Origin of the sequence: Cryobacterium sp. TMT2-42-4 (assembly GCF_004402645.1) — a bacterium.
GTDB lineage: Bacteria > Actinomycetota > Actinomycetes > Actinomycetales > Microbacteriaceae > Cryobacterium > Cryobacterium sandaracinum.
In genome coordinates, this window is the sequence record NZ_SOFT01000037.1 from 57,672 (window position 1) to 115,342 (window position 57,671).

The following is a 57,671-nucleotide window of genomic DNA, read 5'->3' on the forward strand; positions in this document are numbered from 1 at the left end:
CCGCTCACCATCAGCACGCCGGCAACCAGGGCGGCTCCAGTGAGTGCTCTACCCCTGTGAGGATTCAATCTGCGCAGCATGCTGGCCCCCAAATCTTGCGGGCGTTGCCTCTTGGCGGCTCGCCTTGTCCCTGCGCAGAACACCGCGCGCTGCAAGCCTAGAGGCCGACAAGGGAACGCCCTCACTGTCGCGGTGTTCTTTTCGTTCAGGACTGTTCCAGCAGGGCCGGAGCACTTTGCGCGGGCGTCGAACGCGGAGCGTCGAGCCTCGCCTTCCAGGCGAGGGCTGGGCGCTCCACCAGCCACCAGCTGAGCGTTGCCGCCAACAGAGTGATCGGCAGGGAGAGCAGGGGGCCGTGAGGGATCGCCGGCGTGGCATTGAGCCACAGCACCACCGGGTAATTCCACAGGTACGCCGCATACGAGATGGTGCCGAGAGCCAGTGCGGGCTTCAGCCAGCGTTTCGGGACGGTCTTCCACTCACGCAGGTGCAAGATGATCACCACCGTCAAGAGAGCCACCAGCGGGCCGATCGCCACGTACGTGAGGTGCCAGCTCTTGGCGATCGGGGAAAACGTGATCATCATCAGAATGCCCAGGCTGAGGAGTGAGAGCGCAGCCCGCGGAATGCCGGATTTGGGGAGGATCCGGCCCAGAGCATCCTGACCCACGTAGGCGGCGGTGCCGATCACCATCGCGATCGCCCAGGAGCTGGGCAGCGTGTAGATGCGCGTAATGTCCGGGGCTGTCATCAGCATCGACGCGATCATGACGGTGGCGATGGCGAGCACCGATCCCACCAGCACCCAGCGCATGCGACGGAACCGCACCCCGATGGCCAGCAGGATCGGCCAGACGAGGTAGAACTGTTCCTCGGTGGCCAGCGTCCACAGGTGGCTGATGCCCGAACTGCCCAGCGGGATCGGCAGGTTGCCGGTGTAGGTGATGCCGATGAGCAGGGCACGGCCAAGGCCTGCCTTATCGCCCCAGGGGTCAAGAATCAGCGTGACCACGGCCAGAACACCCAACATGAGCACCAGCGCGGGAACCAGTCGTAGTGCGCGATTGCGGTAGAAGCGGCCGTACCGCACCCGACCGAAGCGACGGATATCGGAGAGGAGCAGCCCGGTGATCAGGTAGCCGCTGAGGGCGAAGAACATGACGACACCCACGATGCCGCCGCCGCCGAACGTGGACGGCCACGCGTGGCGCAGCAGAACCAGCCCGATGGCGAGGCCGCGAATGAGGTCGAGGCCTTCGATGCGCCCGTGTCTACGTGTTTCGGGCACCAGTGGTCCTTCGGTTAAACGGCAGTGTGACCAGACTACCGAGCCGACCGAGGGTCAGAGCGGGTCTGACCGCGCTGGCCGAGGCGCGTCACTGTTTTTTTCTCGGTCAGGTGAGTGATTCGACCCGAGTAAACTTGAGGCTCGGATTTCAAGGGGTGTGCGAGTGGTCGACCAGGAGCTTCAGCGGGAACAGCAATATGTCGCGAACCTGTATGCGCGTCTCGACGCGTTGCAGCGGGAGGCCGAGCAGCAACTCGTGGCCGTGCGGCGGCTCGACGTGGGCGGCAACCACCAGTCGCGCTCCGAGCGTGACACGTTTGCGCGCCTCTACGAGGACCGCATAGTGCAGCTGCGCGAGGTCGACGACCGGCTGGCGTTCGGCCGGCTCGAAGTGGCCGCCGACACCTCTGACGCTGACTCCGGCTCTTGCTCTTCCTCTTCTTCCAACTCGACGGATGCCTCCGTCTACCGCTACATCGGCCGGCTGGGGCTGCGGGACGAAGACCTGCAGCCCATCCTGCTCGACTGGCGGGTGCCGCAGGCCAGCGCGTTCTACCAGGCCACCGCGGCGACGCCGCTCGGGGCCCGCGCCCGCCGGCACCTGCTCTCGAAGGGGCGGGACATCGTGCGCATCGAGGACGAGATCCTCGACGCCACACTGCTCGAGGGCGATTCGGCAACCCAGCACCAGGGGGAGGGAGCACTGCTCGCCGCGCTGACCGCCCAGCGCACCGGGCACATGAGCGATATCGTGTCGACGATCCAGGCGGAGCAGGACCGCATCATCCGTTCAGACCTGAAGGGCGTGCTCGTCGTGCAGGGCGGCCCGGGCACCGGCAAGACGGCGGTGGCCCTGCATCGCGCGGCATACCTCTTATATACGCATCGGGATCGGCTGAAGAACTCGGGTGTGCTCATCGTGGGGCCGTCGGAGTCTTTCCTGCACTACATCGAGGCGGTGCTGCCGTCGCTGGGGGAGACCGGGGTGGTGCTCGCATCCGTGGGCCAGCTCTACCCGGGCATCGAGGCCACCCGAGAGGATGCCCCGGCCGTCGCCGCGATCAAGGGCCAGACCTCGATGGCCCGGCTCGTTCAGCGTGCCGTGCGTTCGCGGCAGCGGGTGCCGGCGTCGGCGCAGGTGCTGATCGTGAACGGCGACCGGCTCACGCTCAAGCCGCAACTGATCGAGACCGCGATTCACCGGGCCCGGGCCGGCGGCAAGCCGCACAACGAGGCCCGGGTGACGTTCGTGAAGAACGCGCTCGCCGCGCTGTCCCGGGAGTGGCTCGCGCAGCTGAAGGCGCAGGGCCGGTCGATGGACGACACCGATCTGCCCATGCTGCGCGAAGACCTGCGCCTGGCCGACGACGTGCGGGTGGCGCTGAACACGGCCTGGCTACCGCTCACCCCCGAGAAGCTCGTGCAAGACCTCTACGCCCGCCCGCAATGGCTGGCGCAGCTCACCCCCACCTGGACGCCCGCGCAGCGCGCGCTGCTGCACCGGCCGCGCGATGCCGAGTTCACCATCTCGGACGTGCCGCTGCTCGACGAGGCGGCCGAGCACCTGGGCGAGTACAACGTGGTCGACGCGGCCCAGAAGCGCGAGCAGAAGGAGCAGCGCAAGCGCGACGTGGAGAACGCCGAGTTGGCCATCTCGAACATGGAGGTAAAGGGGCTGGTGAACGCCAAGGCGCTCGCCGACAACTTCGCCGAGCTGGGCGACCGGGCCACCACGGCCGAGCGTGCCGCGCTCGACCGCACTTGGACCTACGGTCACGTGGTCGTCGACGAAGCACAGGAGCTTTCGCCGATGCAGTGGCGGCTGGTGCTGCGGCGCGGCCCGCTGCGGTCGTTCACGATCGTGGGCGACATCGCCCAGGCGGCGTCGGCCGCGGCCGCGTCGAACTGGCGCGACGCCCTCGAGCCCCTGCTCGGCTCCTCGCTCGAGGCCTCGCGGTGGCGGCTCGAGGAGCTCACCGTGAACTACCGCACGCCGAGCCAGATCGCTTCGGCTGCCGAGTCGATGGCTCTCGCGCACGATCTGCCGATCACGCCGGCGCGGTCGGTGCGGGCGAGCGAGTGGCCGATTGAGACGGTTCCGGATGTTGTTTCGGCCGTGAGGCGGGAACGGTCGCTTGGTCTCGGGGGAACCGTTGCAGTGATCGTGCTGGAGCCTGCGTTGGCCGGTGTTGTTGCTTCGCTGGCTGCTGCGTTCGGTTCCCTGGTTGTCGGCGTCGGGGCTGCGGGGCTGCTCAAGGAGGTGGCGGTGCTCACCCCGCAGGATTCGAAGGGGCTGGAGTTCGACGCCGTGATCGTGGTGGACCCGGCGGGGATCGTGGCGGCGTCCTCGCGTGGGGCCGGGGCGCTGTACGTGGCCATGACGCGGCCCACGCAACGGCTGTACCTCGTGGCGACGGGGGAGTTGCCCGCGGGGCTGTAACCACCGGTGGTTGAGCCTGTCGAAACCCGGCGAGCCACTCTACCGAACCCAGCCACCAGCATCCGTGCCCTCACGCTAACTGCGGACTTTTTCGCGACACTCCGTTTGTGCGGCCTGGAGAAGCGGCGCGTCTCGAAAATCTCCGCGATAACGTCACGACGACATCTCCCACCGTGATAATTAGTTTCGAAAGTTGAGCAAAATTCTTGACTTGACATTCGTAGTCATTTACAATTGAGGCATGGCTGGAGCCCCCACTCCGCACCACCGAACCGCCTCACCGCAGGCGGTTCTTTCCCCCGCGCAGTCGCCCCTGGTGCAGCAGCTGCAGCAGGTGCGTGACCTGGCGGCGGCCGTGCTGGACTCGGTCGCCTTCTCCCTCCTGGGCGAGGCCGATGCGATGGCGGTGCTCGGCACCGTTGAAGACCTCGGCCGCCGAGTCGATGCCGCCAGGGTGGCAGCCGCGGCCGACATGTCGGTGCGGTCCCGGCGCATCCTGGGCCACGAGTCCCTCGCGTATAAGAACGGGGCCACCAACGGCATCGATCTGATCACCCGCCTGACCCGCGTCTCCTCCCGGGAGGCGAACCGGCGGGTGCGCCTCGGCGAGAACGTGACCGCCCGCCTGGCCGGCACGAGCATGCTGCCGCCGTATTACCCGGCCGTGGCGGTGGCCCTCACCGCCGGTGACCTCGGCGTGGACGCGGCGGAGAACATCGTCACGGCCCTCGACAGAGTTGCGGCCCGGGTCGCGCCCGACGACCTCGGCACCGCCGAGCGTGCCCTGGTGGCCGGTGCGACCGGGGCGATCACGGATGAAACCCGTGGGCTCCCCGGTGAGGGGTTCGCGTTTCCTGCTGACCTGGTGCGTGGCATGGCCGGGCAGTGGCAGGCCCGCCTTGACCCTGACGGGACCGCCCCGACCGAGCCTGTCGCCGAGGCGCGCAGCACTGTCGGGTTCGGGCTTTTCCGTGACGGACTCTACCCTTTGCGCGGCGGCGTCACGCCTGAGCTCCGCGGCATCATGAACGCGATCTTCGACACCTACCTCTCCGCCCACGCCGCCCCCGCGTTCCCCACCGCGGAGGAGCAGGCCCTGATGGATTCGGGCCAGCTGATCCCGGGAGCCGAGGCCGCGGCCCTCGGCGATGACCGCACCAGCGGCGAGAAGCGCGCCGACATCCTCCGCGGCGTGTTCGAAGCCGCCACCCGCGACACGGGAACCCCGAGCATGGGCGGCGCCGCCCCCACCGTCATGATCCACGTCAACCAGGCCGACCTCACCGCCGGCCGTGGGGTGGGCTGGATCGACGGCGTCGAAGCCCCAGTCTCGCTGACCACCGTGAAGCAGGCCCTCTGCACCGGCGGCTTCCAAGAGATCCGATTCGGGCAGAACAACAAAGTCCTCAGCCTCAGCACCGAGAACCGTTTCTTCAACCGGGCCCAACGCCGTGCCATCGCCGCCCGCGACGGCGGCTGCACCATCCCCGGGTGCACCGTGCCACCAGCCTGGTGCGAAGTGCACCACGTGACACCCTGGCACCGCGGCGGCAAGACCGACATCGACAACGGGGTGCTGCTCTGCTGGTACCACCACCACAGCATCGACACCTCCGGCTGGGAAATCCGCATGATCCGCGGCAAACCCCAAGTCAGGGCACCATACTGCTACGACCCCACCCGCACCTGGCGGGCAGCAGGCGAAAACCGGGCCGGGGGGCGGGCCCTGCACGGGGTTGCTCGGTCCGGGTCTCGACAGGCTCGACCGACGTCGACGTGAGTTCTGGGCATCGGGGCGCCACGGGTCTGCGGGCGCCGTCGCACTGGGGTCTGGGCAGGCACGACGGCGGGGACCCAACCGGCCCGTGGGCATCCGATACCCCGCTGTACACTTTTCAGGACGTCGCGCATGGGTGACGTCAAGCTCTGGGCCACGACTACGGCCTCGAGTAACTGAAAAGGATCCACACTTCACATGACGACACTTCCCCGCCTGGTTGCCTTCGATCTCGATGACACGCTCGCCGCTTCCAAGTCGCCGCTCGACCCACGCATGGCGGAACTCATGGTGAACCTGCTCGGGGTCGTCGACGTATGCGTCATCTCCGGCGGGCAGATCGCCCAGTTCCACATGCAGTTGATCGACAACCTCGACACCGTGAATGAAGACATCCTCTCGCGCCTGCACCTGATGCCCACCTGCGGCACGCAGTACTACCGGCACGCCGACGGCGCCTGGAACCAGATCTACGCCGAATACCTGACCGACGCCGAGAAGACGGATGCCCTCCGCGCCGTCGAGATCTCCGCGCGTTCGCTGGGCTACTGGGAGAGCGACACCTGGGGCCCGATCCTCGAGGACCGCGGCTCGCAGATCACCTTCTCCGCTCTCGGCCAGGCCGCCCCGGTCGCCGCGAAAGCCGCGTGGGACCCCACCGGCGAGAAGAAAAACACCCTGCGCGAAGCCGTGCAGGTGCTGCTCCCCGGCCTCGAAGTGCGCTCCGGCGGTTCCACCTCGGTGGACATCACACGTCGCGGCATCGACAAGGCCTACGGCATGAACAAGCTGGCCGCCCTCACCGGCGTGCCCCTCGACGACATGCTGTTCGTCGGCGACCGCCTCGACGAAAACGGCAACGACTACCCGGTCAAGGTTCTCGGCGTGGAATGCGTCGCCGTGGAGGGTTGGGAAGACACGGCCGCGTTCCTTGAGACGCTGATTCCTCAGCTCGAGGCCGCCGCCGCCGCCTCCTCGGCCGCCGAAGCTTCCGCCTGACGGATGCTGCTCACCGGACCCCGCGATGAACTCCCATATCCGGTGAGGATAGGCCGGGCTATGCTGTCGACACCGTTCTCCCGAGCGGCCACAGGAGGCAACCCGAATGCCAAGCGGAGCCAGCGAACTGCGCCACAAAACCCCCGATCCGGTGCTCGAAGCGCTGCGGAAACGTCACCCTTGGCGCATCGCCATGGGTGTGGTCGCCACGGTTGTGCTGGTCACGATTGCCGCGGGAGGCATTTACGCATATACCCTCACCCGGGCCTTCGATAGCGGCACCGAGAAGATCTCGAACGCTTTTCCCTCCGAGGCCGTCCGCCCGGCGGCCGGGCAGTCCGCGACGACGGAACCGGGCGCCGCGGCAACGGATGCCCCCGCCCCCGTCGACCCGTCTGCGGCCCTGGACGCGGTTCCCGCCGGGCAGGCGCAGAACATCCTCCTATTGGGATCGGACACCCGCGGCGCCACCGGGAAGGACCTCGCCGACATCCGTGGCGAGCGTTCGGACACCATGATGGTGGTGCAAGTGCCGGCCGATCGCAAGAACCTCTTCGTCATGTCGATCCTGCGCGACAGCTGGGTCGAGGTGCCTGGGCACGGGCCGGCGAAGATCAATGCCGCGCTCTCCTGGGGAGGGGTGCCGCTGGCCGTGCAAACCGTGGAAAACCTGCTCGGCACCCGCATCGATCACGTGGCCGTGGTCGACTTCTCCGGGTTCGAACAGGTGACGGATGCCCTCGGCGGCGTCAACGTCGACAACCCGATCGGTTTCGACTCGAACCACCTCAAGGGCCACCGCTTCGAGCAGGGGAGCCAGCATCTGACCGGCACCGAGGCTATCGCCTTCGCGCGGGAGCGGTATGCGTTCCAGGACGGCGACTTTCAGCGGGTGCGCAATCAACAGATCATCATCAGCGGCCTGCTGACGGCGGCGATGCACAGGTCCGTGCTCGCCGATCCGGTAAAGACGTCGGGTTTGTTGGAGACGGTCACGCCCTATCTCGCCGTGGACGACGGCTTCAACTCCGCCTACCTGACGTCGCTGGCCTGGGAACTGCGCGAACTGCGGCAGCCGCAGATCACGTTCTTCACGATGCCGACCGACGGAACGGGAACATCAAACGACGGCCAGTCGATCGTGAACGTGGACTGGGAGGGTCTCGATGCCGTGCGCGAGGGCTTCCAGACCGACACCTTGAGCGCCTACCGGCCGGAGCTGCAGACGATCGGGTAGCGGTGCGGCCGGCTCCGGCCAGCCTCCGGCGGCCTGCGGGCCTGGCGACAGGTGGCTTGCAGGGAGACGGATGCCGCGCGCGGCTGTGCGGCCCACGCCGCCGCCGCCGTCCTCGCCCGAGCGGATGCCGCGCGTGGCGACCCGCTTGCCGCCGCACTGGCGGGCCTGTCCGGCATCGAGGTTGCGCCCCAGGGCGTCGCGGTCGCGGTGCAGCATGCGGTTGCGCTGTACGTGTCCGGCGACATTTCCGGTTACGACGTCGCGGTGCGGCGCGCACTCGCGCAGGACCCTTCCGAGCCGACCGCCCTGCGTCTGCGCGACATCCTCTTCTCCCAGTAGGCCCACCCCTGCTCGTCCCGACCCCACTCGGGTCGGGCTGGCAGCTGCGGCTAACTCAGGAGAAACCCGGCCGAGATCATCCGTCGCCGCGGGTTTCCGGGGGCTGTGCCGGGCATCCAGCCCAGGTCTCCTGAGTTAGCCACCGGTGAGGCCGGTGGCCGGTGCCTCCGCTGGTATAACTCCTGCAATTCGCGGCCGAGGGGTCACGCCTGGCCGGGCCGGGCACATCCGTCAGAATCTGCGGGTGTTATGCACGCCGGCGGGGGCTAACTCAGGAAAACCGGGCCGGCTGCGGCTTGCGCCCCCGGAATTACGCAACGGATACCCAGGCCCATCCCGGATCTCCTGAGTTAGCCACAGAAAGAGCCAGTGCGAGTGCCGATGGGCACCCCGGCGCACACCCGCACCAGCACTGCAGTCCCCGTCAGCGCCCGCGGCCGCCGCGCAACAGAACCAGCCCGAGCACCGTGCCGACCGTGGCCCCGATCGTGTTCGCGACCACATCGGCGAGGGTGGCGAAGCGGTCCGGCAGGAAGATCAGCTGCCCGAGTTCGATGGCGCAGCTCGCCGCGAATCCGACCAGCACGGCCAGCCCCCACCGTCGTGCGCCGGCCACGAGCACGACGAACAGGCCGACCGGCACGAACAGGGCGATGTTGGCGATGAACTCCACCAGGCCGTAGCGCACCCAGTCGGGCGCGCCGTGTTCCTGCAGCCAATCGATAAGGGCCAGCAGTGAGTCGTACGCCGCCCGGTCGACCGGCACCGGCCAGAACGCGATGAAGGCCAGCGCGACCAGATAGGTGAGCATGAGCCAGGGCGCCCACCGGCGCAGCCGGGTGTGCGCGGCTCCGCCCGCCGCGGCGGGGCCCGGCGGTGTCGGCGGGGGAGTGCGACTCGCGTCGGTCATGTCTCGCCTCCCGGTACGTCACGGTCGGCAAACCGACGGCGCCGGGACCTGACCGCAACACTGTCGATCTATCTACCGTAGACGCGTCCGCGCACGGTGGCTCACAAATACGCTCTGAGCCGAAGGATGCCCACCGCCGACCGTTTCCATTCCGGTCGAGAGTGACCGGTAATGCGGGCGCTCTCGACCGGAACGGGCACCCTCACGACGGGAACCGAGCCCTACCGCTCGGCCGACACCCGCTTCGGCAGAACGAACACGAGCAGCAGCGCCAGCACGCTGAACGCGGCGCTCACGCCCATGGCCGCGGTGGCGCTTTCGGTGAAGCCGGCGGCGACGGCCTCCGCGCCGGGGCCGGCCACGACCAGGGTGCCGAAGAAGACGCTGCCGATCACGGCGATGCCCACGGCGCTGCCGATCCGCTGCATGACGCCGACCACGCCGCTGGCCGCACCGGCCTCGGAGCGGTCCACGGTCGCCACGATGAACTGGGCGTTCGGCGCGATGAAGAACCCGCTGCCGAGGCCCGCGATCAGCAGCGGCGGCAGCAGCTCCCAGTTGGTGATCTCGGGGCCGATCAGGAGCAGGGCGAGCCAGATCCAGATCAGACCGACGGTGACCAGGGATACGCCGATCACCAGAACGGTGCGGCCGAGCCGCTGCGCCAGCCGGTTGCTCTGCGAGGCCCCGATGATGGTTCCGATCGCGAACGGGATCGACACCAGCCCCGACTCGAGGGCGGTGTGCCCGAGCCCAGCCTGCCAGAGAATCGAAATGGTGAAGAAGATGCTGGTGAACGCCGCGAAATAGACCAGGGCGAGCACAATGCCGCCGGTGAACGCCGGATGCCGGAACAGCTTCGGCGGCACCAGCGGGCTCTTGCCCCACCGGGTGTAAGCGACCTCCCAGAAGCCGAACGCCACGATCAAAAGCGCGCCCGCGGCGAGGGTCAGGTAGGTCCAGAGCGGCCAGCCCCGGTCCTCACCCTCGATCAGGGGAACGAGCAGCGCCACGAGTCCGGTGGAGATCAGCACCAGGCCCACCCAGTCGATGCCGCCGCTCGGGGTGCCCGGAGCGCGTTCGGAGCCGGCCGGGAGCAGGATCGCCGCCGCGACGAGGGCGACGATGCCGATCGGCAGGTTGACCCAGAAGACCAGGCGCCATCCGTTCTCGTCACCGAAGGCCTCGATGATCAGGCCGCCGACGATCGGGCCGAGCGCCGTGGACACGCCGATCACCGTGCCCATGATCGCGAAGGCCTTGCCGCGGGTGATGGGCGGGAACAGAAGCTGGATCACAGCGGTCACGGCCGGCACGAACATGCCGCCGGCAAGCCCCTGCACGACCCGGGCGATGATCAGCTGCAGATCGTTCTGCGCGAGCCCGCAAGCCAGGCTGGCCAGGGTGAACAGCAGCAGACCGGTGAAGAAGACCCACTTGTGGCCGATGCGGTCGCCGAGCCGCCCGGCCGGGATCAGCGCGATCCCGAAGGCGAGCGCGTAGCCGGAGATGATCCAGGAGAGGGTGGCCTCCGAGGCATCCAGGCTGGTACGGATGGTCGGAAGCGCCACATTCACGATCGTGGTGTCGAGCAGCGCCATGAACATGCCGGCCAGCAGCACGATCAGGGCCTGCCAGGCATGCCGTGGGATAGCGACAGGTGCGGGGAGACCCGGGCTGGAATCGGTCATGACATGATCCTCTCGCGCTTCTGGCCGCGCCGGCCCGGCCGCACCAAACACCACCTACCAAACACCAACTACAAAAACCCCCACTCCGAAGAGTGAGGGTTTTGCATATCTGTCGGGGTAACAGGATTTGAACCTGCGACCTCGTCGTCCCGAACGACGCGCGCTACCAAGCTGCGCCATACCCCGATGGCCCGTAAGCCTTGACAAGTATAACCCCCCGGATGCCCTACCACGACCATCCGGTGCCGAGCCTGCCGATACCCCCGCTACGCCGCCGTCAGCGTGAGCAGGGTCGCCTCCGGCGCGCAGGCGAACCGCACCGGCGCGTAGATCGACGTGCCGAGCCCCGCGGACACGTTCAGGTACGAGGTGTGCAGTCCGGAGTCCCAGAGGCTGAGGCCCTTGACCTGCTTGCGCGGGATGTCACAGTTGGTGACGAGGGCGCCGTACCGGGGAACGCACACCTGCCCGCCGTGCGTGTGCCCGGCCAGGATCAGCTGGGCGCCATGGTTGACGAATGAGTTGAGCACCCGCTGGTAGGGCGCGTGGGCGACGCCCACCGTGAGCGTCGACCGCGGCGGGGTCGCCTCCTCGGGGTCGGGCCAGTGCTCCTCCGACAACGGATCGTTCGCGCGCAGGTCGTCGATCGCCCGCGTGATCAGGTCGAGGCGGTCGAGCCCGATGTGCGGGTCGTCCACCCCGAACAGCTCCAGATGGGTGCCGTTGATGTCGAGCGCGGCCGCAGCGTTGTCGAGGTCGATCCAACCGAGGTCGCCGAACACCCGGTGCAGGTGAGCAATGTCGAGCTTCTCGTGTAAGGCCGAGCGAAGCGTCGACGGGGCACGGAAATACCGCATCGGGTTCTTCAACTGCGGCCCGTAGTAGTCGTTCGACCCGTTGACGAAGATGCCCGGAACGCCGCGGAACGGTTCGAGGGCATACTCGATCCCGGAAATGCCGTCGGCGTGACCGAGGTTGTCGCCCGTGTTCACGACCAGGTCCGGCTCGAGGTCGGCCAAGCCGCGCACCCAGTCCTGTTTATCCCGCTGCCATGGGGCCATGTGCAGGTCGGAAAGGTGGAGCACCTTGATCGGGGCGGATCCCGGCGCGAGGACCGGAACGAGAACCTCGCGGAGGGTGAACATGCGGCGCTCCACGAGAGAGCCCCAGGCGAACGCGGCGACTCCGGCCGCGGCGACCAACCCGGCGCTGACGGCCAGTGAGGTGCCTGCGGAGTTGGCGCGGGTCATCCGTTGCCCCCGCCGTTTGCGTCGGGTTTCGCGTCGGGCTTCGCGCCGGCGGCAAGCTTGCCGACCACGATCGTGACGGCGCTGCCCGCCGCGGCGCCGGAGCCGGCGGTCGGTGTCATGGAGAGCACCGTGCCGACCTGCTTCGGGTCGGTGACGTCCTGCTCCTGCTTGACGATGCCGAAGCCCGCCAGGGTGGAGGTGGCTTCGGCCTCGGTCTTGCCCACGACATCGGGCACGATCTTGAGCGCGCCGTTGCTGGAGTAGACGGTCACGGTCGATCCGCGGCTGGCGCTGCTGCCGCCGGCCGGGTCGGTGCGGGCCACGGTGCCGGCGGGCATCTCCGAGTCGGTCACACCGCCGTCGACCACGTCGAAGCCGGCCGAGGTCAGGGTGGAGGTGGCGTCGCTCATCGACTTGCCGCGCAGGTCGGGGATCGGAATCTGGACGGCCTGGAGCACCTTGTTGGATGCCTCGGCGAAGGCGTCTCCGCCGTACTTCGCGTTCGCGACGCTCATCACCTCCGGCCACATGCGGTGACGGGCGTCGGAGGCCCTGCCGCCCACCCAGTCGCGGACGAGGCGCTGGTTGATGTCGCCGGTGACGCTGACGACGCCGACCACGGTGGCGACCTTGCTGCTCGCGCCGCTCATCCAGGTGTCCTTGTTGCCGTCGGTGGTTCCGGTCTTGCCGATCATCGGCACCTGCGGGGAGGTCGCGGAATTCGACGCGCGTCCCGTGCCTTCGGTCATCACCTTTTGCATGGCATACGTCATGCCGGCGTCGACCTCAGGGGTGACCGCCTGGGTGCACTTGGTCTTCGGCGGGGTCATGTCGACGCCGTCGCCGCCGACGATCCGGTCGATCACGATCGGGCTGCAGCTGAGGCCGTTGTTGGCGATGCCGGCGAAGGCGATGGCCATGCTGAGCGGCGCGACCTCGTTCGTGCCGAGCACGGCCGAGGGCCCCTTGACGAGTGGCTCCATGTCGGCGCGGCCCACGCCGAAGGCGTTGGCCATGTCTGCGATGCCGCACAGGTCCAGCTTCTTCGCCATGCCGATGAAGCCGGTGTTGATGGAGCCGATCGTCGACTGCAGCGCGCTGTAGTTGGTGCCGGACTCGTTCGCGTCGTTCTTGGGGTCGAAGACGTAGCTCTGGTTGCCCTCACAGCTGTTCTTGAACACGCCCCAGTCGCTCTTGCGGCGGGAGTCGACGCGTTCGTTGAGAGTGTGCCCCTGGGTCAGCCACTCGGCGAGGGTGAAGACCTTATAGGTCGAGCCGGGCTGGAACCCGAGCGAGCCGCCCTCGTTGTAGTTGGTGTTGTAGTTGATGCCCGTGTAGTCGTTGTTGTTATCGGTCACGGCCGGGTCCTGGCTGTAATCCTTGTTCTGGGTCATGGCCAGCACTCGGCCGGTGCCCACCTCGACGCTGGTGATCACACCGCCCACGTCCCAGTCCCCGTACTGCTTCGGCACGTGCTTCTTCATGGTGGTCTCGGCGGCGTTCTGCAGGTCGAGGTCGAGCGTGGTGTAGATCTCGTAGCCGCCACGACGGAAGTTGGCCATGCGGGTGACTTCGTCTTCGCCGAAGGAGGGGTCGTTCCGCAGGGTGTTGACGACCAGGTCGCAGAAGTAGGCGCTGCCGCCGGCTGTCGCACACCCGGTGCTGGGTTCCGTGATGGTGGGCTCGATCACGGTGGCCAGGGCGGCGTCGTGGTCTTCCTGGGTGATCTTCTGGTACTTGAGCATCTCGCCCAGGATGTAGTCGCGGCGTTCCTTGTTGGCGGCATACCCGTTGGCGACGCCGTTGGTTTCGCTGTCCGCGTTGTCGAGCTGGAACTTGACCGGGTTGTTCACGATCGCCACCAGGCTCGCCGCCTGCGCCAGTGACAGGCCCGCTGCGGTGGTGTTGTAGTAGTAGTTGGCGGCCGATTCGATGCCGTAGACCGTGCCGCCGAAACCGGTGATGTTCAGGTACTGGCGAAGGATGTCGTCTTTCGCGTACTGCTTCTCCACGCCGATGGCGAGGCGCATCTCCTTGAGCTTGCGGTCGGGGGTGGTTTCCGTGGCCGTGTCGTAGCAGCTCATGCGCTTCTTTTCGTCGGCCAGAGCCTCGCACTTCTGCACCTGCACGTTTTTCACGTACTGCTGGGTGATCGAGGAGCCGCCGCGCGCGGTGCCGGTGGCCACGGTGCTCACGACGCCCTTGACGGTGCCCTCGAGGTCGATGCCGCCATGCTCATAGAAGCGGGGGTCCTCGCCCGCGATCACGGCATCCTTCACGAACGGGCTGATCGCGTCCCACTCGACTTCCACCCGGTTCTGGTCGTAGAACGAGGCCAGGAGTAGGGGGCTGCCGTCGGCGTTGGTCGCGTAGATGTTGCTCTTCTGCGCCAGCTGGTCGATCGCGAGGTAGTCGGGGAGGCTCTCGAACATGTTGATCGTGTTCGTGGCTGTCATGCCGGAGAGGGCCAGAGCGGGGGTGACAGCGGCGGCGACGAGGACGCCGGCCACGGCGCTCATCCCGACGAAACCGAGGAACCCGCCGAGCGCTCCACTAACCGTACGATTTTTGGCAGACATACTATTTAGACTAAGTGCTAAATCTGGAAAATCGCCTGAATCGGAGCCTTATGCCTGCCTGGGAGTACCTTACGACGCCGCTGATGATTCACAACACAGCTGCCATTTTGAACAATTGGGGCTCGGAGGGCTGGGAGCTTGTGCAGGTCGTTCCCGGACCCGAGGGTGGGCTTGTCGCCTACCTCAAGCGCCCCGTCGCCACCGAAGGAGCCTGAGGCGTGGCGCAGATCGCTGCCCGACTGGCCGAGCTCGGCATCGAGCTGCCGAGCGTCGTGCCGCCCGTGGCCAGCTATGTGCCGGCCGTGGTCTCCGGCTCGCTGGTGTTCACCAGCGGTCAGCTGCCGATGATCTCGGGGGCGCTGCCGGCCACCGGCAAGGTCGGCGACGGCCACGGACTCGTGCCGGCCGCCGACGCCCATGACTACGCCCGGCAGTGCGCGCTCAACGCGCTTGCCGCCATCCAGGCCGCGATCGGATCGCTGGACCGAGTGACGCAGGTCGTCAAGGTCACCGGGTTCGTCGCATCCGACCCGTCGTTCACCGGCCAGCCCGGTGTCGTCAACGGTGCCTCCCAGGTGCTCGGCGAGATCTTCGGCGACAGGGGCGTGCATGCCCGCTCGGCCGTCGGCGTCGCCGTGCTGCCGCTGGATTCCCCGGTCGAGCTGGAGCTCATCGTCTCCTTCGCCTGAGCCCCAGAAAGCGGGCAGGCCCACTGGGCCTGCCCGCTTTCGTGTGTCTACTCGGGTGCGTGTCTGCTCGGGTGCGTGCCCGAGCGAATTGGTTAGACGCCGGTTACTTCAGGGTGGACATGATCGCCGTCATCACCGAGGTGTCAGCGAGGGTGGTGGTGTCGCCGACCTCGCGGCCCTCCGCGACATCCTGCAGCAGACGCCGGATGATCTTGCCCGAGCGCGTCTTCGGCAGCTCGCTCACGATGAAGATCTGACGGGGTCTCGCGATGGCACCGATCTGCTGGGACACGTGCGCCCGCAGCACGGCCTGGATGTCCGCGTGCGAGGACTCCTCCAGGTGGCTGTACTTGATGATGACGAACGCCACCACCGCCTGGCCGGTCGTGTCGTCGTGCGCGCCGACCACGGCCGCCTCGGCGGTCATCGGGTGCGCCACCAGCGACGACTCGATCTCGGCCGTGGACAGGCGGTGCCCCGACACGTTCATCACGTCGTCGACCCGGCCGAGCAGCCAGATCTCACCGTCCCGGTCGAGGCGGGCGCCGTCACCGGCGAAGTAGCGCGGGTTCTCCGAACCGAACTTCTCCCAGTACGTCTCCTTGAAGCGCTCCGGGTCACCCCAGATGCCGCGCAGCATCGACGGCCACGGTTCGGTCACCACGAGCAGGCCACCGTTGTCGCGGCCCACGTGGTTTCCCTCGTCGTCGAGCACGTCGATCACGACGCCGGGGATCGGGCTCTGCGCCGATCCGGGCTTGGTCGTCGTCACACCGGGCAGGGCGGAAATCATGATCGCGCCTGTCTCGGTCTGCCACCAGGTGTCGACCACCGGCGCGACATTGCCGCCGATGACCTCGCGGTACCACATCCACGCCTCCGGGTTGATGGGCTCGCCCACCGAACCGAGCAGGCGCAGGCTGGTCAGGTCGAAGCCCTGCGGGATCTGGCGACCCAGCTTCATGAAGGTACGGATGGCCGTGGGCGCCGTGTACAGGATGCTCACCTTGTACTTCTCAACGATTTCCCACCACCGGCCGGGGTGCGGGGTGTCCGGGGTGCCCTCGAAGAGCACCTGGGTGGCGCCGTTGGCGAGCGGGCCGTAGACCACGTAGCTGTGGCCGGTGATCCAGCCAACGTCGGCGGTGCACCAGTAGACATCCGTCTCGGGGTGCAGGTCGAACACGTTCTTGTGGGTGAAGGCCACCTGCGTGAGGTAACCACCGGTGGTGTGCAGGATGCCCTTGGGCTTGCCGGTGGTTCCGGACGTGTAGAGGATGAACAGCGGGTTCTCGGCCGGGAAGCCCAGCGCCTCATGCTCTCCCGCGACCGAGGCGAGCTCGTCGTGCCACCACAGGTCGCGGTCGAACCACTCCACGAAGCCGTCGGTGCGCTTGACCACGAGCACGTTGCGCACGGTGGTCTCGCCGCCCTCCAGAGCTGCGTCGACGGCCGGCTTGAGAGCGGACGCCTTGCCCTTGCGGTAACCGCCGTCGGCGGTGATCACGAGCACGGCGCTGGCGTCATCGATGCGCGAACGGAGGCTTTCGGCGCTGAAACCACCGAAGATGACCGAGTGCACGGCGCCGATGCGGGCCACGGCGAGCATCGAGATGACGGCCTCCGGGATCATCGGCAGGTAGATCGCGACGCGGTCCCCGGCATTCACGCCGAGTTTTGTCAGCACATTCGCAGCACGCTTCACTTCGGCAGTGAGCTCGGCATATGTGATGTCGCGGGAGTCTCCCGGCTCACCCTCGAAGTGCAGCGCCACCCGGTCGCCGTTGCCGGCCAGCACGTGCCGGTCGAGGCAGTTCCAGGCCACGTTCAATTCGCCGTCTTCGAACCATTTGGCGAACGGTGGATTGGTCCAGTCCAGGGTTTTTGTGAACGGCTTATGCCAGTGCAGAAGCTCGCGGGCCTGGTCAGCCCAGAATTTCAAACGGTCGTCCGCGGCGTCCTGATAGATCTGCGGCTTCGCGATGGATTGTGCGGCAAATTCCGGTGTCGGCGGGAATCTGCGGGATTCATGGAGAAGGTTATCGATCTTGACGCTCATACGTATGTCGCTCCTTTGCGATGCGCTGCGTGTATCGGGCGCGATAATCAAGCCCCTCCTGAACCCTACACGGCGACCTGTGTCGCCCAGGTTGCGCAGAATTGCGGCGAGTTCCCACCCCCAATTGTGGTCTCATCAGGCGCCCGGGTTCTGTGTCCTCATTTATGAGGACACAGGGGACTTGCGCATCTGTAATTCCCCTTGTACATTGATTCTCGTCCGAACGAAAGTTTTGACCTGCGGTGTGTCTGGTTCCCCCCAATCAGCGCACGGCCGAGGCGGCACCTGTTCCCCCCAATAGGTGCCGCCCCCCTTTTTTAACCGGTGGTTTTTCGCGGTGGTGCGTCCCGGTCCTCCCCAGTCGGCGGTCGGCTCGGGTTCTCCTCGATCCGGCGCAGGGGCCGGCGGCGCTCCCACCGCCGATCTAACGTCGGGGCATGCCCGAGCCGTTCGTCGCCGTCCCGTCGTATCGCAGGGCCGTGCCTGCCCGCCCTTCCGTCGACGCTCCCGACCGCCGCACGGATGCCCCGCCGCCCGGTGTGCCCAGCCCCGGTGTGCCCAGCCCCGGTGTGCTCCCGGCGATCCGGCACCTCGACGTATCCGTGCTCGGCCCGCTCGCCGAGTTTGCCGCCGACGGCGAGGTCACCGATCTGTTCGTCAACGGCGTCGCCGGGCTGTGGGTGGACGCCGGCCACGGGCTGCTGCACGACCCGCAGTGGAGCAGCCCGGAACCGGCTGTGCGGGAACTGGCGGTGCGCCTGATCGCACTCGGTGGGCGACACATCGACGAGGCCAGCCCCTGCGTCGATGTGCGGCTGTCCGACGGCATCCGGGTGCATGCGGTGCTGCCGCCGGCGTCGAGCACGGGCACGCTGCTGTCCATCCGGTTGCCTCGTGCCGAGCGGCTGAGCCTGGCCGCGCTCGCCGCCGAGGGTCTGTTCGGGGTGGGGGAGGCATCCGTCGCCGTCGCCGACCGGCTGCGCGCGGCCGTGCACCGGCGCGAGAACCTGCTCATCACGGGAGCCGCCGGCAGCGGCAAGACCACCCTGCTCGCGGCGCTGCTGGGCGAGGCACCGCCTGGGGAGCGCATCGTGGCCATCGAGGACGTCGCCGAACTGCGCATCGACCACCCGCATGTCGTGGCGCTCGAAGCTCGCCAGCCGAACCTCGAGGGGGCCGGCCGGATCGGCCTGGAAAGTCTCCTTCGCGAGGCGTTACGGATGCGCCCCGACCGGCTGGTGCTCGGCGAATGCCGCGGTGCCGAGATCCGGGAGCTGCTGGCCGCGCTCAACACCGGCCACGACGGCGGCGCCGGCACCCTGCACGCGAACTCCCTGCACGACGTTCCGGCCCGACTCGAGGCCCTCGGCGCTCTCGCCGGACTGAGTCCGGAAGCGGTGGCCCGGCAGGCAGTGAGCGCGATCGGGTTGGTGCTGCACCTCGAGCGACGCGAGGGCCGCCGCCGGCTCGCCCCGCTCGGCCGGTTCGCGCTGGACGCCCGGGACCGCCTGCAGGTGATCGCCGCGTCCCCGGGGAACCGCTTGGCCCCGGGGGAGTCCGGCCCGCCCAGACCGGTCCGCACACACGGGCGGCGGGCCGCCGCGCCCGCCGACACTGGAGAGTCGGAATGAGAGTCGGCACGTGGCTCGGCGTGAGGCGACGGCAGGGTCCGGCCAGCCCGGCCATCGAGGAGGTGGCGCAGGTGACCCAACGCATCGCGGTTCTCCTCGCCGCCGGCGTCTCCCCGGCATCCGCGTGGGCCTACCTCGAACCCGTCGCTTCGCACCCCGTCGGCGAAAAGTCTCTGTCGCCGACACCGCCCTCATCGGGGGCGCAGATCATCCGGGCGGCGGCCGACGCCGGGCGCCGCGGCGACAACATCGCCGACGCCGTGGCCGCCGAGGCCCGCGCACTGGGCGGCCAGATCGGCACCGCCTGGCTGGGCCTCGCCGCGGCCTGGCAGGTGGCCACCCAGGCCGGAGCGCCGCTGGCCTCCTGCCTGCGGCAACTGGCGTCATCCTTCCGGGACCTCGGCCAGTTGCACGCCGACCTCGCCGTGGCGCTCGCCGGTCCGAGCGCCACGGCACGGATGGTCGCGTTCCTGCCGGTCGTCGGTGTGCTGTTCGGCAGTCTTCTCGGCTTCAACACGCTGCAGACGCTGTTCCTCACCGCACCCGGTTGGGCCTGCCTCGCCGGCGGCGGCGCCCTCATGGTGGCGGCGGACCGCTGGAACCGGTGGCTCGTGAACTCCGCCCGGGCACGGGACCCGACCCCCGGGCTCGAACTGGACCTCACCGCCATTGCCATGACCGGCGGCGGCTCCGTCGACCGCGCCCGAACCCTGGTCGACGCGGCGGCAGAGCGGTTCGCCCTGCACCGCACGGACTCGGCGGCCAGCATCGACCAGGTGCTCGCTCTGTCGGTGCGCGCCGGAGTTCCCGCCGCGGAGCTGTTGCGAAGCGAGGCCGACCAGCTGCGCCGGCAGGCCCGCAGCGACGGCCAGCACCGGGTCGCCACCCTCGCGGTCACGCTCATGATCCCGCTCGGGGTGTGCGTGCTGCCCGCATTCATGCTGATCGGAGTGCTGCCACTGTTGATGACCGTCCTCTCGTCCACAGTGCTCGTTTTCTGAAGTTTTGCACCGAAGCGAGCGGCTGTCGGTTTTCCGCCCTCGCCCGCGCCAGTCTGAGACCACTCGTGCCGCCCACACACCGCGTCGCCCGACGCGAGAAGGAGACGAACGAATGCCCACCAACGAACCGACCACCGACCCTGGTCTCGGCCACGATTCTCTCCGCGGGGCGGCACCGGCACCCCGGCTTCCGCGCCCCGACCGGTTCCGGCTTACGCGCGGCCTGCACGCCGAGACGGGTGCAGCCACCGCCGAATACGCCGTCGCCACGATGGCGGCGGTCGGATTCGCCGGCCTGCTGATCGTCATCCTGCGCGGCGACGAGGTGCGTGGCATCCTGACCGATCTGGTGCGCAATGCGCTTTCCGTGGGGTAGCCGCCGGCCCGACGGGCACTCCGACGGGCACTCCGGCGGGCACTCCAACGACGCCCCGAGCGCCCGAAGCCGCCCGCGGCGCCGCCCCGGCCCCAGGGACCGCCCCCGCGACCGCGGCAGCATCACCGCCGAGTTCGCGACGGTCGTCCCAGCCGTACTGCTCGTGCTCGCCTGCTGCCTGGGCGCCCTGCAGGTGATCGGCCAGCAGGTGCGCCTCACGGATGCCGCGGCCGACGCCGCCCGGTCCCTTTCCCGCGGCGACAGCGTCGACCGGGCCTCTGGGCTGGTGCAGCGGGCGGTGCGGGGTGCCTCGATGACCCCGGAGCGCCGGGGTGAGTTCGTCTGCGTAAACCTGCGCGCACCGAGCTCGTTCGGCGCTTTCGCGGCCTTCGGCCTTACGCTCCGGGCCGGGTCCTGCGCGCTCGGCGGTGGCCGGTGAGGCCCCGCCGGGGGAGGTCCCGGACGCTGACTTCCCGGGCTGTACGGCGGCGGCGGACCGTGACTCGCCGGGGTGTGCGGCGGCACTGGTCAGCACCCGAGCGCGGCTCGGGCACGGTGCTTGCTGTCGGGGTGCTGGGCGCGGTCATGCTCCTGACGGCGGTGCTGCTGCCGCTGTTCGCCGCGCTGGTGGTCGGCCAGGCGGTGCAGGGGGCAGCGGATGCCGCGGCGCTTGCCGCCGCCGACACCGCCTCGGGCGCCGTGGCCGGGGTTCCCTGCGCGGCGGCGGCCGAAGCCGCAAGGTTGAACGGGGCATCCGTCACCGTCTGCACGGTGGACGGGCTGATCGCATCGGTGACCGCGGTGCGCGGCTACCTCGGGTTCGAGCTGGGCGCGCAGGCACGGGCCGGGCCGCCCGATTCGCCCGTCGGCCCCGCCGGCTGACCTCGTCTCTGCCGGCGGGAGAGCGGCCGGCGGCTCAGTCGAAGAGGGCCTCGATGTAGCGATATTCCACGGCGGTGGGTCGATCCGGGAATGTGCTGGAGTCGAATTCGAGGCCGGAGCCGCGCAAATAGAGGTAGCGCTTGCTGCCGTCGGCGGGGATCTCGATCCGCGGCCGGGGATCGCCGGATTCCAGGAACTGGGTGGTGACTGTCTTGCCTTGGAGGGGGCCGTCCGTGAGCTTCGCGGTGTACGTGCCCGTCGCTGAATTCGCCATGCTCCAATTGTCTCCGGCAGCGCAGGCCTGGCAACCCCCAATGGTCTCGCGCGGCGTGGTCGATTAGGCAGGCACCATATTGAAGTGTGTATGGTGTGCCATGGCCCACTTGGACCCGTACCTATAAAGAGGAGTCTGGTGCCAGGCACTAAGAAGCTGGTCATTGTCGAATCGCCGACGAAGATGAAATCGATCGCCGCGTACCTGGGCGACGGATACGAGGTCTTGTCCTCGGTCGGTCATATTCGCGACTTGATCGAGCCCAAGAACCTGCCACCCGAACTGAAAAAGGGTCCACTCGGCAAGTTCTCGGTCGACGTGGAAAACGGTTTCGAGCCGTACTACGTCGTGTCCGACGCGAAGAAGAAGACCGTGGCCGAACTCAAACGGGCCATGAAGAACGCCGACGAACTCCTGCTCGCAACTGATGAGGACCGCGAAGGCGAGGCCATCGCCTGGCACCTGTTGCAGGTCCTGCAGCCCAAGGTGCCGGTCAAGCGCATGGTCTTCCACGAAATCACCAAGGAAGCCATCCTGCAGGCGAAGGACAACACCCGCGACCTCGACACCGCCCTCGTCGACGCGCAGGAGACCCGGCGCATCCTCGACCGCATCTACGGCTACGAGATTTCCCCCGTGCTGTGGCGCAAGGTCGGCCCCGGCCTGTCCGCCGGCCGCGTGCAGTCCGCGGCCACCCGCCTCGTCGTCGAGCGCGAACGCGAGCGCCTCGCGTTCGTGTCGGCCGGCTACTGGGACCTGATCGCCCAGCTCGCTCCCGGCGCGTCCCGGACGGATTCCGCGTTCCAGTCGAAGCTCGTGCGCCTGGGCGGGGAGCGCATCGCCTCCGGCGGCGACTTCGACGACCTCGGCCGGCTGAAACCCAAGGTGACGGCGGTCACGCTCGACGAGGCATCCGCCCTCGCCCTGGCCACCGCCCTCAAGGAACCGTCGGTCGCCCTGACCGTGACGAAGGTGACCGCCAAGCCCTACCGTCGCAGCCCGGCCGCGCCCTTCACCACCTCGACCCTGCAGCAGGAGGCGGCCCGCAAGCTGCGCTTCACCGCCCGCCAGACCATGAGCGTGGCCCAGTCGCTCTACGAAAACGGGTACATCACCTATATGCGAACCGACTCGCCGTCGCTGTCGCAGCAGGCGATCACGGCCGCGCGCACCCAGGCGGCGGCGCTCTACGGCCCCGAAACGGTGCCCGACAAGCCTCGCCTGTACAAGGGCAAGAGCAAGAACGCCCAGGAGGCGCACGAGGCGATCCGTCCGTCCGGTGACACGTTCCGCACCCCTCCGTCGCTCGCCTCCACCCTGCGCGGCAACGACTTCAAGCTCTATGACCTGATCTGGAAGCGCACCGTCGCCTCGCAGATGGCGGACGCGACCGGCTCGACCGCGTCGGTGACCATCGCGGCCGGGCCGACCGGCACGTCCACGCACCCCGCGGCATCCGGGGTGCTCGCGGAATTCGCCGCCAGCGGCACCGTGATCACGTTCCGCGGCTTCATGCTGGCCTATGAGGAATCCCGTGACGAGGAGCGGAACGCACCCACCGACGCCACCGAGTCCAAACTGCCGCCGCTCGAAGAGGGCCAGAAGCTGACCCTGCTCGACGTGGAAGCCAAGGGCCACGAGACCACCCCGGCCGCCCGCTACACCGAGGCGAGCCTGGTGAAGAAGCTCGAGGAGCTCGGCATCGGCCGCCCCTCGACATACGCGTCGATCATCTCCACGATCACCGAGCGCGGCTACGTCACCCCCCGCGGCCAGTCGCTGGTGCCCAACTGGATCGCCTTCTCCGTCGTTCGCCTGCTCGAGGAGTACTTCTCCGACCTGGTCGAATACGACTTCACCGCCGAGATGGAAGACGACCTCGACCGCATCGCCGACGGCAAAGCCGACCGGGTGGACTGGCTGACCAGCTTCTACTTCGGTTCCGACAAGCACCGCGGCCTGCGGCAGGTCATCGACAACCTCGGCGAGATCGACGCGCGCTCGATCAACTCGATGCCCATCGGCGACGACATCACCCTGCGCATCGGCAAGTACGGTCCCTACCTCGAGGTCATCGACCCGGGCGCGGCACCGGATGCCCCGCCGCGCCGGGTGAACATCCCGCCGAACCTGGCCCCCGACGAGCTGACCCCGGCGAAAGCCCGCGAACTCATCGATGCGCCGGTCATCACCGACCGCGTGATCGGCGAGAACCCGGAGAACGGCAAGCGGATCGTGGCGAAGGACGGTCGGTTCGGCCCCTACGTCACCGAACTGGAGCCCGAGGTCGAGGTCGTTGAACCCGGCGAGACCATCGACCCGGTCACCGGCGAGGTGACCCTGCTGGCCGATTCGGCCGCCGCCGAAGCTGCCTCCACGACCAAAACGGCGGCCGCGGCCGCGAAGCCCAAGCGCAAGCCCCCGGCGAAGAAGGTCGCCGCGGTGAAACCGCGCACGGCTTCGTTGTTCAAGACCATGGACCTCGCCACGATCGACCTCGACACGGCCCTGCATTTGCTCGCCCTGCCGCGCGTGGTCGGCCTCGACCCGGAGACGGGCGCGGAGATCACGGCCCAGAACGGCAAGTTCGGCCCGTACCTCAAGAAGGGCGTGGACACCCGGTCACTGACCAGCGAGGACCAGATCTTCGAGATCGACCTGGCCGGTGCGGTCGACCTGTACGCCCAGCCCAAGTACGGCGCCCGGCGGGCGTCGAGCGCGCTCAAAGAGTTCGAGGCTCCCGACCCCGAAAGCGGCAAGGCGATCAAGGTCAAGGACGGCCGGTTCGGCGCCTACGTCACCGACGGCATCACCAACGCCACCATCCCGAAAGCCGAGACGGTGGAGGAGGTCGACTTCGACCGCGCCGTGCAGCTGCTCGCCGACAAGCGCGCCAAGGGCCCGGCCGTCAAGAAGGCGCCGGCGAAGAAGGCCCCGGCCAAGAAGACGGCGGTCAAGAAGGCCCCCGCGAAGAAGGCGGCGGCCAGGAAAGCCCCGGCTCGGAAGGCGGTCGTCACAAAGCCGACTCCGTCGGGTGCCACCACGACGGTGCGTGCTCAGCGCACCCCGGCTCAGAAGGCCGCGACGGCGGCCAAGGCCGCGGCGACCCGGGCGGCCACCGCGGCCGCGAAGGCCGCGACCCAGGCATCGTCGCTGTCGTGACCCGAGAAGTTCCGGAAGCCGCGACCGGTACCGCCGCTGCCGGGCTGTTCATCACCCTCGAGGGTGGTGACGGGTGCGGCAAGACGACCCAGTCGGAGCTTCTCACCGATTGGCTCCAGCAGTGCGGGCGCACCGTGCTGCGCACCCGCGAGCCCGGCGGAACGGATGTCGGCGGCGCCATCCGTGAGATCGTGCTGCACCACCGCGGCGAGATCGCACCGCGGGCCGAGGCGCTCCTCTACGCCGCCGACCGGGCCCAGCACATCGCGACCGCGGTGCGGCCGGCGCTCGCCCGCGGCGAAGTGGTGATCCAGGACCGCTACCTGGACTCATCCGTCGCCTACCAGGGTGCCGGACGGGTGCTCGACGCCACCGCGGTGCGTGATCTGTCGCTCTGGGCGGCGGAGGGACTGCTGCCCGCTCTGACCGTGCTGCTCGACCTCGACGAGACAGTGGCGCGCGGCCGACTCGACGCCGAGAACAAGCCCTTCGACCGGCTCGAGGCGGAGAAGAGCGACTTTCACCGCCGGGTGCGCGCCGCGTTCCTCGCCCTGGCCGACGCCGAGCCGGAGCGGATTCTGGTCGTGGACGCCGAGCGTCCGGTGGCCGAGATCGCCGCCGTCATCCGCGACCGGGTCGCCGCGCTGCTCTAGGGATGGTGTGAACGGATGTCCGAGGCCGCCGCTGCCCGGTGGCCCGCCGCTGCGGCGGCATCCGTTTCACGCGCGGGCTCGCCGTGCGCTGTGCGCTGTGCGCCGTGCGAATTCGACGGAGATTTTGGCCCTGGACCCTGTTTTCGGCCCCAAACCGGCCGTTTTCGGCAAAATCTCCGTCGAATTGGTTCGGCACCAGGCGCGGTGCTGCGCCGGCTGGACGGAATGCGCCGACTGGACGAGCTCTGCCGGGGGCGCAACCAGCGGACGGCGCCGGCTGGACGGGCTCTAAGCCCTCTGTCACCGACGAAAGGTACTCTGGTCCGATGACTGTGTGGGATGGCCTGACGGGTCAGGCGAGAGCGATCGCGATCTTCCGCGCGGCGGCCGAACGTCCGAGTGACGGAGACGCCGAGGGGCGCGCCGGATCGGCCATGACGCACGCCTGGCTGATCACCGGGCCGCCCGGCTCGGGCCGCTCCAACCTCGCGTTCGCCTTCGCGACCGCGCTGCTCAGCCCCGGCACCGAGGCCGGCGACGAGAGCGCCCGCCGCCTGGTCGACGCCCGGACGCATCCCGACCTGACCGTGCTCTCCACCGAGGGCGTCATCATCAAGATGGACTCGGTCAAAGAGGCCGTGAAGCGCTCGCAGTACTCGCCATCGGTGGGCCGCTACCGGGTGGTCGTGGTCGAAGACGCCGATCGCATGGTCGAGCGCACCTCCAACGTTCTGCTCAAGGCTTTGGAAGAGCCGCCGGAGCGCACAGTGTGGATCCTCTGCGCTCCCAGCGAGGCCGACCTGCTGCCCACGATCCGGTCCCGCGTGCGATCGGTGCGCTTGCGGGTGCCGAGCATCGACGACGTCGCCGAGCTGCTCGTGGCCCGGGACGGTGTCGACCGGGCCACCGCCGAACGGGCCGCGCGGGAGGCGCAGAGCCACATCGGCATGGCCCGCCGCCTCGCGACGAACCCCGAGGCGCGAGCGCGACGCGAGGAGACCCTGCGGGCGGCCCTCGGCATCCGTGGGGTGTCGGCGGCGGTGAATGCGGCGGCCCGGCTGCTCGCCATCGCCGGTGACGACGCAAAGGCGATCACGCTCGAGCGCGACGCCGCTGAGCGCGAGGGCGTGTTGCGTTCCCTGGGCGTCGAGCCGGGACAGTCGGTCCCGCCCGGACTGCGCAGCCAGATCAAGGCCCTCGAAGACGACCAGAAGCGGAGGGCCACCCGCAGCCTCCGCGACGGGATCGACCGCATCCTGGTCGACCTCACGTCGCTGTACCGCGACGTGATCATGGTGCAGCTCGGCCGGGAGACCAGCGTCATCAACCGGGAACTCTTAGGGGAAGTGCGGGCGGCGGGAGCCGTCTGTGCGCCCGCCGCCACGCTGTTCACCCTGGACGCGATCGCCCAAGCCCGGCAACGGATCGAATCGAACGTGGCGCCGGCGCTGGCCCTCGAGGCCATGCTCGTATCGGCAATCCGCCGGTGACCGAGAACACGTCCCAGAAGGGGAATCCGTTGACCAGACGAACTCGCGTGCGCACCCTGTCGGTGCGTGCCAGGGCCACCGCCCTGGCACTGGTGCTCGCCATGGGCCTCAGCGGCTGCGTGCCGCTGTTCCTGCCGGAGCAGGCGCCGACCACCTCGGTCCCGACCGGGGAGAAGGTCGACGCCGACCTCGAACCGTTCTATAACCAGGTGCTGAAGTGGGCGGACTGCGACTCCGGCCTGCAGTGCACCACGGCTTCGGCGCCGCTCGACTGGGCCGCCCCGGGCAGCGGCGAGACGGTCGACCTGGCGCTGGTGCGGCATCCGGCCACGGGCACCCGGGTGGGTTCCCTGCTGGTCAATCCCGGAGGCCCCGGCGGCTCCGGTTACGACTTCGTGAAGGATTCCCTCGACTACGCCACGGATGCGAAGCTGCAGGCCGGTTTCGACGTCGTCGGTTTCGACCCGCGCGGGGTGGGCCGCTCCTCGGCGGTGAGCTGTTACGAACCGGCGGAGATGGACGAGTACCTCTACGGCCTGCCCGCCGCGGTGCGGGGGAGCGACGCCTGGATCCAGGAGCTGTCGACGGCCGCCGTCGACTTCGGGGCCGCCTGCCAGGAGAACACCGGCCCCCTGCTCGCACACGTCGACAGCCTCAGCGCAGCCCGCGACCTCGACCTGCTGCGCGCCGCGCTCGGTGACGAGAAGCTCAACTTCCTCGGCTACTCCTACGGCACCTTCCTCGGTGCGACCTACGCGGACCTCTACCCCGAGCGGGTCGGACGCCTCGCCCTCGACGGCGCCCTCGACCCGTCCACCAGCAACGCCGATGTGACCCGGGTGCAGGCCACCGGGTTCGAGAATGCGCTGCGCTCCTACCTGGCCGACTGCCTGGCCGGCGAGGAGTGCCCCTTCGACGGCACCGTCGACGAGGCCATGACTATCATCGGATCCCTGCTCGCCTCGGTCGACGTCAGCCCGATCACGGCCACCGACGGCCGTCGACTCGGCGCGAACACGCTGCTCACCGCCATCATCTACCCGCTCTACCAAGCCACCGCGTGGCCGAACCTGAGCGAGATGTTCGCGAGCGTTCTGCAGGGCGACGCCGACATGGCCTTCCAGTTCGCGGACGGCTACAACGGCCGGTCCGCCGACGGCACCTACCGCGACAACGCGACCGAGGCCTTTCTGGCCATCAACTGCGTGGACTACAGCTACAACGACGATCCCGCCTCGATGCGCGCGCAGGCCGCCGAGATCGAACAGGCCGCCCCGACGATCGGCAAGTACATGGCGTTCGGCGACATCGGCTGCGCCAACTGGCCCTATCAGTTTGACGGGGAGCGGTCCGAGATCGCCGCCGAGGGGGCCGACCCGATCCTGGTCATCGGCACCACCAACGACCCGGCCACACCCTATGTCTGGGCCGAGAACCTGTCGGAGCAGCTCGCCAGCGGACACCTCGTCACCTTCACCGGCGAGGGGCACACCGCCTACAACAAATCGAACGACTGTGTGAACTCGGCCGTCGACGACTACCTGCTGAAGGGCACGGTTCCGGCCGAAGACCCGATGTGCTGAGCATCCGCCTGGCTGCAGATTTGCGCGCTGTGTAAGAATTGAGGCATGTCGCTGCACCACGAGGAACCGGGCCTACGCGAACGTAAGCGGCTCGCAACGCGACGCGCCATCCAGCGCGCCGTGTTGACGCTCTCCTGCGATCGGGGGCTCGAGAAGGTGACTGTCGAGGACATCAGCCGGCTCGCCGACGTGTCGCCGCGCACCTTCTTCAACTACTTCCCCTCGAAGGATGCCGCGCTGGTCGGCGACGAACTCGATCTCGCGTCCGAAGAGCAGATCGAGGCCTTCGTGCACGGCGGCCCCGAGGGGGACATCCTGGCCCAGCTGGCCGCGCTGCTCTCGGTCAGCCTCAGGAACACCGAGGGTGACCGGGAGATCCACCAGCTGCGGCGTCAGGTCATGAAGGAGAATCCCTACCTGTTCGGGATGCGGATGGCCACCCTGCGCAACTTCGAGGGTCGACTGCAGGAGATCGTCACCCGGCGCTTCGTCGTCGACCACCCCGAGCTCGGCGCCGGGTCGGCGCAGCTTGAGCAGCGTGCGCTCCTGTTCACCCTGGTGGCCGTGGCCGCGCTCCGCCACGCCTGGCGGTGCTGGGCCGACTCCGACGCGGCCCGCCCCCTGGCCGCGCACGTCGCGGCATCCTTCGCGGACCTGTACGAGATGACCCTGAAGACCAGCTAAGCTTTGTTGCTGTGTCCGAGGTTTTCCGAGAGGAATAATCGTGACGCCGCCTTAGCTCAGTCGGTAGAGCGTCTCACTCGTAATGAGAAGGTCATCAGTTCGATTCTGATAGGCGGCTCCATCTCAACGCAGGCAGCCGTGGCTTTGCTCGCGCCGCGCACACCCCCGCACGCTCGCGGCGCGGCTCATCGAGCTGATGCCGCCCTACTGAGCCCGCAACCTGCGGCTGACTGGGCCGACCGGGGCATCCGTCGTCACGTATACGCGGAGATCCGGAGTTGCCGTGCCGTCCCCACGGATGTCCGGGGCCGGGGCGCCGGGTCGTGACGTGCTCGACCGCCGGCCGCACGCGATCGCTAGGCTGATCCCATGACCGACACAACCCGCACCGACGCGATCCGCTGGGGAATCCTGGCCACGGGCGGCATCGCCCACGCATTCACCAACGACCTGGTTCTGAACGGTTTCCACGTGCAGGCGGTCGGTTCCCGCTCGCAGGCGTCGGCGGATGCCTTCGCAGCCGAGTTCGGCATTCCCACGGCTCATCCGAGCTACGAGGCCCTGGCCGCGGACCCGAATGTCGACATCATCTACATTTCGACCCCGCATCCGTTTCACGCCGAGAACGCCAAGCTCGCCCTGAATGCCGGCAAGCATGTTCTGATCGAGAAGCCGATCACTTTGAACGGCGCCGAGGCCCGCGAGATCGTCGACCTCGCCGCGACCCTGGGGCTGCTGGTGCTCGAGGGAATGTGGACCCGGTTCCTGCCGCACATGGTGCGCATCCGCGAGATCCTCGCCGAGGGCACCCTGGGCGACGTGCGCACCCTGATCGCCGATCACACCCAGGACCTGCCGGATGACCCGGCGCACCGGCTGAACGCCATGCACCTGGGCGGCGGGGCGCTCCTCGACCTCGGCATCTACCCGCTCACCTTCGCGTCCGAACTGTTCGGACGCCCCGAGACGATCCTCGCGACCGCCACCTTCAAGGCCACCGGCGCCGACGCGCAGATCGCCACGACCTTCCGCTACGCGGGCGGGCAGATCGCCCAAACCCTGTCGGCCAGCAACACCACCGGCCCGAACACGGCCACCATCCTCGGTACGCTGGGCCGCATCGACATCGACCGGGTCTGGTACGCGCCCACGGACTTCCGGGTGCTCAACAGCGCCAACGAGGTCATCGAGACCTTCACCGCCGAGATCAACGGGCGCGGCATGCACTACCAGGCGGCCGAAGCGGAGCACCTGATCCGGGCCGGCAAGATCTCGAGCGACATCCTGCCGGTCGAGGAAGTGGTGGCGATCATGGAGACGCTCGACCTGGTGCGCGCGCAAATCGGCCTGCGGTACCCCGGGGAGTAAGCGGGAGTCCGTGCGCTGTGCTCCGGTCGATAATCTGACCAGTAGAGCGGGAGGGGGCAATGGCGCTGCGTGGATCCCGTGGTGGTGTCACGAACCGGCCTCACCGCCCCCCATACGTGGCCGTTGCGGCTCCTCGGCACCCTGGTCGCGTGCTCCGTTGTCGCACCGCTCGAGGTCGTTCCACGCGCCGGATGACGCCACCCCCCGTTCTGGGGTGGTCGCAGTCGGTGGCGCTGGTCCGTCTGCCCATGACGGCTCGGCTAGCGTGGACGCAACGGGAGCGGGGGATCCGATGCACGCCAACGCGCACGCGGATCGAATCGATGACCGCTCCCTTCGCCATGCGCGGCTCGGCCGCTGGATCCTGTGGCTGATGTGGGTGCTGCTGATCGGTTACGCGATCGGCCTGTTCGCCTCCTTCGGCCCGGTTTTCACCGGCTCCTTGTCGCTAATCACTGCGGGGCTCCCGGCCCTGCTCTGCTGGGCAGCCGCGCTCTGCGCGGAGCGCGGCCGCACGCAGCTGATTCTGGTGTCGGCCGCGATGACGGCCTTTACCCTCGGCAGCACCTATTACCTGCTCGCGGGCGCGGCGACCCTCTCGTTTCCGTCTCCGGCCGACATCGGTTACACGCTTTTCTATCCGCTGATTCTGGCCGGACTCGCTGTCCTGGTCCACCGTCAGCGTGGTGAAATACCCCGGTCGGTCCTGGTGGACGGAGCCATCGGGTCGCTTGGCGCGGCATCCGTGCTGGCCGTGTTGCTCAGCCCGGTGATTGCATCCGCGGGTGTCTGGCCGCCCTCCCCGGCCGCCCTGGTGTCCGCCAGCTACCCTCTGCTCGATCTGTTGCTCGTGTCGGTCATCACGGGGATTGCCGCCGCCCGCGGACTCGACGTGGGCCGACGGTGGGCCCTGCTGGTGCTCGGACTCCTGATCTTCGCGGCAACCGACGCCGTCTACGCCTTCCAGGTTTCCGCCGGAACGTACACCTTCGGGGAGCCGTTGGATGCGGGCTGGGCGCTCGGCCTCACCCTCATTGCGGTCTGGGCGTGGGACCTGGCTCGGCCCGGTGTCACCGCCCGGCGCCCCCTGAGCGGCGTGTGGACCCTCGCGGTGCCCGGGGCAGCCACGATCGCCGGGATGGCGGTGCTCGTCCTCGGCACGCAGGTGAAGATCTCCACAGGCGCCGTGCTCCTCGCAGGCGTGACCCTGGTGCTCGGGACCGTGCGCACCCAGCTCGCCTCCCGGCAGATCGGGCGGATGGCCGACCTTCACCGCCAGGCGAGCACCGACGACCTGACCGGGCTGCCGAACCGGCGCGCCCTCTACGCCGAGGCATCCGCTCACCTCGCGCCCGGGGACGGCCACCGGAGCGCCCTGCTGCTCCTGGATATCGACCGGTTCAAGGAAGTGAACGACAGTCTCGGCCACGACGTCGGCGATCTGCTGCTGGTGCAGGCCGGATCGCGCCTGTTCGATCAGCGACGACCGGGCGATCTTCTCGCCCGGCTCGGCGGCGACGAGTTCGCGCTTTTGATCCAGGACGCCGGCCACGACGAGGCCGTGGCGGCGGCCGTGCGGCTGCGGGCGGTCCTGGCCCGGCCGTTCACGCTGGAGGGCATCGCGATCGAGTCCAACGTCAGCATCGGCATCGCCCTATTCCCCGACCAGGGTGACACCCTCAAGGTGCTGCTGCGCAAGGCCGACATGGCCATGTACAAGGCCAAGTCCTCCCGCAGCGGGCACCACGTCTTCGTCTGCTCCGACGACGATCACGGCGACTCCAGGCTGCGGATGATGGAAGACCTGCGCGGCGCCCTCGCCACGGACGAACTCGTGCTGCACTACCAGCCCAAGATCGAGCTGGCCACCGGGCACGTGCACGGTGTGGAGGCGCTGGTGCGCTGGCAGCACCCGAGCCGGGGTCTGCTGCCTCCCGACCTGTTCCTGACCCTGGCCGAAGACGTCGGGCTCATGCGCGACCTGACCCGGATCGTGCTGGGAAAGGCGCTCGACCAGGCCGCGGTCTGGCGTGCGCAGGGAACACCGCTGACCGTTGCGGTCAACATGTCTCCCAGCACCCTGATCGAGTCCGATCTGCCCGCACGCATCGCCGCCATGATCCAGGTGCGGGGGTTGTCGGCCGCCGACCTGATGTTGGAGATCACCGAAGAGTTCCTGATGGAAGACCGGGCCAGGGCCAGGGACATCCTGATCCGTCTGCGAGAGAGCGGCATCCGCATTGCCGTGGATGATTTCGGCACCGGCTACAGCTCCCTCGCCTACCTCCGGGACCTGCCGATCGACGAGCTCAAACTCGACAAGTCCTTCGTGTTCCCGATGGCCGACGACGCCAGGGCCGCGGCCCTGGTGGCCTCGATCATCGCGCTCGCGCACAGTCTCGGCGTGCGCATGGTGGCGGAGGGCGTCGAGGACGCCGTCGCCTACGCCGAGCTGACCCGGTACGGCTGTGACGAGGCCCAGGGCTTCCACATGTCCCGGCCGCTTCCGGCCGCGGAACTGGATGCCTGGCTCGCCGCCCGGCACGCGCCGGGGGCCACGCGCTAGCGAAGCACAGGGTGACTCACACGCCCGGCGGGTAGGGTTCACGGGTGGAAGAACCGAAGCCTCGCAAACGCCTCGCGGCCGTTCTCGTCGCCGTGGCGCTGCTGCTGGGCGCCGGTGCCGTCCTGATCGGGGCGTCGACCCGGGCCCCGGATGCCGCGGCCACCGCCTCCATCGCCGCGGCGAACACCGGTGCGAGCGTGAACGTGCCGGCCGCGGAACCCGTTTCGGAGCGCCCCGTGCCGGCCACCGCCTCCGATGCCAGAAACCTGCGTACGTGTTCGGTCTCAGCGCTGGCCGCCGACCCCCGGCTGGCTGAATTCCAGGCCCAGGTCGTCAACGCCAGCACCGGCGAGGTGCTCTTCGACCGCGGCGGCGATACCTCCTCACGCACGGCGAGCGTGCTCAAGGTGCTGACCAGCGCCGCCGCCCTTGAGGTGCTCGGACCGGACTACCGGGCCACGACCACCGTCGTCACCGGCAGCACGCCGGGGTCTGTCGTTCTGGTCGGCGGGGGAGACCTCACCCTCACGCGCCTGCCCACCGGCACGGAATCCGTCTACCCCGGCGCAGCCCACGTCGATGAGCTCGCCCGCCAGACCCTCGCCGCCTGGCAGGCGAACCCGGAGAACCCGCCGATCACCTCCCTCGTGCTGGACGCCTCGTTCTTCGGCGGGCCCGGCTGGGAACCGAGCTGGGATGAACTGGAACGCAACGCCGGTTCCATGCCCGACGTGACCGCCCTGCAGGTCGACGGTGACCGCGACGACCCCTCACGCCAGAGTTCTTCACGCAGCTCCGACCCCGTCGGGCGCGCCGGCGCGGCCTTCGCCGCCGCGCTCGGCGGCGGCGTGAGCGTCAGCGTCGGCACCGCGCCGGCCGGGGCCGAACAGCTCGCCGCCGCCCGGTCCCAGCCCGTGTCCGTGCTGATCGGGCAGTCGCTGATCGTGTCGGACAACACCCTCGCAGAGATGCTCGCCCGGCTCGTCGCGGTGGAGTCCGGGGCCGGCAACACCTTCGGCGCCCTGCAGGAGTCCGTCGTCACGGCGCTCGACGCCTATGGCATCGACACGACCGGCATCATCATCCGGGACGGTTCGGGCCTCAGCGACGACAACGCCGTACCGCCGTCGTATCTCACCCGGCTGTTCGTCAAGATCAACGCCCGCGACGGCGACCTCGGCGTCATCTTCGATGGCCTACCGATCGCCGGTGGACCCACCGGATCGCTCTCCTACAGCGACCGGTTCACGGGCGACAACGCCGTCGCCGACGGCTCCGTCTTCGCCAAGACGGGCTGGATCGACACCGGCTACACGCTCTCCGGCATTATCCGGGCGGCCGATGGCACGCCGCTCACCTTCGCCGTTTACGCGCTCGGGGATGTGAGCGATAATGCGAAGCAGGCGCTCGACACCATCACCGCCGGGTTCTTCCGTTGCGGCGACAACCTGTCAAACTCCTGACTACAACCGGCGACAGAAGGAGCAATCCGTGACCAGGGCCCTGCTTATCATCGACGTTCAGAACGATTTCACCGAGGGCGGGGCCCTCGCCGTCGAGGGTGGGTCTGCGGTGGCCGCGGGCGTCAGCGCGCTGCTGGCGGAACATCCGGATGCCTATGACGTGATCTTCGCCTCCCGCGACTGGCACGACCCCGACAGCGACAACGGCGGCCACTTCGCCCGGGCTGGCGAGCCCGACTCCACGGACTCCTGGCCCGTGCACTGCGTGGCGGGCACCCCCGGCGCCGAGTACCACCCCTCGCTGCTGTTGCCGGACACGACCATCCACATTCGCAAGGGGCAGGGCCAAGCGGGCTACTCCATTTTCGACGGCATCTCGGAGGACGGCGAGAAGACGGGCGAGCTGCTCATCGCGAACGGGGTGACCGACATCGACATCGTCGGCCTCGCCACCGACCACTGTGTGCGCGCGTCGGGCCTGGACGCGCGGGGCCATGGCCAGCATGTGCGGGTACTGACCGACCTCGTCGCCGGCGTCGCCCCGGACACGAGTGACGCGGCCTTGGGCGAGCTGGCCTATGCCGGTGCCGTGCTCGTCACCTCCGACGTGGTCGTCTGAGCGTGGGGGTGACCGACCGGGCGAGTCCGACGCCGTCGGGGCCGGCCGCGGCGGGCTCTGCTCCGGCGGTTTCTGCTTTGGCGGGCTCTGCAGGCGGGGCGCTGTTCGCGCGGCGCCTCGACGGCGTGCGGATCGCCTACGACGTCGTGCCCGGCGAGCGCCCGATCCTGCTCGTGCACGGGTTTGCGTCGACATCGCAGGTCACCTGGGTCGGCACCGGCTGGGTGCGAGCCCTGCAGGACGCCGGGCGCGGCGTGATCACCCTCGACCTCCGCGGTCACGGACGCAGCGACAAGCCGCACCGCAGCATCGACTACCTGCCCCGGCAACTCGCCGCCGACCTCGTGGTCGTGCTCGACGCCCTCGGCCTGGAGCAGGTCGACGTGGTCGCCTATTCGATGGGCTCGCGTGTGGCGGCGGCGCTCGCGCGGCTGGCGCCGTCCCGGGTGCGCCGACTGGTGCTCGGCGGAGCCGGGCCGGACGAACTGTTCGAGACGTGGCATCCGGATGCCGTGCGCCGGTTCGTGACCGACGGCACCGTCTCCGCCGACCCGTCGATCGCGGCGATACTGGGTGCCGCAATCACCGCCGGCGCCGACCGCGAGGCCCTCGTGGCCTGTGTCGGCGGGGTGGCCGGCTCCTCGCTGGACGTGCCGGCCGAAATCCCCGTGCTCTACGTCGCCGGCGGCGCAGACTCCATCCCCGCCGGGGTCGCCGAACTCGCCCGCGCGCGTGGTGCCGACTACCTCGAGCTGGCGGGCCGGGACCACGTGAACACGCTCACCTCCCGCGAGTTCAAGCGCGCCGCACTGCAGTTCCTGGCCTGAGCGCCCCGAGTCCGGGCTGTGGCGGAGCGCGTGGGGGCTGCCCGAACCGCACAAGAGATGCTGCGCATCCGGCTGGCGCTGCTGGGCAACCGGCCGGCGTTGGGGCTAACTCAGGAGATCCGTCCGGGCCGGCCCGGACATCCGCGCTGGTTCCGCACTGGTCCGGGGCGGCCGGGCCACCGGGCGACGGATGTCCTGAGTTGGCCACACGCGCGAGCTCGGCTCGACCTGGCCCTGTCCCTGACGAATTCGACGGAGATTGTGCCCATAACCGCGTCCAACACTCCGAAAACCCGCTCATATCGCAAAATCTCCGTCGAATTGGTTCGGAGCCGGCGGGGGAGTGAGCCCCGGCGCCTCCCCTAGGCTGGGGGTGTGCGGGCCTCGCTGCCGAGGCCGCCGAATGCCGACCGGGGGACCGTCATGACAACCGACATCCAGGATGCGATGGGTTCGGTTTCGACAGGTTCGACCACCGGATCCGGCTCGTTCACCGGCGCCCGGGGCAGGAAGTACTGGCTGGCGCCGGCCGCCGCGATCTTCGCCGTCGCCTGGGGCGGCAACGAATTCACCCCACTGCTGGTGATGTACCGACAGGCGGACGGGTTCTCCAACCAGCTGGCGAACCTGCTGCTCGGGGCCTACGTACTCGGCATCATCCCGGCGCTACTGATCGCCGGCCCGCTGTCGGACCGGTTCGGCCGCCGACCGCTGATGCTGCCCGCGCCCTGGGTCGCGATCGCGGGGAGCGTGCTGCTGGCCCTGTCCGCGGGCAATGTGCCCATGCTGCTGGCCGGCCGCATCCTCTCCGGCGTCGCCCTCGGCCTGGCCATGGCCGTGGGCACCAGCTGGGTGAAGGAACTCTCCGCGAGACCGTTCGACTTCGGGGCCGACCGTTCCTCGGGGGCACGACGGGCGACCATCGCGCTGTCCCTCGGTTTCGCACTCGGCGCGGCGAGCTCCGGAGCGCTGGCCCAGTGGGCGCCGTTCCCCGGCGTGCTGCCGTACGCGGCGCACACCGTCATCGCCGTGCTCTTCGGCCTTCTCCTGTTCGGCACCCCGGAGTCCCAGGGACGGGGCATCGCGGCCGGGGCCCTGCCGGCCGTCCACCCGGCCATCTCCCCGTACCCGCGGTTCCTGCTCCTGATCGTGCCGGTGGCGCCGTGGGTCTTCGGAACGGCCACGACCGCCTACGCCATCCTGCCGGCGCTCGCCGCGACCGAGATCCCGTCCGCGCCGGTGGCGTTCGCGGCCCTGCTCTGCGTGGTGGCTCTCGTCGCGGGAGCGTCGCTGCAGCTCTTCAGCCACCGCATCACCGCCGGGCACAATGCCCGAGGCATCATGTTCGCGCTGTTGCTGACCGTCGGGTCGCTGCTGCTCGCATCCGTCGCCGTGAGCCCACCCGTGCTCTGGCTGATTTTGCCGGCGGCGGCCCTGCTCGGCGCCGCGTACGGCCTGCTGATGGTGTCGGGGCTGCAGGAGGTGCAGCGGATCGCGCCGCCCGACCACCTCGCCCGGCTGACCGCGATCTACTACGGCATCACCTACCTGGGGTTCTTCGTGCCGTTGGCGCTGTCCCTGCTCGAGCCGTGGCTCGGCTACCCCGCGATGTTCGCGGGCGGGGCCGCGTTCTCGGCCGTGTCGCTGGTGGTGGTGATGCTGGTCTTCCGCCGGGACATCTCCCTGCATCGCGCCGCGGCGAGCCGATGAAATCGCGCGCGACCTGCAGCCCGCAAAAAAGTTTTACAGAGATTTCCATGCATGTGCATCCGTTTGGGGACGTGCGAGAGAAGTAGGGGTTAGAGAGGTTTCAAGAATCTCTTCAGAGTGACCCACTCACAGACCCATTACGCAGGAGGAAACGATGCACAAGTCCCTCAAGATCGGAATGACGGCCAGCGCTCTCGGTGCTCTCGTCGCCCTCGGCGGCCTCGCTCCGGCACAGGCAGCCGAAGACGTCGCGAAGCTGTCCGTGTTCCACGGAGTTCCCGGCCTCACCGTCGACGTCTACGTGAACGACAAGCTAACCCTGGACGACTTCAAGCCCGGCGACCTCGCCGGTCCACTCGACCTCGCACCCGGCACCTACAAGGTGGCCATCACCGCGTCGGACGCAGCGGATGCCAGCGCACCTGCCATCGGCCCGGTCGACCTCCCGCTCGAAGCCGGCAAGAACTACACCGCCGCCGCGCACCTCGACGAGGCCGGCAAGCCCACGGCGTCACTGTTCACCAACGACATCTCGCAGCTCGCCGCCGGGGAGGGCCGCCTGACGGTTCGCCACGTGGCAGCAGCCCCCGCGGTCGATGTTCTCGCCAACGGAGCCGTTGCGATCACCGCCCTGGTGAACCCGAAGGAATCCGTGCTCACGTTGCCGGCCGGCACCATCTCGGCCGCCGTCGCCGCTACCGGAACGACTGACCCGGTGATCGGCCCGGCAGACGTCAACGTCGCAGAGGGCACGAACACGATCGTCTACGCGTGGGGCAGCCTGACCGACAAGAACCTGGCCCTGGCCGTTCAGACCATCGACGGGCTTCACTCCAACCCGGACAGCATCCCCGCCGGTGAGGCCGGTCTCGTCGCCACCAACCAGGCGGACGACTCCACGGGGCTCATGGTCGGTGGCTTCGCCGCCGCGCTGATGGGTCTGGTCGCCGCCGCCGTCGTCGGTGTGCGTCGCCTGTCCGCGGCTCGCCGCTAGTCACTCCAGTCAGAAAGGGAGATCCACAATGAGAGCCACAGCGGGCAATTTCACAGTGCTCGCTGTGGCTCTCGCCCTGCTCACGGGCTGCAGCAGCGCCCCGAGCACATCATCGCCCACGGCCTACGTTCCCCCGACGAACGCAGCGCCGACTCCGACGCCGTCGGCCCCGCTGCCCGTCGCCGAGGTCGACGTGCCGACCGTCAGTTCCTCGCTGGATCAGAACCAGACCCCGCAGGCCCGGCCGCCCCAGACCATCCGAGTCGACTCCCTCGGAATCGACATGGCAATCGAGTCCGTCGGTCTGGCCGACGACGGGGCGATGGAGCTGCCAAAAGACCCCTCGCTCGCCGCCTGGTATCGCTTTGGACCGTCACCGGCCAGCACCACCGGCGCGACCGTGATCGCCGCCCACGTCGACTCCCTGATTTACGACATCGGACCGTTCGCCCAGCTCGCCTCGGCGCGTGCGGGCACCGAGATCGTGGTGACCACCGACGACGGTCAGGAGCGCCGCTATTCCGTGGAATCCGTTCAAACCGTGGCCAAACAGGATGTGCCCTGGGACTCGATCTTCGACCGGTCCGGTCCCAACCGGCTCACCCTTGTGACCTGCGGCGGCGAATTCGACTACGACGCCCGCACCTATCTGTCCAACGTAATCGTCTCGGCGAGTCCAATCGCATGACCCAGGCACCATGACGCAGAGGGGTGGCTATGCTGGTCATCACGGTGGTCGAGGCTTGCTCTCCGGCGGAGTCTGACATGTACGACCTCCCGATGCGCTCACCAACCGGGGGACACCGATACGACGTGACGGCACTCACCGGCGAAGATGACCACGCCCAGCTCGTTCTCGCGTTTCGAGCGGGAGACGAACGTGCGCTCGCCGAGGCCTACGCCCGCTGGTCATCCTTCGTCTACACGATCGCCGTTCGTTCGCTCGGCGATCCCGGCGAAGCCGAAGACGTCACCCAGAAGGTCTTCATCGCCGCCTGGCGCGGGCGGGACGGATTTGATGCGTCGCGGTCGCCTCTGCCGGCCTGGCTCGTCGGGATCACCCGGCACACCGTTGCGGATGCCCACGAGGCCCGCTCACGACGGCGGCGGGTCGAGGAGGCTGTCCTCGTTGACACCGCGCTCAGCCAGACCGACGAATCCGCCGACATCGCGGATCGTGTGCTGATGAGCGACGAACTTCGCCGGCTCGGACCCGTTCCGCAGCAGGTGATGCAGCTGGCCTTCTACGACGATCTCACGCACACCCAAATCGCCGATAACCTCGGATTGCCGCTCGGCACCGTTAAGAGTCACATCCGCCGAAGTCTTTCGAGACTGCGCACCAGATTGGAGGCGAACGATGACACACATTGACCGGGAAAACCTTGCTCTCATTGCAATGACGGAGTTCGACCTCACCGAACCCGAACGCCAGCACCTGTCGGAATGCCCCGAGTGCTCACTGGAACTCATCGCCCTGCAGAACACCGCCCATGTCGGCCGGTCCGCGCGCAGCGTGCAACTCGTGGAGCCCGGCGATCGAGTCTGGGCCGGCATCCACGCCGCCCTCGGCCTGTCCGACGCCGTGGCCGCCACCCCCGGGCGCAGCGACTACGAGGCAGCGGACCAGCCCCCTGCAGCGGACCAGCCCCCTGCAGCGGACCAGCCCCCTGCAGCGGACCAGCCCCCTGCAGCGGTCGAGCCTGTCCAGACCCCTGCACCGGTGGCCGAGTCTGTCGAGACCCCGTCCGCCACGGTCACCGACATCGGCTCCGCCCTGCGCCCCCTCCCACGACGCCGCAACTGGGTGCCGATGGCCGTGGCCGCCGGCATCGCCGGGCTGCTCGGCGGCCTCGGCGGCGGCATCTGGTGGCAGTCCACACAGCAGCAGGAACCCGCGCCGGTGCTACTCGCCGAGGCCCAGCTGGACCCGTACCCCGGCTGGGACGCCGCCGGCAGCGCCTACGTCGCGAAGACGGCCGACGGCCACCGGGAGGTCGTGCTCGACGTCACCGGGGTGGGCACCGACACCGATCTGCGCGAGGTGTGGCTGATCGAGGCGGATGCGTCCGGGCTGATCAGCATCGGACTGCTCGACGGTGAGTCCGGGCGCTTCGCTATCCCCGACGGCGTCGACCTGTCGCAGTACCCGTTGGTCGACGTCTCCGCGGAACCCGACGACGGCGACCCGCAGCACTCCGGCGACTCGATCCTGCGCGGGGAACTGCGCACGGCCTGACACCACCCGCACGTGAGTGTCAGAGCGTATTGCCGAGCTTGAAGCCGTGCTCCACGTCGTTCTTGCGGGTGTACGAGAACCCGTCGGCACCGACCGTGACGGCCATCTCGCTGGACTCGGTGCGGGCGATGACCGGCTGGGGGTTGCCGTCCAGGTCGAGCACCAGGGAGGCATCCGTGTACCAGCTCGGCACGACCGCGTTGCCCCACCAGTCGCGGCGCTGGTTGTCGTGCACGTCCCAGGTGACGACGGGGTTGTCGGGGTCGCCGGTGTAGTAGTCCTGGGTGTAGATCTCGACCCGGTGGCCGTCGGGGTCGCGCAGGTAGAGGTAGAACGCGTTCGAGACGCCGTGGCGGCCGGGGCCGCGCTCGATGACGTCCGACATTCGCAGGGCGCCGAGCTTGTCGCAGATGTAGATGATGTTGTGCTTCTCGTGTGTGGAGAAGGCGATGTGGTGCATCCGCGGGCCGTCCCCGCCGGTCAGGGCGGTGTCGTGCACGGTGTCCTTGCGGCGCATCCAGGCCGCGTAGGTGACGCCGTCTTCGTCCTGGATGTCTTCGGTGACGCGGAAGCCGAGGTCCTCGAGGTAGCCGCGGCCGAGGCCCACGTCGGGGGTGACCTGGTTGAAGTGGTCCAGGCGCACGAGGGCGCCGGGACCCTGCAGGTCGTAGCGCCAGGCCAGGCGTTCGACGTGGTCGACCGAGTAGAAGAACTCGTAGGGGAAGCCGAGCGGGTCCTCGACGCGCACGGAGTCACCGACACCCTTCACGAACCCGTTGATGCGGCGTTCGGTGCGGCAGCCGAGCTCCTGATACCAGGCCTCGGCCAAACCCACGTCTTCGGGGGCGCGCACCCGGAAGGCCATCGCGGCGACCGCGGCGACCGGGCCCTGGCGCAGCACCAGGTTGTGGTGGATGAACTCCTCGAAGCTGCGCAGGTAGATCTCGGTGTCGCTCTCCTCGGTCACGACGAGGCCGAGCACGTCGACGTAGAATGCACGCGAGCGGGCCAGGTCGGTGACGACGATGTCCATGTAGGCGCAGCGCAGGATGTCCGGCGGGGTCGCGGTCGGCGTGGGGATGGGGGTGGTGGTCATGGAATCCTCCTCATTGAGATGTCGCGGTGGTCGAGCGTGTCGGTGGTCGAGCGTGTCGGGACCCGGGACCCGGGACCCGAGATCAGTGGGCGCCGAAGCGGGCGGTGTGCACAGGCCCGAGGGAAACGTGAACGGCCTGCTGCTCGGTGTAGAAGTCGATCGAGCGGTAGCCGCCCTCGTGGCCGAGGCCCGAGGCCTTGACCCCGCCGAACGGGGTGCGCAGGTCCCGAACGTTGTGCGAGTTGAGCCAGACCATGCCCGCCTCGATCGACTGCGCGAAGGTGTGCGCCCGGGTGAGGTTGCTGGTCCAGATGTATGCGGCCAGGCCATACTTGACGCCGTTGGCCAGCTCGAGGGCCTCTTCGTCGGTGTCGAACGGTGTGATCGCCACGACCGGTCCGAAGATCTCCTCCTGGAAGATGCGGGCCGTCGGGGCGACATCCGCGAACACGGTCGGAGACACGTAGTTGCCCTCCGGCAGGTTCTGGGGGCGGCCGCCGCCGGCGAGCAGGCGGCCCTCGCTCTTGCCGATCTCGACGTAGCTCATCACCTTGGCGTAATGCTCGGGGTGCACGAGCGCGCCGACCTCGGTGGCAGGGTCGTGCGGGTCGCCGACCACGATGTGCTGTGCCCGGGCCGCATAGCGGGCGCAGAAGTCGTCATAGATCGGGCGTTCCACCAGGATGCGGCTGCTGGCGGTGCAGCGCTCGCCGTTGAGCGAGAACACCCCGAACAGGGTCGAGTCGAGCGCGGCATCGAGGTCGGCGTCGGCGAAGACCACGGCGGGGGACTTGCCGCCGAGCTCCATCGACATGCCCTTGAGGTTCGCGGCGCAGTTGCGGTAGATGGTCTGACCCGTGGTCGTCTCGCCCGTGAACGAGATGAGCGGGACATCCGGATGCTTGACCAGTGCGTCCCCGGCCTCCTCACCCAGCCCGTTGACCAGGTTGAAGACCCCGTCGGGCAGCCCGGCGGAGCGGAAGATCTCCGCCCACAGGCTCGCCGACAGCGGTGTGAACTCGGCCGGCTTGAGCACGACCGTGCAGCCGGCGGCCAGTGCGGGGGCGAGCTTCCAGCTCTCAAGCATGAACGGGGTGTTCCACGGGGTGATCAGCCCGGCCACGCCGACCGGTTTGCGGAAGACGTAGTTGATCTGGCTGCCGGGCACCTGGTAGGTGTCGTCGGTCTGCGCCACGATCAGGTCGGCGAAGAAGCGGAAGTTCTCGGCCGCCCGCTTGGCCTGGCCGAGAGCCTGGGTGATCGGCAGGCCGGTGTCGAACGTCTCGAGTTCGGCGAGGCGGGCATCCTGGGCCTCGACGGCGTCGGCGATCTTGTTCAGGATGCGGGAGCGTTCGCGCGGCTTCATCCTCGGCCACGGCCCGGTCACGAAGGCGTCGGTCGCGGCGGCGACGGCGAGGTCCACGTCTTCCTTCTGGCCGGCCGCGGCGGTGGCGTAGGTCTGGTTCGACACCGGGTCGAGCACGTTGAAGGTCGCGCCGGAGACACTGTCGACGAACCGGCCGCCGATGTAGTGCTGGATGCGGGTCGGCAGGTTCTCGGGCACATGCTGCGCGCGGGTTCTCGTGGTGGTTGCGCCGGTCATGGCGGTCTCGGTCATGGCGGTCTCGGTCATGGCTCAGGCTGCTTTCGGGGTGAAGCCGGCGACAGTGAAGCCGTCGACGGGGGAGAGGTACTGCTCGCCGGCGGCCAGGAGCGTCTGCATTTTGGCGATGCCCGCATCCGTCGGCGTGATCAGCGGCGGGCGCACGAAGCCGCTCTCGATCAGGCCGCGCTGCTCGAGCACCCATTTGCCCGGGGCCGGGTTCGTCTCGACGAAAAGCAGGTCGACGAGTGGGTGCAGGCCGTAGTGGATGCGCCGGGCCGTCTCGATGTCGCCGGCCATCCACGCGTTGTACATCTCGACGTGCGCGACCGGGGCGATGTTGCTTGTGGCGCTGATGTATCCCACGCCACCGAGGGCCAGCAGGGGCAGGCAGAGCAGTTCGATGCCGCTCCAGACCAGCAGTTCGGGGCCGCAGAGCTGCAGCACCCGGGAGAAGTGCTCGAAGTCCTTGGTGGTCTCCTTGACGCCGACGAAGTTGTCGAAATCGCGGTAGAGGCGGGCGATGGTCTCCGGGGCGATGTCCACGGCTGTGCGGCTGGGCACGTTGTAGGCGACGATCGGCAGGTCCGGAAACTCCTCTGCCACGGTCTTGTACCAGACGTAGAGGGCTTCCTGGGTGGGGCGGGCGTAGTAGGGGGTGATGATCAGGGCGGCGTCGACGCCGGCGTCCCGGGCCGCGGCGGTGAGCTCGAGGGTCTCGTCGAGCTTGGCCGAGCCGGTGCCGGGCATGAACGGCACCCGGTCGCCGACCGCGGCGGCCACGGTGCAAATCGCGCTGGCGCGCTCGGCGATGGTCTGCGAGCTCGGCTCGCCGGTGGAGCCGCCGAGTGAGATGCCGTGCGTGCCGGAGGCGAGCTGCCAGTTCACGAGGTTGGTGAGGCCGGCGTGGTCGACGGCGCCGTCGGCCGTGAACGGGCTCATCAGGGGCGCGATAGAGCCCGTGATCTGACTCGGGTCGGTGCGGAACTTCATTGTTCTTCCTTTCGAGGGCATCGGATGCGTTCGCGACTGTTGCCGAATCGGACGAGTGTTCCCGGTGTGCGGGCAACAGTCGTCCGTTACGGGAACAGTTGCGGGATTGGCTGTCAGGGGGCGGAGGCGGAGGGGGCGGCGTGCTGCTGGGCGAGGAAGGCGTTCAGGGTGCCGAGTCGGTGGTCGCGCGCGGCAAGTTCGATCTGCAGGGGATCGGCGCCGTCCTCGATCAGGTCGAGCAGCGCGGTGTGCTCGGCGACGGACTCGTGCGCCCGGCCGGGCACGAAGCTGAACGTAGATTCGCGCAGGGTGCCGAGCCGGCTCCAGCCCCGCTGCACCAGGTCGAGGATGTGCGCATTGCTGCAGGCCTCGAACAGGGCCGAGTGGAACTCGCGGTTCAGGCTGGTGAAACGCACCGGGTCGAAGTGGTGCAGGCACTCGTCCATCTCCGTGTTGATCTCCCGGGCGCGCAGCAGCGTTTCCGGGTCGAGTCGCGGCGCCGACAGGGCGGTGGCGTAACCCTCGACGAGGGCCAGCGTCTGCATCGTGTGGGTGTACTCGGTGACGTCGAGCATGGCCACCTGGGCGCCGACGTTGCGCTCGAACGTGACCAGACCCTCCGCCTCCAGCAGACGGATAGCCTCCCGCACCGGCACGGTGCTGACACCGATCTCCCGGGCGATCTGCCCGAGCACCAGGCGGTAGCCCGGGCTGAAGCTGCCGTCGGAGATGCGGGCCCGGATCCATCGGTGGGCGAGCTGCGCCTTGCTCAGCGACGCCTCCGCGCCGGTAGTCGGGACGCCGGCCGAGCTAGCTGAGCCAGCTGCGACGCCTGCCGAGCCAGCCGAGACCGAGGCCGTCATGCCTGCTCCTCCAGCCAGACCCGATACCGGGCCTTCCATTCGGCGTTCATCGGGTAGAGCCCGTCGACGCCGTGCCCGGCCGAGACCATCGCGGCGATGAAGGTCTCCTCGCGTTCCTGCACGATGGCTGCGGCGACCACCTCCTCAACCAGGTGCGGCGGGATCACGATCAGCCCGTCGGCGTCCCCGACGATCACGTCGCCGGGCTGCACGGATGCCCCGCCGCAGGCCACGGTCAGGTCCGTGTCCCACGGCACGTGCCGGCGTCCGAGCACGGCAGGGTGCGGTCCGGCGTGGTAGGTGGGGATCTCCAGGGCGGTGACGGCCGCCAGATCGCGCACACCGCCATCCGTCACGATGCCGGCCGCGCCCCGAATCTGGGCGCGCAGGGCGAGGATGTCGCCGACCGTGCCCGTGCCGCGCTCGCCGCGGGCCTCGATCACGAGCACGTCGCCCGGCCCGAGCGAGTCGAAGGCGCGCTTCTGGGCGTTGTAGCCGCCGCCGTGCGCCTCGAACAGGTCCTCCCGCGCCGGAATGTACCGGAGTGTGCGGGCCCGGCCGACGAGACGGGCGCCCGGCCGGGTCGAGCCGAGGCCGTCGATCGACACTGAGTTGAGCCCGCGCTTGCGCAACTGGGCGCTGAGGGTGGCGGTGCCCACACTGTTGATCCGGGCCGTGAGCTCGGGGGTGAGGGCGAACGGCGGGGGCGTCTGCTCCGCTGTAGGTGCGGTGACGGATGCCGGCGCGAGCCCGGCCGCCTCCGCCGAACCCCACGCCTCGGTGCGCTGCAGATCGTCGACCCGCGGGCCGGCCCCGAACGCGCCGAACGGCACCGTGCCCTGCCGAATCGGGCTGACGAGGCGACCGGTGCGGGGTGCGCCCGGGGCGCCTGGGGCATCCACCTCGACCTCGACGATGTCGCCGGGCACGACGACCGACGATCCGGCCGGCGTGCCGGTGAGGATCAGGTCGCCGGGCTCGAGCGTGAGCAGCTGCGAGAGGTCGGCGACGAGCCGGCCGAACCCGAAGAGCAGGTCGGCGGTCGTGTCCTCCTGTACGAGCGTGCCGTTGACCCAGGTGCGGATGCGCAGCGCTGCCGGGTCGAGGCCGGCCGCCGGCAGCAGCGTCGGCCCGACGGGGGTGAAGCCGTCGGCGCCCTTCGAGCGCAGGTTCGAGCCCTTGTCGGCGTAGCGCAGGTCGTACACGCCGAAGTCGTTGGCGCAGGTCACGTGCGAAACCGCCGCCCATCCCTCCTCGGGCGAGACGCCGCGGGTGCGGCGCCCGATCACCAGCGCGATCTCGCCCTCGAACACCAGCAGCTCGCATCCGTCGGGCCGTTCCACCGGCGTGCCGCTGGAACTCTGCGACGACGCCGGCTTGAGGAAGTACGACGGCTGCTCCGGCGTGCGGCCGCGCTGGGCGGCCCGGCTCGGGTAGTTGAGGTGCACTGCAATGATCTTGCCCGGTGGGGCGAGATCGGTGGTGGCGGTGACGCTGCTCCCCGCGCTGCTGCTTGCGCTGACGTCTGCTCTGCTGCTTGCGCTGACGTCGGAGGCGCCCACGGAGGTCGAGTTCGGCATGTTTTGCGGCTTTCTAGTCGTGCTGGGAAATGCCGAGCGGGACTCCACGGGTTTCCCTCACCACGGAGACCGCGACGAAGGAGATCGTGGCCAGCACCATGATGTAGATGCCGATCGACGGTGACCAGGCGGTCTCGTCCAGCAGCAGCTGCGCGATCAGGGGGGCGAACGCCCCACCGAGGATGGCACCCATGGCGTAGCCGATGGACACGCCCGAGTAGCGTACCTGAGCCGGGAACATCTCCGCGTAGAGCGCCGCCTGTGGGCCGTACGAGAAGCCGAGCCCGCTGGCCAGCACGACGAGCGCCACCGTGAACCAGAGGATCTCTCCGGTGTCGATCAGCAGGAACATCGGGACGGCCCAGAGGAACAGCCAGGCGTAGCCGAACTGGAACGTGCGGATGCGCCCGATCTTGTCGGACAGGATGCCGCCGATCATCGTCGACGCGAGCCAGAACACGGCGGCGATGGTGCTGGCCAGCAGCACGGGGGAGCGTTCCATGCCCAGGCCGCCGGCCTCGACCGGTTTGGTGGCGTAGGAGGAGAAGAACGCGATCAACAGGTAGCCGGCGGCGTTGTTGGCGATGAAGATCAGGGCGGTCAGGACGACCTGGCGCCAGTGGCCGCGGAAGAGCTGGCGGAGCGGGGCGGCCGATTCCTTCTTGCGATCCTGCATCTCTTTGAAGACGGGGCTCTCGTCGACCGAGCGGCGAATGATGAAGCCGACCACGATAAGCAGCACCGAGACGAGGAACGGGATGCGCCAGCCCCAGGCGAGGAAGGCCTCCTCGCTCATCGTGCTGGTCACCAGGAGCATGACGCCGGTGGCGAGGATGAGCCCGGTCGGCACGCCGATCTGCGGGTATGCGCCGAAGAACCCGCGCTTGTTGACCGGGGCGTGCTCGACGGACATCAGGGCGGCACCGCCCCATTCCCCGCCGGCCGAGAAGCCCTGCAGGATGCGCAGCACGATCAGCAGGATCGGCGCCCAGACGCCGATCTGCTCGAAGGTCGGCAGGAGGCCGATCAGTGCCGTGGCCGCGCCCATGATGACGAGGGTCAGCACGAGCATGGCCTTGCGGCCGAGGCGGTCACCGAGGTGGCCGGCCACGATTGCGCCCAGTGGGCGGAAGAGGAAGCTGATGCCGAGGGAGGCCCAGGCCACGAGCTGCGCCAGACCGGCGTTGTCGTTGGCGAGCGGGGCGAAGTACAGCCCGGCCAGCACGAGGCCGGCGGCCTGCGCGTAGATGAAGAAGTCGTACCACTCGATGGTGGTACCCACCATGGTGCCGGCAAGGACCCGGCGTTCCTCGTGTCGTTTCGCGGCGGTCGCTTTCGCGGCGCTCGTTCGGTCGGTCGTCAATGCCATGGAATACCCCTTTGTATTTCCCTGTGTGGTGCTGGAATCGTGCGATCTCGAAACGGTATCACAGATCGTATATTATCTACAGGGGTAGGAACGGGGTCGTCCGGGGGAGCCTGGATGGTGCCGCCGTCTCGTGGTCCGGATGCCACTGCGCGCCGGGCCGGACGCCGCCGTGCGCCGAGCCGGCGGCGCCCGCGTCTGGCCCGGTGCGCCGGCGATTAGCGCAGGTCGGCCGCGATTACGGCCGCGGCCGTCACGAGTCGCGCGCCGATCTCGGCATCACTCTGCCCGGTGCCGAGGTAGACGACCGCCAGAGCCGCCGGTGCCTCACCGGGCACGACCAGCGGCACCGCCACGGAGGCCAGCCCCGGAAGGACCTCGTCATGACTGGTGGCGTAGCCGCGTGCACGCACGTCGGCGGCCTCGCCGCGGCGGGCGCTCTCGCTGAGGTTCACCCACTGGGCCGCCGTGAGCAGGGACTGGATGGCAATCCCGGGGGCACCCCGGCCGAGCGGATGCCGCGTGCCGGGGCGCTGCGCGACGGTGGCGTGCGCCTGCCGCGGTTCCACGCTGACCAGGGTGACGACCTCCGCCCGGTCCAGCACGGTCACGAAGGCTGTCATCCCCAACTCGTTCGCGACGCTGGTCAGCTCGGGCAGCGCCGCGGCCTGCAGACCGCGGGAGACACCGCGGGCGAGCGCGGCCATCCGTGGGCCGAGGCGTACGGCGCCCGCGGCATCCCGGATCACGACCCCATGGTCCTCCAAGGTGCGCAATATTCGGTAGGCGATCGAGCGGTGCACGCCGAGGGCGGCGGCCACGTCGGCAATGGTCAGGGCCTCGTCGGCGTCGGCGAGAATCTCGAGCACGCGGATGCCGCGCGACAGGGTCTGCGAATGCGGCGCTCCGTTCGGGCCGTTGGCACTCGGCCCGCTGGGCTTGCTCTGCTCGCTCATCCCGTTACCCCGCTCATTGACGTCGACACGGTGCCATTCTCGCATTCGTGGTTCGTGGCCCCCGGTCGCCGCAGGAGCTATGCACTCGGAGTGTGTGCGCGTGCGCGTGCGTGTGTGTGTGTGTGTGTGTGTGTGTGGCCAACTCAGGAGATTCGGGTGCCGCGTGGCATCCGTCGCCCGGACCAGTGCGGGGAGTGAGGGGGTGCTGCGGCGCGTCTCCTGAGTTGGCCACACCACCATGTCGGCGTGCCCGCGTTCGCGGGTTCCCGGTCCTCGGGTCCGAATCCTCCTCGTGTATTACTCCCGCAAATTGTGGGGGGCCGTGTCGAGCCCCCGTTCGGGTCGTTCGGCGGCCCGGGCCGGCGACCCGCCAGAGTGCAGAACTTATGCCGGGTTCGCGGCGGCTAACTCAGGAGTTCTGGGATCGGTGCGGTCGATTCGGCCCGGGCCAGTGCGAACCCGTGCGCCACAGGTGGGGGATGGTGGTTTCGCCGCGGTGAATCTCCTGAGTTAGCCACACGGAGCGCTCTCGCCACGGTGCGCGCATCCGTGCGCTGCCGCCGCGCATCCGTGCGCTGACCGGCAAGACCCGCGGGGGAGACCGGCCTATCGTGATCCGAAATGACCGCGATCTGGGTGTCCGTGTGCCTGGTCGCCGCCGTCGCGGCGTCCGGCCTGGGTGCGGCGTGCGCGCTCGCCGGGCTCCGGATGCCGGGCCGCACCCTGGTCGCGGCTCCCGCCATGGTCGTCATGACCGTCTCGTGCGCCGACATGGTTCTGCCGGGCGTGCAGCTGCTCGGCTCCTTGGCCTGGGCGGGGCTTCTGGTCGGGGTGGCGCTGCTGGCTCTGCTGGACCGGCGTCACCGCATGCCCGCCGCGCATCACGCCGTATCGCTGCTGCTGATGTCCGTGATGTGGGTCGCGATGCTGCCGGCGGCGTCGACTGAGGCTTCGGTCGGCTCGGTCGGCACGGTCGCGGTGGCCGGCGCTGGCGCCGGAACCAGTGCCCCGGCCAGTGCCACCGCTGCCGCTGCGACCGCTGCCGCTGCGCCCGCTGCCGCTGGGCCCGCTGTGGGAAACGGCGCCCATGCCGGGCACGGGCGGGCGATCACCGACGGCGGAATGCTGCCGGCCGGGCTTGTGGTGCTGCTGGCTGCGGCATCCGTTGCCCTTGCGGCCAGCGCCGCGCGGTCGGCGCGCCGCCCGGCCGGGTCGGGGATCGAGCCGGCCACGCTCCGACTGGAGTCGGCCCAGCACCTGAGTATGGCGCTGGCGATGACGTTGATGGCCGCGGGGATGTTCCTGACGCTGACCGGTTACTGACGGATGCCGGGCGCCACCTGGCCGGGAGGAAGCCGCAGCCATGATCTCACCACCACACGACCGGGCCGACAGGACCGTACCGTCCCGACCGGCATCCTCGACCGTGCCGACACGTCGAGCGGTGCGGCTAACTCAGGAGATGAGCTGCGGCATCCGTAGATCGCTGCACTGTTCCGGGTGCCGGCTACCGTCCGCCGCCCGGATCTCCTGAGTTAGCCCCAGAGCGGCACGCCGGCCACTCGCCACCCGCATCCGACCGCCCGCCCTCGCAACCAGCCGCCCACGCCCGCACCCGCCACCGCCCCGCGATTAGACTGATCGGATGCCCGTCATCGAGATCAGCGACCTCAGCGATCCGCGGCTCGTGGACTACGCCCACCTCACCGATGTGGCCCTGAAGAAGGCGCGCGGCACCGAAAACGGCCTGTATATAGCCGAATCGGCATTGGTTCTCGAGCGTGCGCTGCGCGCCGGACACCGGCCGCGGTCGGTGCTCACACTCGGCAACACCGCCCCGGAGGCCCGCGCCCTCGTCGGCGAGGACGTGCCCGTCTTCGTTGGCCCGGGGGCGCTTCTCGCCGAGCTCACCGGCTACGTGCTGCACCGCGGCGTGATCGCCTCGATGCACCGGCCCGAGCTGCCCGACCCGGAGTCGCTACTCGCCGGCGCCCGCCGCATCGTGATCCTCGAGAATGTGTCCGACCCCACGAACGTCGGCGCGATCTTCCGCTCCGCCGGGGCCATCGGCGCCGACGCGATCCTGGTCACACCGCGCTGCTCCGACCCCTTCTACCGTCGCGCCATCCGCGTCTCGATGGGCACAGTGCTGCAGGTGCCCTGGACCCGCGTCGGCGACTGGCCGAGTACCCGCGCGCTGCTCACCCGGCACGGTTTCCACCTCGCCGCGCTCGCCCTGACAACGGATGCCGTGAGCCTGCGCGACTTCCCCGGGCACGAGCACGAACGGCTGGCACTGCTGCTCGGCGCGGAGGGTGAGGGGCTCACCCCGGACGCATTGGCGGCCTCCGACACCGTGGTGCAGATCCCGATGAAGCACGGCATTGACTCCCTCAACGTGGCCGCCGCCAGCGCCGTCGCGATGTGGGCGCTCTCGGGCTGACGTCCCGCCTGCTACACCCGAACCCGCGCGTCCCACCCGCTACACCCGAACCCGCGCGTCCCACCCGCACGCCCCTGTCCTGCCGGGTTTGTGGCCAACTCAGGAGATACGTCGGCCGCGTTCTGTGAGCCCCCGGACCAGTGCGGCGGGATCCGCCGGCCGATAGATTCCCCACCGGATCTCCTGAGTTAGCCCCACCCGCGGCCCGCAGCCCACACGCGCTCCTCGCTCCGCGCCGCGGCGGCACGGGAAGCCTAGGCTGAGGTCATGAGCAACGAGGCTGTCATTGTCGATGTCGTGCGCACCGCGTCAGGTCGAGGCAAACCGGGCGGCGCCCTCTCGGGCGTTCACCCCGCGGACCTGCTGGCCGGGGTGCTGAGCGAACTGGTCACCCGCAACGGGCTCGATCCCGCGCTCGTCGAGGACGTGATCGGCGGCTGCGTCAGCCAGGTCGGCGAGCAGGGCTACAACGTGACCCGCACCGCCCTGCTCAGCGCGGGCTTTCCCGACTCGGTGCCCGGCGCGACCATCGACCGGCAGTGCGGATCCAGCCAGCAGGCGGCCACGTTCGCCGCGCAGGGCGTGAGGGCCGGCAGCTACGACATCGTCATCGCCTGCGGCGTGGAATCGATGAGCCGCGTGCCGTTGGGCTCGTCGCTCGGCACGGCCCAGAGCCCGCAGAACCAGCAAGGCGGGCAGAGCCCGCAGAACCAGCAAGGCGGGCAGAGCCCGCAGAACCAGCAAGGCGGGCAGAGCCCGCAGAACCAGCAAGGCGGGCAGAGCCACCAGAACCAGCAGAGCGGACAGATCCCGAATCCGCACGGCACGCTGATGCGCGACCGCTACCCCGAAGGGCTCGTCAACCAGGGCGTCTCGGCCGAGCTGATGAACCAGAAGTGGAAACTGGGCCGCGGTGAACTGGATGCCTTCGCCGCCCGCTCACACCGCCTCGCCGCGGCCGCCGCCGAACGCGGCGATTTCGACGGCGAACTGCGGCCGACGACTCTGCGGGACGGCCGGGTCGTGGCCGCCGACGAGACCATCCGCCCCGGCACCACCCTCGACTCCCTGGCCGCCCTGCCGCCGGCGTTCCGCACCGACGCCCTCGCCGCCCGCTTCCCGAAACTCGACTGGCACATCACCGCCGGCAACTCGTCGCCGCTCACCGACGGCGCCTCCGCGGCTTTGATCATGAGCGCCAAGCGCGCCGCCCAGCTCGGCCTCAACCCGCGCGCCCGGTTCCACAGCTTCGCGGTGACCGGAAGCGACCCGCTCTTGATGCTCACGGGCGTGATCCCGGCGACCCGGCGCATCCTGGAGCGTTCCGGTCTCAGCATCGACGACCTCGACGCCTACGAGGTCAACGAGGCGTTCGCCACCGTGCCGCTGGTCTGGCTGCGCGAACTCGGCGCCGACCCGGCCCTGCTCAATCCGCGCGGCGGGGCCATCGCTCTCGGCCACGCGCTCGGCTCCTCGGGCACGCGGCTCCTCGGCACCCTGCTCAACCACCTCGAACTGACCGGCGGCCGCTGGGGCCTGCAGACCATGTGCGAGGGCGGCGGCATGGCCAACGCCACCATCATCGAACGGCTCTGAGATGCGCGTCGACGGATGCTCCGCCCTCGTCACCGGAGCCGCCTCCGGCCTCGGGCTGGCCACCGCCACCGCCCTGGCCCACGCTGGGGCAGCGGTCGTGCTGCTCGACCTCCCCGGCACCAGTGGGGAGCAGGCGGCGGTCGTGATCGGCGGCCGGGCGTGTTTCGTGCCGGGTGACGTCACCCGCACCGAGGACGTGCAGGCCGCCGTCGACGCCGCCGCCGCGATCGCCCCGCTGCGCATTGTGGTCAACTGTGCCGGCATCGCCCCCGGCCAGCGCACCGTCGACCGCACCGGGGCCCCGCTGCCGCTGGACGACTTCGACCGGGTCATTCGCATCAACCTCGTCGGCACGTATAACGTGATCCGGCTGGCCGCGGCCGCCATGCAGGCTACCGACCCGGTCGGCGGCACGGACGGAGCCCCCGGGACCAACGGCACGGACGGCGCCCCCGGCACGATCGACCAGACGGCCGCCACCGTCCCGGAGCGCGGTGTGATCGTGAACACGGCATCCGTCGCAGCCTTCGACGGGCAGATCGGCCAGGCGGCCTATGCCGCCTCGAAGGGCGGCGTCGCCGCGATGACCCTGCCGCTCGCCCGCGAGTTCGCCCGGTCGTTGATCCGGGTGGTGGCGATCGCGCCCGGCATCTTCGACACCCCGCTGCTTCAGGGGCTCCCCGCGAACGTGCGCGAGTCCCTCGCGGCGCAGGTTCCACACCCTTCCCGGCTCGGCGACCCGGCCGCGTTCGCCGCGCTCGTGCGGCACATCGTCGAGAACCCGATGCTCAACGGCGACACCATCCGGCTCGACGGCGCCATCCGGATGCCGCCCCGCTGACCGGGGCCGAGCCTGTGTATTCCCCTGCGGCCCCGACGACGCTGACTCTTTAGGGTAGGCTTACCTAAAAGAACTGTGGGTTCTGCCCGCACAACAGTAGGGACGCAACACGATGATCTTGACACGCCGATGGGCACTGCTTACCGCTATCGGAACGGTGGCCCTGCTCGGGGTGACCGGGTGCAGCGCACCCGAGGAATCCATTCCTGGTGCGACCGACGCGTCCACCCCGTCGGGTTCGATTACGGTCTACAACGCCCAGCACGAGGAACTGACCCAGGCTTGGGCCGACGAATTCACCGCGGAGACCGGCGTCACCGTCACGCTCCGCAACGGCGACGACTCGGAACTCGGCAACCAGCTCGTGCAGGAAGGCACCGCGTCGAAGGCCGACGTGTTCCTCACCGAGAACTCTCCCGCGATCAGCCTCGTCGACAAGGCCGGCCTGTTCGCCCCGGTCGACGACGCCACGCTGGCCCAAGTGCCCAAGCAGTTCCAGCCGTCCACCGGCACCTGGACCGGTATCGCCGCCCGCTCGACCGTGTTCGCCTATAACCCGAGCATGATCAGCGCGGACGAACTGCCGGCCTCGCTGCTCGACCTCGCCGACCCGGCCTGGGCCGGCCGCTGGGCCGCGTCGCCCTCCGGCGCCGACTTCCAAGCCATCGTCAGTGCGCTCCTCGAGCTCAAGGGCGAAGCCGCAACGAGCGACTGGCTCGCGGCCATGAAGGAGAACGCGGTCGTCTATAAAGGCAACAGCACCGTGATGAAGGCCGTCAACGCGGGTGAGATCCCCGGCGGCGTGATCTACCACTACTACTGGTTCGCAGACCAGGCCGGTACGGGCGAGAACAGCTCCAGCACCCAGATGCACTACTTCAAGAACCAGGATCCCGGTGCGTTCGTCAGCGTCTCCGGCGGCGGAGTGCTCGAGACCAGCGCGAACCCCGTGGCCGCTCAGGCGTTCCTCGCTTTCATCACCGGCAAGTCAGGCCAGGAAATCCTGAAGACCGGCACCTCGTTCGAATATCCCGTCTCCGACGCGGTCGATGCGAACCCCGCGATGGTGCCGCTCCGCGAACTCGACGCCCCCGTCATCGACCCGTCCAAACTCAACAGCACCAAGGTCACTGATCTGATGACCGAGGCCGGTTTCCTCTAGGCTGAAACTGGTGATACCTGCAGCCCCCTCGACCGCGAAACCGGCGCCCGACCCGTCGGACGCCGGTCGCGGAGCCATCGCCGAAACCGGCGCAACGGGGCCAGCGGGGCGCACGGATGCCGCCGTCCGGGTCGGCAAACGACCCTCACCATTCATCGTCGCGGCCGCCGTCACCGTGTCCGTGCTCGGGCTTCTTCCGCTGGGCTACGTCATCGTCACCGGTATCTTGACCGGCTGGCCAACCCTTTCGGCGCTCGTGTTCCGGCCGCGGGTCGGCGAGCTGCTCCTGAACACGATCGGGCTGGTCGTGATCACCGTGCCGCTGACCGCGGCGATCGGGGTGGCCGCCGCCTGGCTGGTCGGCCGTACCTCCCTGCGCGGCCACCGGGTGTTCGCCGTGCTCCTGGCGACGCCGCTCGCGGTGCCGGCCTTCGTCAACAGCTATGGCTGGGTGAGCGCCGTACCCTCCTTGAACGGGCTCTGGTCCGGGGTTCTGATCGCCACCCTGTCGTACTTCCCGTTGGTCTACCTGCCCTGCGTCGCCGCGCTCCGGCGGCTGGACCCCACGGTCGAAGAGGCAGCCGAGTCGCTCGGCAGCGGTGCCTGGGGCGTCTTCTTCCGCGTCATCCTGCCGCAGTTGCGGCTGCCGATCCTCGGCGGCGCCCTGCTGGTGGGGCTGCACCTGCTCTCCGAATACGGTGCGTTCGCGATGATCCGCTTTGACACCTTCACCACCGCCATCGTGGAGCAGTACCGGTCCACGTTCAACGGCCCCGCAGCCAACGCCCTCGCCGGCGTTCTCGTGCTGCTGTGCCTGTTCCTGTTGATCGGGGAGTCCGGTGCTCGCGGACGCTCCCGGTACGCCCGCATCGGCTCGGGTGTGGCCCGGGTCACGCCGCGGCGCTCCCTCCGCGCCTTCACGCCGGTCGGCTACCTGTTCCTCGGCGGGCTGTTCGCACTCGCGATCGGAGTCCCGTTCTGGAGCGTCATCCGCTGGCTCTACCAGGGCGGCTTGGCCGTGTGGACCGATGCCGTGCTGGTCCAGGCCCTGCTGCAGACCGTGGGCTACGGCCTCGTCGGCGCCGCGGTCACCTGTGTGCTCGCGTTCCCGATCGCATTCCTCGCGGTGCGCTACCCGAGCCGGCTGTCCCGCGGCCTCGAATCGGTCAACTACCTCACCAGCTCCCTCCCCGGAATCGTCACGGCCCTCGCGTTGGTGACCATCAGTATCCGTTTCGTGCAGCCGCTCTACCAGACCGCCGTGCTGGTGATCGTGACGTACCTGCTGATGTTCCTGCCCCGCGCGCTGGTGAACCTCCGGGCCGGGCTCGCACAGGTTCCGGTCGGACTGGAGGAGGCGGCCCGGTCGCTCGGCAAGCATCCGTTCGCCGCGTTCCTCAGTGTCACCACCCGCTTCTTCGCACCCTCGGCCCTGGCCGCAGGGGCGCTCGTGTTCCTCGGCATCGTCACCGAGCTGACCGCTACGCTGCTGCTGGCCCCGAGCGGCACCCGCACCCTCGCGATCCAGTTCTGGTCGAAGGTGAACGACATCAACTATGTCGGCGCCGCGCCCTACGCCCTGCTGATGATCGTGCTGAGCCTGCCGGTCACCTACCTGCTGTTCGCCCGCTCCCGGCTGACGAGCGTGTCATGACCGCCGCCATCGAACTGTCCGGGGTCGACAAGAGCTTCGGCAGCGCCCGTATCCTCGAGGACATCGCCCTCTCGGTGCCGGAGGGTAGCCGCACGGTCGTGGTCGGCTCGTCCGGGTCGGGCAAGACCACCCTGCTGCGCCTGATCAGCGGCTTCGAGCTGCCCGACTCGGGCACCATCAGCGTGCTCGGCCGCACTGTGGCCGGCCCGGGAGTGGCCGTGGCCGCGCATCGGCGCGGGATCGGCTTCGTCGCGCAGGACGGCGCCCTGTTCCCGCACCTCACCGTGGGGCAGAACATCGCGTTCGGCCTCGGCCCGGCGCTCCGCGGCGGCACGCGCAAGCAACGCGCCCGTGCCGTGAGCGAGTTGCTCGAGATGGTGTCGCTGAGGCCCGACTTCGCCGCCCGCCGCCCGGACGAGCTGTCCGGCGGCCAGCAGCAGCGCGTGGCCCTGGCACGGGCCCTCGCCCGCCAGCCGCGGGTGATGCTCCTCGACGAACCGTTCTCCTCCCTCGATGCCGGTCTGCGGGCGGCAACCCGCGACATCGTCGCCGAAACGCTGGAGCGCGCCGGCATCACCACGGTGCTCGTCACCCACGACCAGGCGGAGGCGATGAGCTTCGCCCACCAGCTCGCGGTGCTCCGCGACGGCAACCTCTGCCAGGTCGGGCCGCCGCGTGAGGTCTACTGGCGCCCCGTCGACCTGTTCACGGCCCGGTTCCTCGGCGACGCGGTCGTGC

The 57,671-nt window shown here is 69.1% G+C and carries 49 protein-coding genes and 2 tRNA genes (2 of these 51 cut by a window edge); 35 read left to right on the forward strand and 16 right to left on the reverse strand.

Annotated features, from left to right (window positions below; translation table 11 throughout):
* On the reverse strand, positions 1-68 hold the beginning of the coding sequence (locus E3O18_RS13035; RefSeq protein ID WP_134418276.1) for a hypothetical protein. Its footprint begins 475 nt before the window's first position; the window shows 68 of its 543 coding nt (coding positions 1-68); the start codon lies at positions 66-68; its stop codon lies off the left edge, out of view.
* A 137-nt stretch (positions 69-205) separates the two neighbouring features.
* Positions 206-1,288 carry an acyltransferase gene (locus E3O18_RS13040; RefSeq protein ID WP_134418277.1) on the reverse strand — a complete coding sequence of 361 codons (1,083 nt, stop codon included), beginning with the start codon at positions 1,286-1,288 and terminating at the stop codon, positions 206-208.
* Between the two features lie 163 nt (positions 1,289-1,451).
* Between E3O18_RS13040 and E3O18_RS13045 the strand changes: the two genes are divergently transcribed.
* The 5 genes from E3O18_RS13045 (at position 1,452) to E3O18_RS13065 (ending at position 8,080) form a co-directional block, all read left to right on the forward strand.
* Complete coding sequence (locus E3O18_RS13045; protein WP_174722122.1) at positions 1,452-3,728, forward strand: ATP-binding domain-containing protein; 2,277 nt, start codon at positions 1,452-1,454, stop codon at positions 3,726-3,728.
* A gap of 241 nt (positions 3,729-3,969) precedes the next feature.
* On the forward strand, positions 3,970-5,508 hold the full coding sequence (locus E3O18_RS13050; protein ID WP_134418280.1) for an HNH endonuclease signature motif containing protein: 1,539 nt from the start codon (positions 3,970-3,972) through the stop codon (positions 5,506-5,508).
* A 195-nt stretch (positions 5,509-5,703) separates the two neighbouring features.
* Positions 5,704-6,504: an HAD-IIB family hydrolase gene (locus E3O18_RS13055; RefSeq protein ID WP_134395664.1), complete on the forward strand. Its 801-nt coding sequence runs from the start codon at positions 5,704-5,706 to the stop codon at positions 6,502-6,504.
* Positions 6,505-6,610: 106 nt separating this feature from the next.
* Positions 6,611-7,741, forward strand: a complete 1,131-nt coding sequence (locus E3O18_RS13060; protein ID WP_134418281.1) for an LCP family protein — start codon at positions 6,611-6,613, stop codon at positions 7,739-7,741.
* 51 nt (positions 7,742-7,792) lie between these two features.
* Entirely contained in the window at positions 7,793-8,080 is a 288-nt protein-coding gene (locus tag E3O18_RS13065; protein ID WP_134418282.1) for a hypothetical protein, read from the forward strand.
* A gap of 424 nt (positions 8,081-8,504) precedes the next feature.
* On the opposite strand, the gene E3O18_RS13070 is transcribed toward E3O18_RS13065, so the two are convergent.
* From E3O18_RS13070 to E3O18_RS13090, 5 genes are all read right to left on the reverse strand, one after another.
* Entirely contained in the window at positions 8,505-8,990 is a 486-nt protein-coding gene (locus tag E3O18_RS13070) for a VanZ family protein (protein ID WP_134418283.1), read from the reverse strand.
* Positions 8,991-9,211: 221 nt separating this feature from the next.
* Entirely contained in the window at positions 9,212-10,681 is a 1,470-nt protein-coding gene (locus E3O18_RS13075) for a DHA2 family efflux MFS transporter permease subunit (RefSeq protein ID WP_134395659.1), read from the reverse strand.
* Positions 10,682-10,793: 112 nt separating this feature from the next.
* A tRNA-Pro gene (locus E3O18_RS13080) sits at positions 10,794-10,867 on the reverse strand.
* Positions 10,868-10,947: 80 nt separating this feature from the next.
* On the reverse strand, positions 10,948-11,931 hold the full coding sequence (locus E3O18_RS13085) for a metallophosphoesterase (protein ID WP_134418284.1): 984 nt from the start codon (positions 11,929-11,931) through the stop codon (positions 10,948-10,950).
* On the reverse strand, positions 11,928-14,510 hold the full coding sequence (locus E3O18_RS13090; protein WP_134395657.1) for a transglycosylase domain-containing protein: 2,583 nt from the start codon (positions 14,508-14,510) through the stop codon (positions 11,928-11,930). The genes E3O18_RS13085 and E3O18_RS13090 overlap by 4 nt, the downstream gene beginning before the upstream one ends.
* A gap of 50 nt (positions 14,511-14,560) precedes the next feature.
* On the opposite strand from E3O18_RS13090, the gene E3O18_RS13095 reads away from it, so the two are divergent.
* Together E3O18_RS13095 and E3O18_RS13100 are read left to right on the forward strand one after the other, a co-directional pair.
* Positions 14,561-14,725 (forward strand): DUF4177 domain-containing protein, encoded by a 165-nt coding sequence (locus E3O18_RS13095; RefSeq protein ID WP_134342594.1) that lies wholly within the window; start codon positions 14,561-14,563, stop codon positions 14,723-14,725.
* 3 nt (positions 14,726-14,728) lie between these two features.
* Positions 14,729-15,199, forward strand: coding sequence for a RidA family protein (locus E3O18_RS13100; protein ID WP_134418285.1), 471 nt, complete (start codon positions 14,729-14,731; stop codon positions 15,197-15,199).
* A 103-nt stretch (positions 15,200-15,302) separates the two neighbouring features.
* On the opposite strand, the gene acs is transcribed toward E3O18_RS13100, so the two are convergent.
* Positions 15,303-17,258, reverse strand: coding sequence for an acetate--CoA ligase (gene acs, locus E3O18_RS13105; protein WP_104170784.1), 1,956 nt, complete (start codon positions 17,256-17,258; stop codon positions 15,303-15,305).
* A 437-nt stretch (positions 17,259-17,695) separates the two neighbouring features.
* Here acs and E3O18_RS13110 point away from each other — a divergent pair, with 437 nt between their 5' ends.
* The 5 genes from E3O18_RS13110 to E3O18_RS13130 all read left to right on the forward strand — a co-directional run bounded on the left by E3O18_RS13110 (position 17,696) and on the right by E3O18_RS13130 (position 21,148).
* Entirely contained in the window at positions 17,696-18,889 is a 1,194-nt protein-coding gene (locus E3O18_RS13110) for a TadA family conjugal transfer-associated ATPase (RefSeq protein WP_134418287.1), read from the forward strand.
* A complete protein-coding gene (locus E3O18_RS13115) occupies positions 18,886-19,890 on the forward strand; it encodes a type II secretion system F family protein (protein WP_134418288.1) in 1,005 nt (334 codons plus the stop codon). Before E3O18_RS13110 ends, E3O18_RS13115 begins: the two co-directional genes overlap by 4 nt.
* A 223-nt stretch (positions 19,891-20,113) precedes the next feature.
* A complete protein-coding gene (locus E3O18_RS16630; protein WP_241973530.1) occupies positions 20,114-20,266 on the forward strand; it encodes a DUF4244 domain-containing protein in 153 nt (50 codons plus the stop codon).
* The gene (locus E3O18_RS13125; protein ID WP_134418289.1) at positions 20,247-20,705 is read left to right on the forward strand and encodes a TadE family protein; all 459 of its coding nucleotides are present in this window, start codon (positions 20,247-20,249) and stop codon (positions 20,703-20,705) included. Before E3O18_RS16630 ends, E3O18_RS13125 begins: the two co-directional genes overlap by 20 nt.
* 59 nt (positions 20,706-20,764) lie before the next feature.
* The gene (locus E3O18_RS13130) at positions 20,765-21,148 is read left to right on the forward strand and encodes an Rv3654c family TadE-like protein (protein ID WP_241973528.1); all 384 of its coding nucleotides are present in this window, start codon (positions 20,765-20,767) and stop codon (positions 21,146-21,148) included.
* A 34-nt stretch (positions 21,149-21,182) separates the two neighbouring features.
* Here the strand turns inward: E3O18_RS13130 and E3O18_RS13135 are convergent, their stop codons facing one another.
* Positions 21,183-21,422, reverse strand: coding sequence for a hypothetical protein (locus E3O18_RS13135; RefSeq protein WP_134418290.1), 240 nt, complete (start codon positions 21,420-21,422; stop codon positions 21,183-21,185).
* A 138-nt stretch (positions 21,423-21,560) separates the two neighbouring features.
* Between E3O18_RS13135 and topA the strand changes: the two genes are divergently transcribed.
* The 16 genes from topA to E3O18_RS13215 all read left to right on the forward strand — a co-directional run bounded on the left by topA (position 21,561) and on the right by E3O18_RS13215 (position 40,780).
* On the forward strand, positions 21,561-24,584 hold the full coding sequence (topA, locus tag E3O18_RS13140) for a type I DNA topoisomerase (RefSeq protein WP_134395650.1): 3,024 nt from the start codon (positions 21,561-21,563) through the stop codon (positions 24,582-24,584).
* The gene (gene tmk / locus E3O18_RS13145; protein WP_134418291.1) at positions 24,581-25,237 is read left to right on the forward strand and encodes a dTMP kinase; all 657 of its coding nucleotides are present in this window, start codon (positions 24,581-24,583) and stop codon (positions 25,235-25,237) included. Before topA ends, tmk begins: the two co-directional genes overlap by 4 nt.
* 326 nt (positions 25,238-25,563) lie before the next feature.
* Complete coding sequence (locus E3O18_RS13150) at positions 25,564-26,727, forward strand: DNA polymerase III subunit delta' (protein ID WP_134395648.1); 1,164 nt, start codon at positions 25,564-25,566, stop codon at positions 26,725-26,727.
* Between the two features lie 29 nt (positions 26,728-26,756).
* Positions 26,757-28,310 (forward strand): alpha/beta hydrolase, encoded by a 1,554-nt coding sequence (locus tag E3O18_RS13155; RefSeq protein WP_241978193.1) that lies wholly within the window; start codon positions 26,757-26,759, stop codon positions 28,308-28,310.
* Positions 28,311-28,355: 45 nt separating this feature from the next.
* Positions 28,356-28,994 carry a TetR family transcriptional regulator gene (locus E3O18_RS13160; protein ID WP_134395647.1) on the forward strand — a complete coding sequence of 213 codons (639 nt, stop codon included), beginning with the start codon at positions 28,356-28,358 and terminating at the stop codon, positions 28,992-28,994.
* 45 nt (positions 28,995-29,039) lie between these two features.
* A tRNA-Thr gene (locus tag E3O18_RS13165) sits at positions 29,040-29,115 on the forward strand.
* Positions 29,116-29,363: 248 nt separating this feature from the next.
* Entirely contained in the window at positions 29,364-30,362 is a 999-nt protein-coding gene (locus E3O18_RS13170) for a Gfo/Idh/MocA family oxidoreductase (RefSeq protein ID WP_134395646.1), read from the forward strand.
* Positions 30,363-30,627: 265 nt separating this feature from the next.
* On the forward strand, positions 30,628-32,928 hold the full coding sequence (locus E3O18_RS13175; protein ID WP_134418292.1) for an EAL domain-containing protein: 2,301 nt from the start codon (positions 30,628-30,630) through the stop codon (positions 32,926-32,928).
* 44 nt (positions 32,929-32,972) lie between these two features.
* Positions 32,973-34,391 carry a D-alanyl-D-alanine carboxypeptidase gene (locus E3O18_RS13180; protein ID WP_241976461.1) on the forward strand — a complete coding sequence of 473 codons (1,419 nt, stop codon included), beginning with the start codon at positions 32,973-32,975 and terminating at the stop codon, positions 34,389-34,391.
* Between the two features lie 28 nt (positions 34,392-34,419).
* Positions 34,420-35,010, forward strand: a complete 591-nt coding sequence (locus E3O18_RS13185) for an isochorismatase family protein (RefSeq protein ID WP_134395644.1) — start codon at positions 34,420-34,422, stop codon at positions 35,008-35,010.
* Between the two features lie 77 nt (positions 35,011-35,087).
* Positions 35,088-35,837: an alpha/beta fold hydrolase gene (locus E3O18_RS13190; protein WP_241976460.1), complete on the forward strand. Its 750-nt coding sequence runs from the start codon at positions 35,088-35,090 to the stop codon at positions 35,835-35,837.
* A gap of 423 nt (positions 35,838-36,260) precedes the next feature.
* Positions 36,261-37,547 carry an MFS transporter gene (locus E3O18_RS13195; RefSeq protein WP_198410925.1) on the forward strand — a complete coding sequence of 429 codons (1,287 nt, stop codon included), beginning with the start codon at positions 36,261-36,263 and terminating at the stop codon, positions 37,545-37,547.
* A 154-nt stretch (positions 37,548-37,701) separates the two neighbouring features.
* Positions 37,702-38,541 (forward strand): DUF4397 domain-containing protein, encoded by an 840-nt coding sequence (locus tag E3O18_RS13200; RefSeq protein WP_134395643.1) that lies wholly within the window; start codon positions 37,702-37,704, stop codon positions 38,539-38,541.
* 28 nt (positions 38,542-38,569) lie between these two features.
* Positions 38,570-39,229 (forward strand): class F sortase, encoded by a 660-nt coding sequence (locus tag E3O18_RS13205; protein WP_134418294.1) that lies wholly within the window; start codon positions 38,570-38,572, stop codon positions 39,227-39,229.
* Between the two features lie 29 nt (positions 39,230-39,258).
* Positions 39,259-39,915 carry a sigma-70 family RNA polymerase sigma factor gene (locus E3O18_RS13210; RefSeq protein ID WP_241978194.1) on the forward strand — a complete coding sequence of 219 codons (657 nt, stop codon included), beginning with the start codon at positions 39,259-39,261 and terminating at the stop codon, positions 39,913-39,915.
* Positions 39,902-40,780: an anti-sigma factor gene (locus E3O18_RS13215; protein WP_134418295.1), complete on the forward strand. Its 879-nt coding sequence runs from the start codon at positions 39,902-39,904 to the stop codon at positions 40,778-40,780. The genes E3O18_RS13210 and E3O18_RS13215 overlap by 14 nt, the downstream gene beginning before the upstream one ends.
* 19 nt (positions 40,781-40,799) lie before the next feature.
* Here the strand turns inward: E3O18_RS13215 and hpaD are convergent, their stop codons facing one another.
* The 7 genes from hpaD to E3O18_RS13250 form a co-directional block, all read right to left on the reverse strand.
* Positions 40,800-41,876 (reverse strand): 3,4-dihydroxyphenylacetate 2,3-dioxygenase, encoded by a 1,077-nt coding sequence (gene hpaD / locus E3O18_RS13220; RefSeq protein ID WP_134395640.1) that lies wholly within the window; start codon positions 41,874-41,876, stop codon positions 40,800-40,802.
* Positions 41,877-41,958: 82 nt separating this feature from the next.
* Positions 41,959-43,479, reverse strand: a complete 1,521-nt coding sequence (gene hpaE / locus E3O18_RS13225) for a 5-carboxymethyl-2-hydroxymuconate semialdehyde dehydrogenase (RefSeq protein WP_134395701.1) — start codon at positions 43,477-43,479, stop codon at positions 41,959-41,961.
* Between the two features lie 33 nt (positions 43,480-43,512).
* A complete protein-coding gene (gene dapA / locus E3O18_RS13230) occupies positions 43,513-44,472 on the reverse strand; it encodes a 4-hydroxy-tetrahydrodipicolinate synthase (RefSeq protein WP_134395639.1) in 960 nt (319 codons plus the stop codon).
* Between the two features lie 113 nt (positions 44,473-44,585).
* Complete coding sequence (locus tag E3O18_RS13235; RefSeq protein WP_134395638.1) at positions 44,586-45,335, reverse strand: GntR family transcriptional regulator; 750 nt, start codon at positions 45,333-45,335, stop codon at positions 44,586-44,588.
* A complete protein-coding gene (locus tag E3O18_RS13240) occupies positions 45,332-46,915 on the reverse strand; it encodes a fumarylacetoacetate hydrolase family protein (protein ID WP_134418296.1) in 1,584 nt (527 codons plus the stop codon). The genes E3O18_RS13235 and E3O18_RS13240 overlap by 4 nt, the downstream gene beginning before the upstream one ends.
* Before the next feature lie 13 nt (positions 46,916-46,928).
* Positions 46,929-48,284 carry an MFS transporter gene (locus tag E3O18_RS13245; RefSeq protein WP_134418297.1) on the reverse strand — a complete coding sequence of 452 codons (1,356 nt, stop codon included), beginning with the start codon at positions 48,282-48,284 and terminating at the stop codon, positions 46,929-46,931.
* Between the two features lie 215 nt (positions 48,285-48,499).
* A complete protein-coding gene (locus tag E3O18_RS13250) occupies positions 48,500-49,237 on the reverse strand; it encodes a helix-turn-helix domain-containing protein (RefSeq protein ID WP_134395635.1) in 738 nt (245 codons plus the stop codon).
* Between the two features lie 621 nt (positions 49,238-49,858).
* Here E3O18_RS13250 and E3O18_RS13255 point away from each other — a divergent pair.
* The 7 genes from E3O18_RS13255 to E3O18_RS13285 form a co-directional block, all read left to right on the forward strand.
* Positions 49,859-50,560 carry a hypothetical protein gene (locus tag E3O18_RS13255; protein ID WP_134418298.1) on the forward strand — a complete coding sequence of 234 codons (702 nt, stop codon included), beginning with the start codon at positions 49,859-49,861 and terminating at the stop codon, positions 50,558-50,560.
* 322 nt (positions 50,561-50,882) lie between these two features.
* Positions 50,883-51,680 (forward strand): RNA methyltransferase, encoded by a 798-nt coding sequence (locus E3O18_RS13260; protein ID WP_134395633.1) that lies wholly within the window; start codon positions 50,883-50,885, stop codon positions 51,678-51,680.
* Positions 51,681-51,947: 267 nt separating this feature from the next.
* On the forward strand, positions 51,948-53,276 hold the full coding sequence (locus E3O18_RS13265; RefSeq protein ID WP_134418299.1) for a thiolase family protein: 1,329 nt from the start codon (positions 51,948-51,950) through the stop codon (positions 53,274-53,276).
* Between the two features lies 1 nt (position 53,277).
* On the forward strand, positions 53,278-54,117 hold the full coding sequence (locus E3O18_RS13270) for an SDR family NAD(P)-dependent oxidoreductase (protein ID WP_134418301.1): 840 nt from the start codon (positions 53,278-53,280) through the stop codon (positions 54,115-54,117).
* 112 nt (positions 54,118-54,229) lie between these two features.
* On the forward strand, positions 54,230-55,279 hold the full coding sequence (locus E3O18_RS13275) for an iron ABC transporter substrate-binding protein (RefSeq protein WP_134418302.1): 1,050 nt from the start codon (positions 54,230-54,232) through the stop codon (positions 55,277-55,279).
* A 154-nt stretch (positions 55,280-55,433) separates the two neighbouring features.
* Positions 55,434-56,933, forward strand: a complete 1,500-nt coding sequence (locus E3O18_RS13280; RefSeq protein WP_198410927.1) for an iron ABC transporter permease — start codon at positions 55,434-55,436, stop codon at positions 56,931-56,933.
* Positions 56,930-57,671: the 5' portion of an ABC transporter ATP-binding protein gene (locus E3O18_RS13285; protein WP_134395629.1), read on the forward strand. It continues 389 nt past the right edge of the window; 742 of the gene's 1,131 nt are visible here — the first part of the coding sequence; its start codon is at positions 56,930-56,932; the stop codon falls past the right edge of the window. Before E3O18_RS13280 ends, E3O18_RS13285 begins: the two co-directional genes overlap by 4 nt.

Bases quoted from the DNA above. Each gene is read 5' to 3' on its own strand.
- E3O18_RS13115 (WP_134418288.1), top strand. From the start codon at position 18,886: ATGAGAGTCGGCACGTGGCTCGGCGTGAGGCGACGGCAGGGTCCGGCC.
- E3O18_RS13075 (WP_134395659.1), bottom strand. From the start codon at position 10,681: ATGACCGATTCCAGCCCGGGTCTCCCCGCACCTGTCGCTATCCCACGG.
- E3O18_RS13235 (WP_134395638.1), bottom strand. From the start codon at position 45,335: ATGACGGCCTCGGTCTCGGCTGGCTCGGCAGGCGTCGCAGCTGGCTCA.
- E3O18_RS13240 (WP_134418296.1), bottom strand. From the start codon at position 46,915: ATGCCGAACTCGACCTCCGTGGGCGCCTCCGACGTCAGCGCAAGCAGC.
- E3O18_RS13205 (WP_134418294.1), top strand. From the start codon at position 38,570: ATGAGAGCCACAGCGGGCAATTTCACAGTGCTCGCTGTGGCTCTCGCC.
- E3O18_RS13110 (WP_134418287.1), top strand. From the start codon at position 17,696: ATGCCCGAGCCGTTCGTCGCCGTCCCGTCGTATCGCAGGGCCGTGCCT.
- E3O18_RS13060 (WP_134418281.1), top strand. From the start codon at position 6,611: ATGCCAAGCGGAGCCAGCGAACTGCGCCACAAAACCCCCGATCCGGTG.
- E3O18_RS13125 (WP_134418289.1), top strand. From the start codon at position 20,247: ATGCGCTTTCCGTGGGGTAGCCGCCGGCCCGACGGGCACTCCGACGGG.
- E3O18_RS13245 (WP_134418297.1), bottom strand. From the start codon at position 48,284: ATGGCATTGACGACCGACCGAACGAGCGCCGCGAAAGCGACCGCCGCG.
- acs (WP_104170784.1), bottom strand. From the start codon at position 17,258: ATGAGCGTCAAGATCGATAACCTTCTCCATGAATCCCGCAGATTCCCG.
- E3O18_RS13170 (WP_134395646.1), top strand. From the start codon at position 29,364: ATGACCGACACAACCCGCACCGACGCGATCCGCTGGGGAATCCTGGCC.
- E3O18_RS13210 (WP_241978194.1), top strand. From the start codon at position 39,259: ATGCTGGTCATCACGGTGGTCGAGGCTTGCTCTCCGGCGGAGTCTGAC.
- E3O18_RS13200 (WP_134395643.1), top strand. From the start codon at position 37,702: ATGCACAAGTCCCTCAAGATCGGAATGACGGCCAGCGCTCTCGGTGCT.
- hpaE (WP_134395701.1), bottom strand. From the start codon at position 43,479: ATGACCGGCGCAACCACCACGAGAACCCGCGCGCAGCATGTGCCCGAG.
- E3O18_RS13265 (WP_134418299.1), top strand. From the start codon at position 51,948: ATGAGCAACGAGGCTGTCATTGTCGATGTCGTGCGCACCGCGTCAGGT.
- E3O18_RS13195 (WP_198410925.1), top strand. From the start codon at position 36,261: ATGACAACCGACATCCAGGATGCGATGGGTTCGGTTTCGACAGGTTCG.
- dapA (WP_134395639.1), bottom strand. From the start codon at position 44,472: ATGAAGTTCCGCACCGACCCGAGTCAGATCACGGGCTCTATCGCGCCC.
- E3O18_RS13070 (WP_134418283.1), bottom strand. From the start codon at position 8,990: ATGACCGACGCGAGTCGCACTCCCCCGCCGACACCGCCGGGCCCCGCC.
- E3O18_RS13085 (WP_134418284.1), bottom strand. From the start codon at position 11,931: ATGACCCGCGCCAACTCCGCAGGCACCTCACTGGCCGTCAGCGCCGGG.
- E3O18_RS13160 (WP_134395647.1), top strand. From the start codon at position 28,356: ATGTCGCTGCACCACGAGGAACCGGGCCTACGCGAACGTAAGCGGCTC.
- hpaD (WP_134395640.1), bottom strand. From the start codon at position 41,876: ATGACCACCACCCCCATCCCCACGCCGACCGCGACCCCGCCGGACATC.
- E3O18_RS13055 (WP_134395664.1), top strand. From the start codon at position 5,704: ATGACGACACTTCCCCGCCTGGTTGCCTTCGATCTCGATGACACGCTC.
- E3O18_RS13050 (WP_134418280.1), top strand. From the start codon at position 3,970: ATGGCTGGAGCCCCCACTCCGCACCACCGAACCGCCTCACCGCAGGCG.
- E3O18_RS13095 (WP_134342594.1), top strand. From the start codon at position 14,561: ATGCCTGCCTGGGAGTACCTTACGACGCCGCTGATGATTCACAACACA.
- E3O18_RS13135 (WP_134418290.1), bottom strand. From the start codon at position 21,422: ATGGCGAATTCAGCGACGGGCACGTACACCGCGAAGCTCACGGACGGC.
- E3O18_RS13275 (WP_134418302.1), top strand. From the start codon at position 54,230: ATGATCTTGACACGCCGATGGGCACTGCTTACCGCTATCGGAACGGTG.
- E3O18_RS13270 (WP_134418301.1), top strand. From the start codon at position 53,278: ATGCGCGTCGACGGATGCTCCGCCCTCGTCACCGGAGCCGCCTCCGGC.
- E3O18_RS13255 (WP_134418298.1), top strand. From the start codon at position 49,859: ATGACCGCGATCTGGGTGTCCGTGTGCCTGGTCGCCGCCGTCGCGGCG.
- E3O18_RS13150 (WP_134395648.1), top strand. From the start codon at position 25,564: ATGACTGTGTGGGATGGCCTGACGGGTCAGGCGAGAGCGATCGCGATC.
- E3O18_RS13260 (WP_134395633.1), top strand. From the start codon at position 50,883: ATGCCCGTCATCGAGATCAGCGACCTCAGCGATCCGCGGCTCGTGGAC.
- E3O18_RS13250 (WP_134395635.1), bottom strand. From the start codon at position 49,237: ATGAGCGAGCAGAGCAAGCCCAGCGGGCCGAGTGCCAACGGCCCGAAC.
- E3O18_RS13090 (WP_134395657.1), bottom strand. From the start codon at position 14,510: ATGTCTGCCAAAAATCGTACGGTTAGTGGAGCGCTCGGCGGGTTCCTC.
- E3O18_RS13215 (WP_134418295.1), top strand. From the start codon at position 39,902: ATGACACACATTGACCGGGAAAACCTTGCTCTCATTGCAATGACGGAG.